Source organism: Micromonospora sp. NPDC005299 (assembly GCF_042872345.1).
Lineage (GTDB): Bacteria > Actinomycetota > Actinomycetes > Mycobacteriales > Micromonosporaceae > Micromonospora.
The window spans coordinates 1-54,307 of sequence record NZ_JBIAKG010000017.1; the positions used below are offsets into that span (position 1 = coordinate 1).

Here is a 54,307-nt window from a genome sequence, read left to right on the forward strand (position 1 = left end):
CCCGACCCCGCGAAACGCTGGGCTGGGCCACCCCGGCCCAACGCCTCGCACAACTCATCGCGCCCTAGCGATTGCACTGACCCCTTGACCCCGCCGCGCTTTCCCGGGCAATAACTTCATGATCAACAGGCCGGGCCGGGTCGGGGGCGGGCCGGGCGGGGGAGCCGGAGGTGAGGTGGGGGTGGGTGGGGGTATGCGGCGGGGTGGGAGGTGTGTGGACATGGGGGAGACACGTGAGGTGAGCGTGCCCGTCGTGGACGGCGGGTTGGTGGCGGATGTCATCGTGCCGTCGGGGGCCGTGGGGGTGGTGTTGTTCGCGCACGGCAGTGGCAGTTCGCGGCACAGCCCGCGCAACGTGGCGGTGGCGCACGAGTTCAACGGAAGGGCGCTGGGCACGGTGCTGGTCGACCTGCTCACCCCGGAGGAGGACGAGCGGGACGCGGTCACCGCCGAGCTGCGCTTCGACATCGGGATGCTCGCCGAGCGGCTGGCCGCGATCGTGGACTGGATGGCCGCCGACCCGACCCTGGGCCGGCTGCCGATCGGGCTCTTCGGTGCCAGCACCGGCGCGGCCGCCGCCCTGGTCGCCGCGGCCGCCCGGCCGGAGCAGGTCGGCGCGGTGGTCTCCCGGGGCGGCCGTCCGGACCTGGCCGGCAGCTCGCTCGCGGCGGTACGCGCCCCGACGCTGCTGATCGTCGGTGGGCTGGACGAGCAGGTGATCGTGCTCAACGAGCAGGCCGGGGCGGAGCTGGGCGACGTGGCCGAGCTGCGGATCGTGCCCGGCGCCACCCACCTCTTCGAGGAGCCGGGCACCCTGGAGCAGGTGGCCGACCAGGCCGGGACCTGGTTCACCACCCACCTCCGCCAGCCGCACCCGGCCTGACCGGACCGGATCCGGCCGGGCAGCCGCACCCCGGTCTCAGCCGGGTCGGGCAGCCGGGCGGGTCAGTCGGGCAGGGCGGCGCGGTGGCGCTGCACGGTGTCCAGCACCCGCCAGGTGACCGCGGCGATCGGCACCGAGACGAACGCGCCCGCGATGCCGGCGATCAGCGTGCCGGCGGTGACCACCACCAGGATGACCGCGGGATGCAGCTGCACCTGCCGCTTCATCACCAACGGCTCCAACAGGTTGCCCTCGATCTGCTGCACGGCGATCACCGCGGCCAGAGTGAGCAGGGCGGTGGTGGGGCCGTTGGCGGCCAGGGCGACCAGCACCGCGATCGCGCCGGCCACGGTGGCCCCGATGATCGGCACGAAGCCGCCGAGGAAGGTGATCAGCGCGAGCGGCAGGGCCAGCGGGACGCGCAGCACCACCAGCGCCAGCCCGATGCCGATCGCGTCGATCGCCGCGATGATCATCGTGCCGCGGCTGTACGCGCTCAGCGTCCGCCAGCCGGCCCGGCCCGCCTCGGCGGTCACGTCGCGGCGTGGGCCGGTCATCCGGCGCAGCACCCAGTGCCACATGGACCGGCCGTCCTTGAGCAGGAAGAAGAGCAGCACCAGGCCGAGCAGGATCGAGCCGGCCACCTCGGCGGCCGTCCGGGCCCCGGCGACCGGGTCGGGGGCGCTCCCGCTCAGCCCCTCCCGGATCTGCGTGATCTGGCGGTCGAGCTGTTCGTCGGTGACCGGCAGGCTGGAGGTGACGAAGTCGCGGCTGCGCTCCAGGCCCTGGTCGAGTTGCTGGCTCAACTCGCCGAACTGGCTCGCGGTCAGGTTCCACACCAGCGCGCCGACGCCGAACAGGACGCCGAGCAGCAGCAGGACGCTGAGCAGGGCGGCCAGCGCCCGCGGCACCCGGAGCCGGCGCAGCCCGAGCAGCACGGGGTCGAGCAGCGCGGTGAGGAAGAGCGTGCCGGCCAGCGCCACGGCCAGCGGCGCCAGCAACACGGCGATCTTGCCGAGCAGCCAGAGCGCGGCGATCACCACCACGAGACAGGCGCTCCAGGTGACCGCCGTCCGTACCGGCCACGGCAGCCCGGCCCAGGTCTGCCGTGGGCCCGCCGCCCGGCTTCGCGCCGCCGGTTCCGGCGTCCCCGCGTCCTCGTCCACGTCGCCTCCTCGATCGTGGCCGTTGGTACCCGACGCACACGAATCCGACACCCGGGCACCCCGTGGGACGCGGCGTGTTTGTGCCTCCGGCGCCAGGGAAGGCATTCACGGTATCGAAGGGAGAACCGGCATGGGTGACTTCATGGACAAGGCCAAGGACTTCGCCGACAAGCATGACAAGCAGGTCGACCAGGGGATCGAAAAGGGCGGCGACATGGCCGACAAGCGAACCGAGGGCAAGTACGACGAGAAGATCGACAAGGGCGTCGACATGGCGCAGCAGCGCACCGGCGAGGGCGACACCGGCCGCTGACCGCACCGCGATCCCGGGCCGTCCCACGCGGGTGGCCCGGAATCGTCGTGTCGGGACCGGAACAACCCTCTGGTTTCCATCGACCGTTCTCGCTACCATCCGCAGTCGGGGCATGACTCAGCGTCGAGTCGTGCGGAGTCGACCCGCACCGCCCGCGGTGCCGTGGACGAGAGCGAGCCAGCCGGTGACCGACACTTCCCAGGCGACCATCCCGCAGCGCTATCCGTTCAACGCCCCTGTCCGGCTCGACCTGGACGCCCGTTACGCCGAGCTGCGCGAGCAGCCGCTGGTCCGGGTCCAACTGCCCTACGGCGAGCCCGCCTGGTTGGCCACCCGGCACGCCGACGTGAAAACGGTTCTCGGTGATCCCCGGTTCAGCCGGGCGGCGTCGGTCGGCCGCGACGAACCCCGGAACACCCCGCGCCAGCAGGAGACCGGAATCCTCTCGATGGACCCGCCGGAGCACACCCGGCTGCGCCGGCTCGTGGCGAAGGCGTTCACCGCGCGCCGGGTCGAGGAGCTGCGGCCGCGTACCCGGGCGGTGGCCGACGAGCTGGTCGACGGGCTGCTCGCCGCCGGGCCGCCGGCCGATCTGGTCGCGCACCTGGCCACGCCGCTGCCGATCCGGGTGATCTGCGACCTGCTCGGCGTGCCCGTGTCCGATCAGGACAGGTTTCACACCTGGTCCGAGGCGATCGTCTCGACCACGTCCCTGGAGCCGGGGCTGGCCCAGCACTACCTCGACAACCTGCTCGCCTACATGGCCGCGCTGGTCGCCCGGCGCCGGGTCGAACCCGCCGACGACCTGCTCAGCGCCATGGTCCGGGCCCGCGACGAGAACGCCGACCGGTTCACCGAGCAGGAGATGGTCACCCTCGCCGCCGGGCTGCTCGCCGCCGGCCACGAGACCACCGTGACCCAGATCCCCAACATGGTGTACGTCCTGCTCACGATCCCCGGCGCCTGGGAAACCCTGCGGGACCGGCCGGAGCTGGTGCCGGTCGCCGTCGAGGAGCTGATGCGGTTCATCCCGCTCGGCGCCACGGCCGCCTTCCCCCGCTACGCCACCGAGGACGTCGAGCTGGGCGGTGTGCTGGTCCGGGCGGGCGAGCCGGTGGTGGTCAACATCGCGGCGGCCAACCGGGACGACGCCGTCTTCGCCGACGCCGACCGGCTCGACCTGACCCGTGAGGTCAATCCGCACCTCGGCTTCGGGCACGGCGTGCACCACTGCGTCGGCGCGCAGTTGGCCCGGATGGAGCTGCGAGTGGTGCTGGAGACCCTGCTCGACCGGGCCCCGCGGCTCCGGCTGGCCGTGCCTGTGGAGGAGCTGACCTGGAAGAGCGGCCTGCTGGTGCGGGGCCTGGTGGCGATGCCGGTGGCCTGGTGAGCCGGGTCGTGGCGGGGGAGGACGCATGAGCGGAGCGAGCGAGTGGCGGCTGCACGTCGACCCGAGCCGGTGCATCGGGTCGGGGATCTGCGCCGGGGTGGCGCCGCGGCACTTCGTGCTGGTCGACGGGCTGTCCCGGCCGGTGGCCGAGCGGATCGCCGCCGACGAGTCGGTGCTGGACGCCGCCGAGTCCTGCCCGCTGGAGGCGATCGTCGTCTCCGAGGTGGAGAGCCTCCGGCGGATCGCCCCGGAGGGCTGATCGGTTACCAGCCCGGGTAGCGCGCGCCGTTGACGTTGACCCGAAGGCTGAACAGCGAGCTGGAGGCGCAGATGTAGAGCTGGTTGCGCTTCGGGCCGCCGAAGGTGAAGTTGGCGACCACCTCCGGCAGGTGCAGCTTGCCGAGCAGCGTGCCGTCCGGGTCGAAGCAGTGCAGCCCGTCGTGCGCGGCCGCCCAGGCCCGGCCGGCGTCGTCGACGCGTACGCCGTCGAAGGAACCGGCGTCGCAGGTGGCGAAGACCTCGCCGCCGCGCAGCGCGCCGCCCTCGGTCACCGCGAACCGGCGCAGGTGCTTCGCCCGGGTGTCGACCACGTAGAGCAGGGACTCGTCGGGGTTGAACGCCAGCCCGTTGGGCTGCCCGAAGTCGTCGGCGACCAGGCGCACCTCGCCGTCGTGCGGGTCGACCCGGTAGACGTGGTTGCCGCCGATCTCGCTCTCCGCCCGGTGGCCCTCGTAGTCGCTGTCGATGCCGTAGCTCGGGTCGGTGAACCAGATCGAGCCGTCGGAGTGCTCGACCACGTCGTTGGGGCTGTTCAGCCGCTTGCCGCGCCAGCGCTCGGCGAGCACCGTGTCGGTGCCGTCGGCCTCGGTCCGGGTGACCCGCCGACCGCCCTGCTCGCAGCTCACCAGTCGCCCCCGTCGGTCGACGGTGTGCCCGTTGGCGTAGCCGGCCGGTTGGCGGAACACCCCGACGGCGCCGGTGGTCTCGTCCCAGCGCAGCAGCCGGTCGTTGGGGATGTCGCTGAAGACCAGGTAACGCCCGGCGGAGAACCAGGCCGGGCCCTCCAGCCAGCGGCCCCCGGTCCAGAGGCACTCCGTCCACTCGTCGCCGTTGATCCGGCGGAACCGCTCGTCCCGCACCTCGAAACGCGTCCTGAACCGATCCACGCCGACCGCCTCCGCCTGTGACTGACGTTCGGTCTGACGCTAACATGGCCGAACAGCAATCAGCTATGAGGCTGAACACCGAACGGAGACGCGGTCGTGGACGACGTGGACCGGAAGCTGCTCGCGGCGTTGCAACACGACGCCACCCAGTCGTACGCGACGCTGGCGGGGGCGGTCGGGCTCTCCACCGGGGCGGTGCACGAGCGGGTACGCAAGCTGCGCGAGCAGGGGGTGGTCCGGCGGACCACGGTGGACGTCGACCCGGCCGCGGTCGGGCGGGGCGTGCTGGCGTTCGTGCTGGTGGAGGCGAACACCTGGATGGGCGACCGGCCCACGCGCGAGGCGCTCGCCGCCCTGCCCGAGGTGGAGGAGGCGCACGTGATCGCCGGCCCCGCCTCGCTGCTCGTCAAAATCCGGGTCGGCACGCCCGAGCAGCTCCAGGCCAGCCTGCGCCGGCTGTTCCAGGTCGAGGGCGTCACCGGCACGCAGACCGTGGTGGTGCTGGAGAGCTTCTTCGAGCGCCCGCTCGACCCGTACCCTCAAACCCCCTGACACACGGCGGCGGCCACGCCCCCCGTGCCGGGAGCGTGGCCGCCTCGGCCGGTGGTCAGGACTTCTCGCGCAGCTCCCGCATCGAGGTGGGCCGGCCGCTGAGCGCGTCGCGGATCCGGTCGACCAGGCCGGCGCCCGGGGCGAGCAGCTTGTTCGCCGGCGGGTGGTCCGGCGCGGCCGGGTGCGGCCGGGTCGGCGCCGACTTCTTCGCCGCCTCCACCTTTGCCGGCCAGCTCGACCAGCTCCTCGCGGGCGCAGGCCGCCCGGAGCCGGGGGAAGAGGTCGTTCTCCTCGTCCCGCACGTGGTGCCGGATGGTCGCCGTGAGCGTGGCCAGCAGTTCGTCGAAGCGCGGGTCGGAGGGGTCCACCGACTCCAGCTCCTTCATGGTCCGCTCGGCGTCGGAGTGCTCGGCGATCTCGTGCTCGGCGAGCTTGTCGCCGTCGGGCAGGGCCTTGCGGGCGGCCGGGTAGACATGGACCTCCTCGGCCACCGCGTGCCGGACCAGCTCGGCGATCACCACATCGGCGAGCTGCCGGCGGTGCTCCGGGGTGCCCTGCCGGCTCTCCAGCTCGACGAAGATCGCCTCGACCTCGTGGTGGTCCGTCATCAGGACGTCGACGACGTCCCGCTCGGTCTGTACGTCGGTCATCTCAACAGCCCCTTACCGGTGGGTTGCGGAACGGCTCGTCTGGCCACTACCCAGGTCAGGCCGGTCGAACCAGTTAAATTTGTCGTTGCCTCGGGCGACAAGAGTCCCGGCAACGGCCGCTCTCCGTTAATCTGCCGGCCAGCTGTTCGGTCCGTGGCTGCGGTTGCGTGATGGCTGCCAAGCGTTCCATCCGCCAGGAGGACACCCGTGACTTTCCGTTCCAGCCGCTGGCTGCTCGCCCCCGTCGTCGCGGGGGTGGTGGCCGCCGCCGGACTGAGCCTGGCCAACCCGATCACCGACGCCGACGCCGGCGCGGCGAAGGGCAAGGCCCGCAACGTCATCTTCATCAACGGCGACGGCATGGCCGCCGCCCAGCGCGAGGCGGCCCGCCTCTACCTGGCCGGTCTCGACGGCCAGCTCACCATGGACAAGCTGCCGTACTCCGGCCAGCTCACCACCAGCCCGCACGACCCGAAGACGCCGATCACCGACTCGGCCGCGGCGGCCACCGCCTGGGCCACCGGCGAGCAGACCTACAACGGCGCGATCAGCGTCGACGTGGACGGCAACCCGCTGCCCACCCTCGGCGCCCAGGCCAAGGCGGCCGGCAAGTCCACCGGCCTGGTCACCACCGCCCAGGTCACCGACGCCAGCCCGGCCGCGTTCTTCGCCAACACCGCCGACCGCGGCGTGCAGGACGAGATCGCCCGGCAGTACCTGGACGTCACCCGGCCGGACGTGATCCTGGGCGGCGGCGAGGACTGGTGGCTGCCGGCCGGCACGGCCGGCGCGTACCCGGACAAGCCGGCCGAGGACCCGTCCGAGGCCAGCAAGGCCACCAAGGGCGACCTGATCGCCAAGGCCAAGGCCAAGGGCTACCGGTACGTCTCCACCGCCGCCGAGCTCCAGGCCGCCAAGGGCGGCAAGCTTCTCGGCCTCTTCGGCAACGAGGAGCTGTTCCAGCAGCGGCCCGAGGGTCAGGGCGACGTCTACGCCCCGCCGGCCAGCCTGGCCACGATGACCGAGAAGGCGCTGTCGACGCTGTCGACGAACAAGAAGGGCTTCTTCCTCCTCGTCGAGGAGGAGGGCATCGACGAGTTCGCCCACAACAACAACGGCACCCGGATGCTCCAGGCGCTCGGCGAGCTGGAGAAGGCCGTGGCGGTGGCCCGCAACTACGCGGCCAGCCACCCCGACACCCTGGTCGTGGTGACCGGCGACCACGAGTGCGGCGGCCTGACCGTCGAGGACACCGCCACCTCCGACGAGTCCGGTGACGACATCTCGGCCGAGGACGGGCCGTTCCCGATCAAGGGCAGCAGCCAGAGCTTCAACCTGGACTGGACGACCAGCGGCCACACCGGCGCCGACGTGCCGGTGACCGCGTACGGGCCGCTGGCCGAGCAGTTCACCGGCAAGCACCCGAACACCCACGTGCACGACGTGCTGTCGCAGATCCTCACCCACTGACCTCCGGCTCCCGGCGCCCTCCCGTCCCCGTGGCGGGAGGGCGCCGCCGGGTCAGCGCCCCCGGGCCGGCTCGCGCAGCAGGTCGGGCAGCTCGCCCAGCGCGGTCAGCGCCCGGCCGGCCCACGTCGGGTCGGAGTCATGGTGCTCGGTCGTCCGGACCACCGTCATGCCGACCGCCGCCGCTCCGGCCAACTCGCCGTCGGCGCCGTCGCCGACGAAGACGCAGTCGGCCGGCTCGACCCCGAGACGTTCGGCCGCCAGCCGGTAGATCGCCGGGTCGGGCTTGGCCAGGCCCACGTCGCAGGAGAAGACCGCCACGTCGAACCGGCGGGCCAGGTCGGTCGCCGGCCACGCCTCGGCGGTCTCCGCGGTGGCGTTGCTGACCAGCCCGATCGGGTGACCGTCGGCGCGCAGCGCGTCCAGGACCGCGACGGTCGACGACGGGACGCCGGCCAGCAGGCGCCCGGCCAGTTCCCGGCGGTGCGCGGCCGCCCGGGCCACCTGCTCCTCGGTGGGCGCGCCGCCGAGCCGCCGGGCCAGGACGCGTACGGTCTCGGCGGCGTCCCAGCCGGTCATCCGGTCCCGCCAGGTGGCGTGGTAGGCGTCGACCAGCGCGGCGGGCTCCACCCCCACCATCAGCGCCATCTCACCGACCACCCGGTCCCGTTCGGGGTCCCCACCGGGCACCAGGGTGTGGAACAGGTCGAAGATCACCGGTCGCGGCACGGTCAGACTCTAGCGGGGCCGTGCGGGGCCGGCGACGGAAAGGGCCGGCCTCCCGCTCGGGGAGACCGGCCCTCGCTCGGCTCGGTCAGGAGCTGTAACCGCGGCCGGCGATCCAGTTGGCCAGCTCGGTCACGTCCATCCAGTACGTCGGCTCGTTCGGGCTGGCCGGGTCGGCGATCAGCACCGTGTTGCCGTCGTCCTTGTACTGCACCACGGTCAGGTAGTGGCCGGGGTAGCTGTGCTCGACACCGTCGATGTCCAGCGCGCCGCCCAGGATGTTGGCGACGACCGGCCGATCCTGGTCGACCGCGGCCCTGACGTCGGCCCGCAGGCGCTCGACCTGCTCCTTGGTGGCTACGTCGTCCCGGATCTCGGTGGTCTTGTACTTGCCACCGGTGTACTCGTTGAGCACCCGGGTGATGTCGATGGCCGAGTCCGTGCCGTTCTCGGTGGTGCCCAGCTTGGCGGCCAGCTCGTCCTGGCTGACCTCCTTGCCCTCGGCCGACAGCGCGATCCGGGTCGAGGCCGGGCCGCAGTAGAAGAAGTTCGGCTGCGCCTCGTACTCGTAGCCGGCGCTGCGCTCGCCCTTGCCCTTGCCCTTCACCACGGTCGACAGGGCCTTCGGACCGGCCTGCGCCGGCGCCGCGTGCGCCGCCACGGCCGGACCGGCGACGACGCCACCGGACATGCACAAACCGGCGACGGACAGCATGCTCTTACGGAAGATCGAGTTCATGTCGAAGCTCCATTCGGGGGTTGACGTCTCCGGGCTACGGAGACGCGGCACCAGGAGTGGCGCTCGGCGTGCTCTCGGGGGATCTCGGTGCGCTCCAGGGCGCGGCCCCGCTCGCTCACCGGGGGCGGCGGGCCTGCCGCCCGCTCGCTCGTATCGCTCGTACGAGAGGTGCAACTGCCCGGTGCCCGCGCCGATTTCCGCAGGTGGCCGCCGTCACGGTTTAACCGGACATCCGGCGCGAGCGGGTTGCGGGCGCCGTGACGGCCGGGTCAGACGGTGACGGTGGGAAGGCTGCCGATGAGGCGGGACACGGCGATCTCGATGACCACCCGCTCGGGATTGGGACGCGGGGTGCGGTAGCGGACGGCGTACCGCCCCTCGGCCTCGGCCACCGACTCCGGGTCGCGGCGCAGCACCGCCCGGCCCTCCACGGTCAGCCACCAGCGGCCGTCGACCTGGCAGACCGCCACGGGCGTGCCCGCCGCGCCGGCCACGGCGACGTGCCGGGCCTTGGCCGAGGCGCCCGAGGTGATCACGCGGGCCAGACCGGCGTCGGCGTCGAAGGTGACCCCCACGGGTACGACGTGCGGGGTGCCGTCCGCGCGCAGGGTGGTCAGCGTGGCGAGATGCCGGTCCCGGAAGAACCGGGCGACCCGCTCGTCGTGTGGGTCCAGCCGGTGGTCGCCCGCCATGTGCCGTCCTCGGTGCCCTGGTGCGGGCCGACCGCCGGCCCCGCGCCGATCATGACACGGGGCGGCGCGGCCGGCCCGAGCCCGGCGGGGAGTCCGACCGGTCGGGCAGTTCGCGCTGCGCCGCCCGGTGCTTCGCCGCCAGCCGGCCCAGGTAGATCAGCGCACCGGCCAGCACACCCATGTCGTCCAGGTAGATCGGGTCGGGGAGCACATCCACCGGCAGGATCGTGTAGATCAGCGCGCCGTAGAAGGCGACCTTGCCGCCGGCCCCGAGCGCGCCCAGCATGCGGCGGGTGCGGACCACCCGGACGGCGAGCAGCACCGCCCCGACCAGCGTCGCCAGCGCGGCGACGGCGGCGAGCACGACGAGTATCCAGGCTTCACGGGACACGAGGTCACGCTAACCGAGCCGGGCCAGCTCCGCCGGACGCGTCAGTACGCCGGGACTGCCGCGCGCCCCTGGGCCACCGGGGTCAGCTCACGGGTGGACTCGGCGCCCCGGGTGGGCGTCGGCAGCTCACGGGTGGTCTCCGGCCCGGTCAGCTCCACGATGGACAGCGACGACTGCGGCTCGGTGGCCGGGCGGGTCGCCGCGTACGCCTCGTCCCGCAGGCTCCGCGCGGCGGCGGCGGCCAGCTCGGCGGCCCGCCAGGCGGCCTGCTCCCGCTCCCGGGCGGCCTCCTGCCGGGCCCGGAGGTTGTCCCGGACCAGCCGGCGCAGCAGCAGCTCCTGCTCGACCGGGTGCCGGCGCGGGTCCCAGCCCCGGTGGCCGAGGATGTCGCTGAGCTGCTGCACGGTGATCTCCTTGCGCCACTGGGCGTCCAGCGCCGCCCGGTGCAGCCAGCGCTCCCGGTCCACGTACTCGGCGGGGGTCCGGGCGGTACGGGGCAGGGGCAGCGCCGCGGCGGCGGCCAGCCGGCGGACGTCCTCCTCGGCCGCCTCGTACGCCTGCCACGCCTCCTCGACCTCCTCCTGGGCGGCCAGCCACTCGGTCCGGCGCCGCTCGGCGGTCGCCGCCGCCCGGGACCCGGCCACCGCCACCTCCTGCGCGTACCGGGACTGCTCCCGGGCGTACTCGCGGGCCTGCTCGGCCAGCTCGATGCTGCTCGGCCGGGCGGCCTCGCTGATCCGATCGCCGAACACCGACCGGAACCGGCCCGGGCGGACGATCAGGGCGGCGACCACCATGGCCGCCACGGCGAGCAGGGCCAGCCAGATCACGGCGGCTCGGGGAACGTCGGGCAGGACGGTGGAGAAAACGGTCTGCATCACCAACACCTCGTGGTGGAACGGTCGGAGTCAACGGTCGGGGCCCGGTCGACGGGCGGGTCGCGGCGGCACGCGACGGGGGGAGCGGCGGGGCGCGGTCGACGGGCGCCCGGCGCGTACCCGAGGAGGGGTCGGCGCGGTCAGGCGCGCGGCGGACCGCGGCGGGCGATGGCGGCCCGGCCGGGGTCGGCGGCGACCACGACGTCCGGGTCCGCGACCGGTGCGGCGGCGTCGGGGACGGCCCGGTGCGGCGGCCCCGCCGGGGCCGGCGCGGCGAGCGGCTGCCGGACGGGCGAGTCGGCGGCGGGCCGGACGCCGGACCCGTCCGTGGTGCGACGGCCGGCCGGGCCCACATCGGCGGCGGCCGGCGTGTCGACCCGGAGGTCGACGGCCGGGCGGGCCGTGGCGGTCGGGTGGAGGTCGACGGCGCCCGGCGTGGCGGCCGGGCCGGTGAGGCCGGCGATGAGCGCGAGGGCGGTAACCGCCGTGCGGGCGATCCTGCGCAGCGTGGCCGTCCAGAGGGACGAGGCGAACGCTACGGGCAGCACCGGTTCAACCTATCGGTCAGCTCCGCCTCGTGCAGCTCGACGATCTTTCCGGTCGACGTGACCCGTCCCACGATTCGGTGTGGACGAACCCGTTTCCCCACCGAATCCGCGCCGGCGCCTTCGAGGGTCGGCGTCCCGAGACGCGAAACGGCGCGGCACCCCGGTGGGGGCGCCGCGCCGTCGTGAGCCTGCGGTCAGTTGCCGCCGAGCACCGGCGGCGGGGCCGCCTCGCCGTCGGACCAGACCATCTCGTCCTCGGTCAGCCAGGTCAGCCGGCCGTCGGACTCGTCGTCCTCGCCGCCGCGCGCGCCCAGCACGCCGTTGCGGCCGGCCATGGCGGGCCGACCGGTCGCGCCGCTCTTGCCGGTGGAGCGGCTCTCCGTCTCGACCGTCACGCCGCGCCCGGAGGCGAGGCGGCCGGTGCCGGCGGCCGACCGGTTCTCGGCGCCGATCCCGCCGACCCGGCCGGAGGTCGCCGAGCCGCCGCCCGAGCCGGCCAGCGACCCGGTGCCCAGCACGCCGGGCATGCCGTAGAGCGAGCCCCCGCCCCCACCGGACGGCAGGGTCGGGCTGGCGCCGCCGAGCCCGGGGCCGGCCAGGCCGGTGGTCGGGCCGGTGACGGTCAGCGGGCCGGCGCCGGCGAGCGAGCTGCCGGTCGGCTCGACCGTGCTGCCCGCACCGATGGTGCCCGGGGTGCCCGCGCCGGGCTGGCCGCCCGTCGTGCCGTCGCCCGGCGTGCCACCACCGACCGTGCCGCTGCCCGGGGCCGTGTGGTGCACACCCGAGGTGGTGGCGGTGGCGTTCGCCGCGGGACCGAAGCTGCCGACGCCCGGCCCGGCCGACGGCGTACTCACCGAGGGGCCGCTGCGCAGCGTCGGGTTCGTCGGGTCGCCGTGACCCGGAAGCCCCGAGTCCGGCGGCTCCGGCACGACGATCCGGCCGTAGGCCGAGAAGTCGTAGCCCTCGGCCAGCTTGGCGACGACCTGCACCATGCGCTGGTGCGCCTTCTCCTGCTCGGCCTTGTCCTGCTCGTGGCCGACGAGGCCGCCGACCAGCGCGCCCGGCACACCGCCGACCAGGAAGCCCTTGCCGGCGCCGGAGAGCAGCTTGTCGTTGTCGTCGGTCTCCTCGGGGCTCTCCGACTTCGCCTGGGCGGTGCGCAGCTCGCTGGCCATCATGTCGAGCGCCTGCCGGATGCCCGTCATGCCCTCGGCCAGGTTGCCGGAGTAGTCGGCGACCAGGTTGAGCCGGCGGTGGAACTCCCGGGCGGCGTCGCCCGTCCAGGTCTTCAGCAGCGCGTCCAGGTCGCCGGTCAGGTCGCGGCCGAGGTCGTCGAGGGTGCCCTTCAGCGACGTCCACTGGGCGCTCAGCCCGTCGATCTGCTTCGGGTCGCCGGCGTTGACGCCCTGGTAGAGCTCCTTGTGGCTGACGTGCTCGTAGCGCTGGGTGTATTCAGACACGCGGATCCTCTCCCTTCGGCTTCATCGCCTCGGTCAGCCCGGAGAGCGCGGCGGCGATGTCGGCCGCGGCGGCGGCGTTGCGTGCCTCGGCGGTCTTGTAGTTGGTCATGATCGTCTTGGTGGCCTTCTGGGCGGCCACGATCGCCCGCCGCAACCGCTCGACGTGGTTGACGTAGCTCTGGTGCGTCTCGGAGTAGCGACGGGAGTTGTCGGTGGCATCGGTGAACGTGCCGAGTGCCGGCGGCCGGCACTGCATCTCGGTGTTGAGCTTCTTCAACACCGACTCCGCCTCGCTCAGCCGGCGCTCGAGCCGCTGGTGGAAGTCCTCCAAGGACAGTACGTCTACTGTCGTGCGCCCGGTCATGGCTGCATCCCCGTAGTCATCGTCGAGAATCGTTGGCCACGTTCAGGTTAGTCGAACCGGGCCAACCGAGGCGACCCGTCATCGGGCCATATCCACATCGGACCGTTTCCGGCCCGGTCATCCGCCCTGCGCGGGGGCCGCGTCGTCGCCCGGTCCGGGCGTCGCACCGCCGCCCGGCGCCGCACCCGGATCGAACTGGTTCATCGCATCCTCGCGCTCCAGGGTCGGCCCGGTCGGCACCAGCGCCAGCAGGGACGCGGGCACCGCGAGCGGGGTCACCTCGCCGTACCCGAGGGCGCTCTTCGCGTCGCCCGAGGCCGTGCCGAGCGGGTAACGGACGCCCTGCGGGGTGATCAGGTAGACCGTCGAGCCGGCCGCCGCCTTGCCGCTCTCCCCGGCAGTGCTCTGCACCAGCACGCCCTTGCCGCCGGGCAGCAGCACGCTCTCGGCGGTCCGAACCGCGTCCCGGTCGCTCTGCCGCGCCGCCACCCCGGTCGCCGCGGTCAGCTCGGCCGGCGGCTGGTCGAAGACCTCCAGCGTGGTGGTCGGCTGGCCGGCCGGCCCGGAGCGGTACGTGGCGCAGAGCACGGTCCTCCCGGCGCGGACCTCGTGCAGGGTGGGCAGCCGGTCCGGCAGGCCCTCGGCATCCAGCCGCTGGTCGGTGAGAAGCTGGCCGGCCTGGTCCGGCGTGATGTCGGTGACCTGGCCGCCGCCGCCCAGAAGCAGCAGCGCGGTGACCTCCCGGACCGCCACCAGGCCCTGCTTGGCCAAAACGTAGTACTGGCCGGCGGCCCGGTAGACCTGGCCGACCCGGGCCGGGCGGTCGCCCACCGTCAGCCCGCTCGGGCCGCCCTCCCCGTCGATGGTCGGCTTGCGCAGCGCCGGGCCGACCGGCACCGCGTTGAGCAGCTGCTGCCCGACCGTGAGGGTGGCCGCCCCGGCCATCTTCAACGCCACCAGCGCCTGCTCGTCGCCGACCACCCGCAGCCGCGCGCCGCCGGTGAGCAGGTAGCGCGCGTCGTTCAGCTTGACCAGGACCGCCCGGTCGGTGAGCGGGGTGCCGCCGGGCAGCGGCCGGTCGATCACCAGCCGGGTGGTGGAGCGCTGCGGGTCGTTCGCGTCGGGCACGTCGCACACCGACCAGGGGAGGCCGACCAGCGACTTCCGGTCCGGCACGGCGTCCGGAGCGCCCACGATGCCGACCGCCCGGCCCCGCGGCCGATCCTTGATCGAGGCCTGGGACATGGTGCGGACCGGCGCGCCGGCGTCGTTGAGGATGAGCCGGGCCGAGGCGTAGTTGAGCGTCGGGTGCAGCACCTTGTCGTCGGTGAAGACGTAGGTCGCCCCGGTCTCCCGCTCGATCACCAGCGTGTTCGGCTCCAGCGGGGCGGAGTTGCTGGTGAACTGCCCGTACGCCCCCGCTCCACCCAGCACGACGGCGGCCGCGATGACGCTGCCGAACACCGCCATGCCGAGGCGCCGCATCGGCAGGTCGTTGGTCTCCGGGTCGCCGGAGAGCAGCGCCGAGACGATCCGGCGGGTGACGAAGCGGTACGCCTGCACCTGATCGCGGCGGGTCCGCATGACTAACCTCCGGCAGGGGTGGGTCCGCGGCGATCAGGTCCGAACTCCGCCGCGGGCTTCCCTACGATAAGGGGCCGTCGACGGTTCACCGGGACCCCGCCCGCCACCCGGCGACGCACCGCACCGGCGGATGCCCAGGATGTCCAGAAGGGACGCTTACCGATGACCCAGGTCCAGGCGCCACCCGGTCGTACGGCCACCGCCCCCGCCGTGCCGGCGGACCGACCGGTCACCCCGGCCGACCGGCGCCGGCGCGGCCGGCTCGGCCCGGTCGTCGTCGGCCAGCTCGTGGTGCTGGAGTGCGCCGCGCTCGCCGTCTGGTTCGCCACCGGCGGCCCGGCCTGGCTGCTCGCCGCCGTCGGCGCGCTGGCGCTGCTGGCCGTGGTGGCCGCCTTCGCCAGGCGCGGCGGCCGCTGGTGGTACGAGGACCTCATGCTCCGCCGCCGGCTGCGCCGCCGCCGTGACCGGGCCCGGGGCGCCGCGCCGGCCGGCGACGCGCGGCTGGCCGCGCTCGCCCCGGACCTGTCCGTCGTCGAGCTGACCGACCGCGGCACCCGGCTCGGCATCGGCCAGGACGACCGGGGCTGGTTCGCCGCGGTCGCGCTGACCGGCCGGCCCGTCGCCCCGGCCGGGTCGATCGAGGCGGCGATCGTGGACCGGGCGCTCGCGGTGCTCGCCGACTTCACCGGGCCGGTCACCCAGACCCAGGTCGTCTCGCACACCCTGGTCTGGTACCCGGCGCCGGGCGCGCCCCCGGCGGCGCACCGCACGGTCTGGGTGGCGCTGCGCCTGTCGGTCGCCGACGCCCGCGCCGAGACGGTGAGCCGGGGCGGCGGCATGCACGGGGTGCACCGCACGGTCGCGGCCGGCATCGGCCGGCTCGGCAAGGCGCTCAACGCCGCCGGCCTCGGTCACCGGGTGCTCGGGCGGGACGAGCTGCACGCGGCGGTGGTCTCCGGCGCCGGCCTGGATCTGGCCCCCGAGTCCCCGGTGGAGAGCTGGGAGAGCCTGCGCGGCGGCGGCTGGACCCAGCGCTGCCTGGCGCTGCGGGTCCGCCCCAGCGGCTCGCTGGGCGCGCTGGTGGACGCGGTGACCGCCACCTCCGCCCCCTCGCACACCGTCGCGGCCGTGGTGCTCCCCGGCGGCCGGCAGCTCCCGCCGCTGCTGCGGGTGGCGGCCATGGACGGTCACGCCGAGGCGCTGGTGAAGGCGGTCCGGGAGGTGGCCCGCCGCTCGGGCGTGCCGGCCCGCCCGCTGGACGGCCAGCACGGCCCGGCCGTCTACGCGACGGCGCCGGTGGGCACCGCCATGGGCACGGTCACGGTCGAAGGTTGACGATCCAGCCGTAGAGGCCGCACACCCACACGGCCAGCGGCACCAGGGCGACGATCAGCAGGATCTCGACGATGTCGAGTGTGCGGCCCCAGACCGGCGAGATCCGCTTGCCCGCCACGGTGAGCCCGTAGATCAGGCTGATCACGGCGACCACCAGCAGGCCGCCCAGGATCAGCCCGAGCCGGACCGGCAGCGGGTTCGCGCCGAAGGTGGCCACGGCGGCCAGCCCGAGGCCGAGGGTGCCGGCGAGGAGCACCGGAGTGCGCTGGCCGCGGCCCAGGAACGGGCGGGCCCGCAGCAACGACAGCAGGGCCAGCACCAGGCAGAGCAGCACGGCCGGCAGCCGGCCGTTGTCGGCGAGCACCACCTCGCCGCCGAGCACCAGCACCGAGACCGTCCAGAGCAAACCGGTGAGGAACGCGTCGGCGCGCTCGCTGTTGCGCAGCACCTGCGGGCCGTCCACCGACTCGGTGTCGCTCCTCAGGTCGTCGGGGCCGGTCGGGATCGACGGCACCGGCAGCCGGGCCAGCCGGTAGGAGATCATGGGCAGCGCCGGCAGGGCGCCGAACGCCACCGTCGCGACCACCGCGGCGGCGGCGGCCGCCCCGATGTCGAAGGCCAGGCAGAGCGCCGCGCCGAAACCGACCGCCACGCCCACCCCGACGGCGCCGAGGAAGAGCGGCAGCCGGTCGCCGACGGCCAGCGCGGCGACCGCGCCGAAGAGCACCACCGCGGTCGCGGCGAGCAGCACGTGCGGGCTGGCCAACTCGGTGAGCCGCCGGTCGCCGGCGAGGACCAGCAGGCCGCCGATCGCCGCGTAGCCGAGGCCGCCCATGGCCAGCACGGCACCGGTCCGGCTGTCGCCGGCCGCTCGGGAGAGCACCGCGGCGCTGACCAGCAGCGCGACCGCGACCACCAGCGCGGCGAGCGCGCCGGGCAACTGCGGCGGCCCGGCGAACAGCGTGGCCGCCGCGCCGGCCGCCAGCGCCGCCCCGGCGAAGAGCACCGCGAACGCCCGGGTGGTGCCGACCTGCCAGGCGCCGGCCCGCTGGTTGGTCGCCGAGGCGACCGCGTCCACCACGTCGTCGAAGACGATCTCGGGCGCGGCGGCGGCGCGCGGGTTGAAGTAGAGCACCTCGCCGTCGCGGACGCCGAGCTGCGCGGCGGTGCGGCCGCCGTCGAGCGGCTGACCGCCGAGCCGGGACAGACTCCAGCCGCCGTGCCGCACGCCCTCGTCGGCGAGATCCTCGCCGGCGTAACGCAGCAGCGTCGGCAGCAGGTCGGCCAGCGGCACGTCGGACGGCAACGCCAGATCCATCCTGGTCCGCGGCGCCACGATGGTGATCCGGCTCAGTCCGCCGGTCGCCGTTTTCGTCGCCACAGTGGCCTCCTCGTGCTCGCCTACGATCCACCTCGGCCGCCCGCGCCGCCCCCGTGGGTCCACGGCGCCTCCGGGAGATTACCTACGATGGCGGTCGCACAGGTTGCCCACCCGACGACTCGGGTGCGTCGGCCGATGACGAGCAGGGCCGCTTCTGGGGAGGAGACAAGGTTGAGCACGGTGGTGTTCCGCCGGCTTCCGCGTCAACCGGGGCCCGCGCTGCCGCGCGGGGAGGTGCTGCTGGAGTCCCCGCCCGAGCTGCCGGAGCCGCAGGCCAAGGGCATGGGTCAGGTGCTGATGATCCTGCCGATGCTCTGCGGCGTCGGCGCGATGGCCTTCCTCTACGCCGGTCGCGGCGGCGGCATGATGACGTACGTGGCCGGCGGCCTGTTCGGCGTGTCGATGCTGGGCATGGCGGTCGGCACGCTCGGCAACGGCGGCAACGACAAGGCCGAGCTGAACGCCCAGCGGCGCGACTACATGCGCTACCTGGCCCAGATGCGCAAGCGCACCCGGCGCGCCGCCGAGCAGCAGCGCGCCGCGACGACCTGGCGGCACCCGGAGCCGGACGCGCTCTGGTCGGTCGCCGCCTCCCGCCGGCTGTGGGAACGGCGGATCACCGAGGACGACTTCGGTGAGGTCCGGATCGCGCTCGGCCCGCAGCGGCTGGCCGTGGAGATCGTGCCGCCGGAGACCAAGCCGGTGGAGGACCTGGAGCCGATGAGCGCGATCGCGCTGCGCCGGTTCGTCCGGGCCCACTCCAGCGTGCCGGACCTGCCCACCGCGCTGTCGCTGCGCGCGTTCAGCCGGATCGCGTTGCGCGGCGACCGGGAGCCGGTGCTCGACCTGGCCCGGGCCGCGCTGGGCCAGCTGGTCACCTTCCACGCGCCGGACGACCTCCTGGTGGCCGTGGTGGCCGCGCCGGACCGGCAGCCGGTGTGGGACTGGGTGAAGTGGCTGCCGCACGCCCAGCACCCGGGGCGGACGGACGCGGCCGGCGCGCGGCGGATGGTCTTCGCCAGCCTGGCCGAGGCGGAGGCGGCGCTCGCCAACGAGCTGGGCGGCCGGCCCCGGTTCGCCCCGGAGGCGAAGCCGCTCACCACGGCGCCGCACCTGGTGGTGGTGCTCGACGGCGGCGAGGTCTCGCCGACCTGCGCGCTGATGGGGCCGGGCCTGCTCGGCGCCACGGTGATCGACCTCTCCGGCACGGTGCCGCGCGACGCCGGTCGCTGGCTGCTCTGCCTGGACACCGGCAACGGCAGCGGGCTGGACCTGGTCCGCGGCACGGCCACCTCCCGGCTGGGCCGGCCCGACCGGCTCACCATGGCGGCCGCCGAGGGGCTGGCCCGGCAGATCGCCCCCTACCGGCTCTCCCAGCAGCAGGGCGCCAGCACCGACGAGCCGCTGGCCCGCAGCATGGAGCTGCCGGACCTGCTCGGCGTGGGCGACGCGGCCACGGTGGACACCCAGCAGACCTGGCGACCGCGCAGCCACCGGGACCGGCTGCGCATCCCGCTCGGTGTCGGGCCGGACGGCAACGTGGTGGAGCTGGACTTCAAGGAGTCCGCGCACGAGGGCATGGGCCCGCACGGCCTGGTCATCGGCGCGACCGGTTCCGGCAAGAGCGAACTCCTGCGTACGGTCGTCGCGGCGCTGGCCGTGACCCACTCGTCCGAGGAGCTCAACTTCGTCCTGGTCGACTTCAAGGGTGGCGCCACCTTCGCCTCGCTGGACGCGCTGCCGCACACCAGCGCGGTCATCACCAACCTGTCCGACGAGCTGCCGCTGGTCGACCGGATGCGGGACGCGCTGGCCGGCGAGATGAACCGCCGCCAGGAGGTGCTGCGGGCGGCCGGCAACTACGTCTCGCGCTACGACTACGAGAAGGCCCGGGCGGCGGGCGAACCGCTGGAGCCGATGCCCAGCCTGCTCATCATCTGCGACGAGTTCTCCGAGCTGCTCGCCGCGAAGCCGGACTTCATCGACCTCTTCGTGATGATCGGCCGGCTCGGCCGGTCGCTCGGCGTCCACCTGCTGCTGGCCTCGCAGCGGCTGGAGGAGGGCAAGCTGCGCGGCCTCGACACCCACCTGTCGTACCGGATCGGTCTGCGGACCTTCTCGGCGGTGGAGAGCCGGATCGTGCTGGGCGTGCCGGACGCGTACGAGCTGCCGAACGCGCCGGGCCACGGCTACCTGAAGACCGACACGACCACGATGCTCCGCTTCCGGGCCGCCTATGTGTCCGGCCCGTACCGGGCGCCGGGGCAGGTGCAGCGGTCCACCCGGGCGCAGGTGCAGCGCCGGATCGTCCCCTACGGCATCGACTACGTGCCGGCGCCGGCCCTGCCGAGCCCGGCCGAGACCGCGCCCGAGCCGGAGCAGACCGGTGACGGCAAGGCCGTGGCCATGCTCGACGTGCTGATCGACCGGCTCCAGGGGCGGGGCCGCCCGGCGCACCAGGTCTGGCTGCCGCCGCTGGCCGAGCCGCCGAGCCTGGCCGAGCTGCTGCCCCCGCTGGCCGTGCACCCGACGTTCGGGCTGACCACCGCCAACTGGCCGGGGCGGGGCCGGCTCACCGTGCCGGTCGGCATCGTCGACCGCCCGTACGAGCAGCGCCGCGACCCGATGATGGTGGACCTGTCCGGTGCCGGCGGCAACGTGGTGATCGTCGGCGCCTCGCTGAGCGGCAAGAGCACCATGCTGCGCACGATGCTCGCCTCGCTGGCGCTCACCCACACCCCGCGCGAGGTGCAGTTCTACTGCCTCGACTTCGGCGGCGGCGCGCTGCGCAGCCTGGACGGGCTGCCGCACACCGCCGGGGTGGCCGGGCGGCGCGACGTCGAGGCGGTCCGCCGGACCGTGGCCGAGGTGGTCGCCGTCATCGACGAGCGGGAGAACCGGTTCACCCAGCACGGGATCGACTCGGTGGCCAGCTACCGCCGGCGCCGGGCGGCCGGGGAGTTCGCCGACGACCCGTTCGGCGACGTCTTCCTCGTGGTCGACGGCTGGAACACGTTGCGCCAGGAGTACGAGGAGCTGGAGCAGACCATCACCAACCTGGCCAACCGCGGGCTCGGTTTCGGCGTACACGTGGTGATCACCGCCGTGCGGTGGGCGGAGATCCGGATCAACATGCGGGACCTGCTCGGCACCAAGCTGGAGCTGCGGCTCGGCGACCCGGCGGAGTCGGAGATCGACCGGCGGGCCGCGCAGAACGTGCCGGGCGGCACGCCCGGTCGCGGCCTGACCCGCGACAAGCTGCACTTCCTCACCGGCATCTCGCGGATCGACGGCAAGCGCGACATCGAGGACCTGACCGAGGCGTCGATCGCCCTGGCCGGGCACGTCGCCACCAACTGGCCGGGCCGCCCGGCACCGAAGGTACGGCTGCTGCCGCGCAAGCTGGCGGTCGCCGAGCTGGCGAAGGTGGTCGACCGGTCGGCACCGGGCATCCCGATCGGCGTCAACGAGTCGGCGCTCGCCCCGGTCTACCTGGACCTGACGACCGAGCCGCACCTGACCGTGTTCGGCGACGCCGAGTGCGGCAAGACGAACCTGCTGCGGCTGATCGCCCGGGGCGTCGCCGAGCGGTACACCCCGGCCCAGGCCCGGCTGGTCATCGCCGACTACCGGCGTGGCCTGCTGGGTGCGGTGGAGGGCGACCACCTGCTCGACTACGCGCCGTCCAACCAGGTCTTCAGCCAGGGCCTCGGATCGATCCGCAGTGCCCTGCAGAACCGGCTGCCCGGGCCGGACGTGACCACCGCGCAGCTGCGCGACCGGAGTTGGTGGAAGGGGCCGGAGCTCTACATCCTGGTGGACGACTACGACCTGGTCGCCTCCGGCGGCAACAACCCGCTCAGCGCCCTGCACGAGCTGCTGCCGCAGGCGCGGGACATCGGCCTGCACCTGATCATCACCCGCCGGGTGGGTGGTGTGTCCCGCGCCCTCTACGAGCCGGTGCTGCAACGCCTGCGCGAGCTGGACTCGCCGGGCCTGCTGATGTCCGGCAGCCGCGAGGAGGGCGCCGTCTTCGGCAACCTGCGGCCGAGTCCGCAACCGCCGGGCCGGGGCACCCTGGTCCGCCGCCGGGACGGCCAGCAGCTCATCCAGACCGCCTGGACGGAGCCCGCCTGACGGGGCGCACGTCGAATGACCGGGTCCGGTAGCGTCGGCCCGACCGTCGGTCTGGGGAGAGGACAGTCGTGAGCACCTCGTGGGGTTACGGCGGCGCGGGTGGCGCCATGGAGAACCTGCTGCGCCAGGCGCAGGAGCAGCAGCGCCGGCTGGCGGAGTTCCAGCAGCAGCGCGCCGAGCTGCGGGTGACCGGGGAGAGTCCGGACGGCCTGGTCCGGGTGACGGTCGACGGTGACATGAAGGTCGGTGACATCGACGTCAACGCCCGGGCGATGCGGCTGGACAGCTACACCCTGGCCGAGTCGCTCCAGGCCGCGATCGACGCGGCGTACGCGACCTTCGCCGAGCGGCAGCAGGAGCTGATGACCGAGATGCTCGGCGGCTCGGACCTGGTCCGCCGGGCGCAGGCGGGCAACCTGACCCCGGAGGACTGGTTCCGTCAGTTCGGGGTGGACCTGACCGACCCGACCCGCGGCCTGCGCCGCTGACCAGGGAGGAGACGCGGTGGCGAACAAGGTCGACGTCGACGCGATCCGTAAGGCGAGCAAGAAGCTCGACGCTCCGGACGGCCCGATCCAGTACCTGCGCAACGTGCAGACGCTGCTGGAGAGCGTGAAGCTGCCGGACGGCGCGCTGACCCTCTTCGGCGGGTCGACGGTGCAGGCGCACAACGCCTCGGTGGACGGTCACCTGAAGAACGTGAAGACCGGCATCGAGCACCTGCACAAGGCGGCCGAGCAGCTGGAGCAGACCGCCAAGAACTGGGAGAAGTCGGACCAGCCCTGGGTGGTCAAGTGAGCGGCCGGGCGTGCGACGGGGGGAACAGCTGATGTCGGAGATCCTGATCGCCAACGCGGCCGGCACGGTGACCGGCACGCACACGGTCGCCGCCGCGACGGCGCCGGTGCGCGGCCTGCTGCCCGCGGCCCGGGCCAACTGGATGTGGCTGGTCTTCGCCGGGGCGTTGGGGGCCGCCATCGCCTACCTGGAGACGTTCGACAACGACGAGGTCAACAAGTCCATCAAGGAGTGGGGCGACGCGGCCCGGCTGCTCGGCGGCGACCAGTTCGGCGCCGCGCTGGAGCAGGTCCCGCCGTCGGACGCCGAGTGGGACTTCGACGACCGGGACGCGTTCGACCTCTTCCTGCGCAAGCTCGGCGCGGAGATCAACTCGCTGGCCGAGGCGTTCAACGCCAACAAGGACACCCTCACCTCGGCCCGGGACGCCTTCAACGACGCGGTGAACGCGCTGGTCGACGCGCTCATCCCGATCCTGATCGCGGTGATCGCGTCGGTCGCTCTCCAGGCGTTCCCGCCGACGGCGCCCGTCGCCGAGGCGATCGGCGTGGCCGGGATGGTGGCGAGCGCGGCGATCCTGGCGCTGGTCTTCGGTGACATCAGCGCGCTGTTCTCCGCCGTCATGGCCGGCTTCCAGGGCAACGACCGGTTCGCCTTCGTGTCGGATTCCCGGCCCGGCTGGGCGGCCACCGGTCAGGACCCGGACATCAAGGACATCAAAATCGACTGGGTGCAGGACTCCAAGTTCTACCAGTGACGGGGAAGGGGTCCCAGGTGACCTTGGTGCTCTTCGTGTACTTCCTGGTGACCGTGCCGGTCTTTCTCGGGCTGGCGCTGGTCGCCCAGTTGTCCCGCGCCGCGTGGGCGAAGCGGGCCAGTGAAGTGGTGTTGCTCACCGGGGTCGCGGCGCTGATCCCGGTGGTGCTCGACCGGGCGCTCGACAAGCCGGTGCTCTGGCTGTTCGCGGCGTTGCTGGCGGTGGTGCTGGTCTTCGGCGCGGTGCTGCACGTCAGGTCGTACCGGCGACCGTCCTGAGCCGTCGCTGGCGCCGCCGACCGTCCACGTCGTACGGTCGGATCGCCAGACGGCGTTGTGCGCCATGGGGAAGCAGGGCTGCGCGGATTGGACGTCGTCCGCTACGGTTCGATTGAAGTGTCCGTCGGTGGGGTGTGTACGCCTTGCCGCGGGGGAGGGGCGCGGCGGATCCGCCGCCACAGAGATGACGGAAGGGTGTGAAGCATGGCGTTCGAGGTCAGTGCAGCGAGCCTGCACACCGCCGCGAGTGACGTGCGGTCCACGCGCAGCGACGTCGACGGTGAGCTCAAGAAGCTGTGGAACGTCGTCGACGACCTGGCCATGGCCTGGAAGGGCGGGGCGTCCACGGGTTTTCAGAACCTGATGCTGCGTTGGAACGACGACACGAACAAGCTGCTGACGGCGATGGACAACATCGCCGACCTGCTTGACAAGTCCGGCACGACGCACCAGGTCAACGACGAAGAGCAGCAGCAGATGCTGGACAAGTTCCACTCTGCTCTCAACCCGTGATCCGCGAAGACAGGCAGAGGAGGAATCGATGAGCATCAAGGTTGACTACGCTGTCCTCGAGAGCAGCAACCAGCAGATGCAGGCCATCTCGCGGACCATCGACGAGAAGCTGGACACGCTGCGCTCGATGCTGGCGAAGCTCGAGTGGGAGGGCCAGGACCGCGTCGCCTACGAGCAGCACCAGGCTCAGTGGGACGCCGCCGTGCGGGACATCAACAAGGTCCTGAACGAGATCGGCGGCGCGGTGGGCATCGCGCGCGAGAACTACATGACCACCGAGATGAGCAACTCGAAGGTCTGGGGCTGACCCGACCGACCCGCTGCGGCTCCGCTCCGGCTCACGCCGGGGTCGGGGCCGCGGTGCTTTTCCGGGCCCGGGACGGCACCGGCCGGGCCCGGACCCGGCCGTTCAGGCGTCCTGGGGCGCGGTACGCCGGCCGGGGCGCCAGCCGCGCCGGCGGCCCCGCACCAGGATCGGCCGCAGCGCCAGCAGGACGCCGGCCAGCACCGCGCCGATCACGGCCGCCCAGATGGCCACGGTGCGCTGCCAGGCCAGCGGGTCGGCGTGCGGCGCGGGCGCCGGCATCGCGCCCAGCGGTGGGTCGCTGCGGGTGCCCAGCAGGCTGGTCACCGCCCGGTACGGGTTGACCACCCCGTAGCCGACGAGCGCGTTGTGCCCGTCGGGCGGGTTGTCGGCGGTCCGGGTAAGCCGGAACGCCACCTCCTTCGGGCTGATGTCCGGGTGCGCGGCCCGCACCAGCGCGGCGACGCCGGAGACGTATCCGGTGGCGAAGCTGGTGCCGCCCTGCGGCTCGGCCCGGTAGCCGGAGCCCTGCGGGGCCGGGCCGACGATGTTCAGCCCGGGCGCCGCGATGTCCACATAGTCCCCGGTGACCGAACTGCCGACGTGCCCGCCGCTCTCGTCCACCCCGGCGACCGCGATGACCCCCGGGTACGAGGCCGGGTACGCCGGCTGGTCCTGCTGGTTCTCCTGCCGGTTGCCGGCGGCGGCCACCAGGATCACGCCCTTACCGAGCGCGTAGTCGACGGCCTGGCGCAGCGCCGGGTCGTCGAGCGTCACCAGGGAGAGATTGATTACGTCGGCGCCGTGGTCGACCGACCACCGGATGGCCTTGCCGATCTCGGCCGGGATGGACTCGTCGAAGGCCTTCTGGTTGTCGGCCAGCACGCGGACCGGCAGGATCCGGGCCTCCGGCGCGATCCCGGTGTACGGCGCGCCGGTGCCCTCCCGCCCGGCGATGATGCCGGCGATCAGGGTGCCGTGGCCGACCAGGTCGCACTGGCCGTCGAGCTTGGCGAGCTGGTTGAAGTCCTCCCCGGAGAGCACCCGGCCGCGCAGCAGCGGGTGGGTGGGGGAGACGCCGGAGTCGATGACCGCGACGGTGACCCCCTGCCCCTTGGTGACCCGCCAGGCCGCGGCCGGGTCAAGCCGGTTGAGCGCCCAGGGCGCGTCGGTCGGGGCGGGGCCGCCGGGCGGGCCGCACTTCGGGGCCGCCACGGCGGGCGCGGGCACCGCCAGCACGCCGCCGAGCAGGGCGGCGACCGCCGCTCCGCAGAGGACGGATCGGATCCGGTGTCCGGTCCGGACGCGCTCCGTCGTCCCGTCCGGCCGCAAGCTGTCGCGCACGCGGTGAGATTACCGTCGCCGCGCTCTCCGTGCGGTGACGGGAGTACGCGAGGGGTGGTCAGCTCTCGGTGGCCGCCTCGGCGAGCGGCTCGGCGGTGAAGAGGGCGAGCAGGGCACCCACCTGCTGGTCGGCCTCGGCCGGATGCCGGAAGTGCCCGCTCGGGTTGATCGTGTACTCGTTGCGCCGACCCACCCGGGTGCGACGGAGGTAACCACCGGCCTCCAGGTCGGCGACGATCGCCTGGGCGGCCCGCTCGGTGACCCCCACCTCGTCGGCCACGTCCCGCAGCCGGGCGGTGGGATTGCGGGCGATGGCCAGGAGCACGTGCCCGTGATTGGTGAGGAAGGTCCAGTTCCGGCCGCTGCCCTTCTCACCTGGTGTCGTCGCCATGGTGGTCATGGTATGGCCCCGTCCCGCGCCGCCCGGTCCTGCCCTGGCGCGGCCGGGACGCGGAAGGAGCCGCCGTCAAGGTCCACTGAACGTATGAAATGCGTATCACGTAAATCTTGACGTGCGTTGGACTGCGTGTGACCGTGGGTGGCGACGCCACCCCGTCGCCGGCCGGCTGACCAGGGCGTTTTCGCGCGAGGACGAGGTGAGGACCAGTGTCGCCGACCACTCCCGAGCAGGCGCTCGCCGAGCTCTACGCCGGTAACCACCGGTTCGTCACCGGCGTCCCGCGTCATCCCAACCAGGACGCCGGACACCGGGCAGCCGTCGCCGACGGCCAGCACCCGTTCGCCGTGATCGTCGGCTGCTCCGACTCCCGGCTCGCCGCCGAGATCATCTTCGACCGGGGCCTCGGTGACCTCTTCGTGGTCCGCACCGCCGGCCACACCGCCGGCCCCGAGGTGCTCGGCAGCGTCGAGTACGCGGTGACCGTGCTGGGCACCCCGCTCGTGGTGGTGCTCGGCCACGACTCGTGCGGCGCCGTCCAGGCCGCCCGCGAGGCGGTCCGCACCGGCACCTCGCCGTCCGGGCACCTCGGCGCCGTGGTGGACGCCGTCGCGCCCAGCCTGCTCCGGGCCACCCGGGAGGGCGTCGAGGATCTCGACGGGATCGTTGACATCCACATCGCGCAGACCGTGGAGGCGCTGCTGGCCCGGTCCGCCGTGCTCGCTGACGAGGTGGCCGCCGGGCGGTGTGCCGTGGTCGGCCTGTCGTACCGGCTCAGCGCGGGCGAGGTGCGCACCGTGGCGCAGGCCCCGGCCGGTGCGCCGGCCACCCCCGTGCCCGCCCCGGCCGCGCCCGCGGACCCGGCGCTCGCCGGCTGACCGAGCTGAGAAAACGTCGAAGGGCCGGCCCGCGCGTCGCGGGCCGGCCCCTTTCGGCGTACGTCGTCAGAGCAGCGACATGTGCACGTGGTCGGTGTGGTCGGAGGGTCCGCTGTAGGACTTCCAGCCGGTGGCCGGGAACCAGATCTGCCGGTTCCAGATCACGTAGTAGATGCCCAGCCGGTCCGCGTTGCGGATGAGGAAGGCGGCGACGTTGTTGCCGTACATCCGCTGGTCCTTGGTGCGCCACGAGGAGAAGCCGCTCTTCTGCAACGACCAGTCGCAGGCCCGGCCCTTCGGGTGCTCGAACGGCCCGCCGTTCCGGTGGCAGCCCACGAAGCGGTTGAAGCCGGCCCGCTTGACCTCCTTGTAGGCGTGCAGCGTGCGCGGGGTGACGCAGCCCGAGGTGGTGGGGTCGTTCTCGCTGCACGACTCCGGCTTCCAGTCGCCGTCGGAGGTCCGGCCCGGCCCGACGCGGGCGACCGGCGAGGTGGCCGAGACCAGGCCGCCGGTGAAGCCGATCCCGCCGACCAGCTTCAGCGCCTTCTCCGTCTCGGCCTTCTCGCGGGCCATCGCGTTCTTCTGCTTCTCCTGCTCCCGTACCTCGGCGTCGAGCGCAATCTTGGCCTGCTCGGCGCGGGTCTTCGCGGCGTTGATGGCGGCGAGCTTCTGCGAGTTCAGCAGGTTCAGCTCGTCGAGGGCGGCCGCCCGCCGGACGAACGAGTCGGGCGTGTTGCTCTCCATCAGCATGGCCATGGCGCCCATCCGGCCGGTCCGGTAGGACTGCGCCGCGATCTGGGCCACCTGCGGGCTCAGCGCGTCGAGTTCGCCCTGTGCCGCCTTCACCTCGAGGGCGAGCTGGAGTTGGCGCTTACGCGACGTGTCCAGCTTCGATTTGGCCTGGAGGTAGGCCCGGTTGGCGGCGTCGATGGCCTCGGTGATGAGGGGGTCGTCTTCTTCCTCGGAGTGCCCCGAGGGGGTGGGGGTGCTCGGAGCGGCTGTCGCCGGGGTCGGCCCCACCAGCACGGTGAGCGCGGCCAGCGCAGCCACCACGGGGGTCAGCCAGCGGCGCAGGGGTGCCGTCACAGTGTTCCCTTCCGTCGGCCGCCGACCGGGTTAGCTGACGGGTTCGGGACGGAAGTGGCCCCTACCGCTCGCGCGGATTCACCCCATGTACCTGGTTCCCCGGCTCGCCCGCGGGCGATTGGGCGGCGGCACCGCTGGCGCCGGTGCGCGCCTTCGGCGGTGACCGGCAGCGAGGTTACCCGAGAGTCCTACCCTGGTTCTACGTCCGGAAGCCGACCAATAGCGAGAATTCGTCCTCGCCCTGCGTGACCAGGATCGCGTTTGACGTCCGCCGTCACGCTGCGGAGTGTCACCATGCGGCCTCCGTGCTCCTGTCGCCGTCGGGCCACCCGCCGGCGCGCGGGCCGGGTGCCCCGCCGAGGGCCTCCAGCGCCTCGTCCCGCCCGGCCGGAGGGCGCCGCGAGGAGGGCTCCGCCGGCCCCGCGGTGGTCCCGCGCCGCCCGGCGGTGCTGACCACCGCGGCCAGTCCGGTGGTCAGCGGTACGGCGGCGATCAGGCCGAGCGTGGCCACCGCGCTCCGGACGATCTCCTGGGCCAGGAACTCGCTGGTGAGGATCTCGCTCACCGGCCGGGAGTCGGCGACCAGCAGGAGCAGCAGCGGCAGCGAGGCGCCCGCGTACGCCAGGACGATGGTGTTGACCGTGGAGGCGATGTGCGCCCGGCCCACCCGGGTGGCCGCCCGGTAGAGGTGCCGACGGGAGAGCGCCGGATTGGCGTGGGCCAGTTCGGTGACCGTGGCCGCCTGGGTGACGGTGACGTCGTCCAGCACGCCGAGCGAGCCGATGACGATGCCGGCCAGCAGCAGGCCGTGCAGGTCCACGTCGCGCTGGAACATCGACAGGGTGGTCGCGTCCTCGCTGCCGAATCCGGTCAGGTGGGTGGCGGCGGTGGCCAGGGTGCCGAGCACGCCGGTCAGCACCAGGCTGCCGAGCGTGCCGAGCACGGCCACCGAGGTCTGCGCGGTGATCCCGTGGGTCAGGTAGAGCACCACGAACATGATCAGCGCGGCGCCGACGATCGCCACCAGCAGCGGCGGCTGGCCGGCGCCGATCCCGGGCAGCACGAAACCGAGCAGGATGGCGAAACTCGCCACCAGCCCGCCGAGCGCGGCCAGCCCGCGCCAGCGGCCGAACGCCACGATCGCCACGGCGAACAGCACCGCCAGCCAGACCAGCGGCGTGCCGCGCCGGTGCTCGGCGATGTCGTAGGTCTTCACCGCCGGGTCGGCCGGGTCGGTCAGCTCGACCAGGATCACCTTGTCGCCGACCTCGACCCGGGGCGCTCCGGGTCCGGCGGGGATCGGCGTCTCGACCTGCCGGCCGGCGTCCGGACCCTGCTCGGCGGCGACGGTCACCGTTCCGCACGGGCCGGCGGACCCGCCCGGGCCGCCGTCCGGCGCCTCCGGCGTCGGCGGGCACGGCTCGGTCACCACCCGGGTCACCGTGCCGTGGTAGCGGGGCAGTGCCGGCGCGTCCGCCGGCTCCCGGTCCTGCCGGGGCCAGAGCACCAGCGCGGCGACCACCGTGATCAGGAAGAGCGGTACCACCGTCGCGACCAGGATCCGTCGTACCCGCGGCGGGGCGGACGGAGCGGGACGGGTGTGGTCGGCGCCCATGGCGTTTCTCCCCACGCCCCCGTCCTGGTCAGCCGCGCTTCATCAGGCGGCCCACGGCGGCCATCATCTCGGTGGCCATCTCGTCGGCGCGGCCCTCGGCGGCGCCCTCGTGCATGCAGTGCCGCGCGTGCCCGTCGAGCAGGCCGAGGCCGACCTTGTCCAGCGCGGCCTGGATGGCGGAGATCTGGGTCAGCACGTCGATGCAGTAGCGGTCGTCCTCGACCATCTTCTCGATGCCGCGGACCTGGCCCTCGATACGGCGGAGCCGCGCGAGGAGCTGGTCCTTGCTGGCGGTGTAGCCCCGGGTCGGGGTCGTCGGTGCGGTCATGAGTCGAGGATACCGTACCCCTCGGGGGTATGGTACGGTCCTCTCTGTGACCGATACCCCCACCGGGTAACGGTAACGAATGCGGCGGAAGGGAAATGCCGATGGTCACCACCACGTACCAGGTGCAGGGCATGACCTGCGGGCACTGCGTCAACTCGGTCAGCACCGAGGTGAGTGCGCTGCCGGGCGTCACCGACGTCCAGGTCGACCTGGCCTCCGGCCGGGTCACCGTCACGAGTGCGAGCCCGTTGGACACGGACACCGTCCGCGCCGCCGTCGACGAGGCCGGTTACGACCTCGTCGGGGCGTGACGGGTCCGCGGACCCGAAGGAACCGAGGTATCACGATGAACACGGCGACGAAGCTGAGCGGCTTCGCCCTCGGCCTCGCGGCGGTGTTCGGCACGGCGTACGGGGTCGGCCACCTGGCCGGCCCCGTCACCCCGGCCGCCGAGACCCGCCACGACGCCACCGACGCCGGCCACGACTCCGGCGGACCCGACCACGGCGACGGGGGTCACGCGGCCACCGTCACCACCCACCTGCCCGGCGGGCTGCTCGTCTCCGACCGCGGCTACACGCTCCAGCCGGTGACCGCCCCCGCGGGCGAGTTCGCCTTCCGGATCACCGGCCCGGACGGCCGGCCCGTCACCCGCTTCGACGTGGCGCACGACAAGCGCATGCACCTGATCGTCGCCCGCCGCGACCTCTCCGGTTTCCGGCACGTCCACCCGGAGTTGGCCGCCGACGGCACCTGGCGGGTCGCCTCGCCGCTCGCCGGGCCCGGCGTCTGGCGGGCGTTCGCCGACTTCACCCCGACCGGCGGCGAGCCGCTCACCCTCGGGGTCGACGTCACCGTCCCCGGCGCACTGGAGCACCGGTCGCTGCCGGCGCCCGCGACCAGCACCACGGTCGACGGCTACACAGTCACCCTCGCCGGCGCGCCGCAGCCCGGCCGGACCAGCCGGCTCACCCTGACCGTCAGCCGGGACGGCCGGCCGGTCACCGACCTCCAGCCCTACCTCGGGGCGTACGGGCACCTGGTGGCGCTGCGCCAGGGCGACCTGGCGTACCTGCACGTGCACCCGGAGGGCACGCCCGGCGACGGGCGGACCCCGGCCGGGCCGGCGGTCACCTTCGCCGCCGAGGTGCCCTCGGCCGGCGCGTACCGTCTCTACCTGGACTTCCGGCACGGCGACGCGGTGCACACCGCGGAGTTCACCGTGCTGGCCGGGGACCAGCCCACGCCGACGCCCGCCGCGCCGGCCCCCACGACCGCACCGACCCCGGACGCCGGCCACGGCACCCCGGGGCACGGGCACAGTTGACGGGAGGTGCCGCGATGACATCCGCCAAGTCCCTGCCGGTCGCGCCGAACCTGATCGAACTCGCGATCGGCGGCATGACCTGCGCCTCCTGCGCCGCCCGGATCGAGAAGAAGCTCAACCGGCTGGACGGCGTCGAGGCCACGGTCAACTACGCCACCGAGAAGGCCACCGTCCGGTACGCCGACGAGGTCACCCCGGCCGAGCTGATCGCCACCGTGGAGAAGACCGGCTACACGGCCGTCGTCCCGCCGCCGCCCGCGCAGGCCGCCGCCGAGGCGACCGCCGAGCCGGTGGACGAGCTGCGCGGGCTGCGTACCCGGTTGTGGGTGTCGGTCGTGCTGACCGTGCCGGTGATCGTGCTGGCCATGGTGCCGGCCTGGCAGTTCGACTACTGGCAGTGGCTGTCGCTGACCCTGGCCGCTCCGGTGGTCGTCTACGGCGGCCTGCCGTTCCACCGGGCCGCCTGGATCAACCTGCGGCACGGCGCGGCGACCATGGACACGCTGGTCTCGCTCGGCACCCTCGCCGCGTTCGGCTGGTCGCTCTGGGCCCTCTTCCTCGGCGACGCCGGGATGCCCGGCATGACCCACCCGTTCCGTTTCGACATCACCCGCACCGACGGGGCCGGCAACATCTACCTGGAGGCCGCGGCCGGGGTGACCGTGTTCATCCTCGCCGGCCGCTACTTCGAGGCCCGGTCCAAGCGGACCGCCGGCGCCGCCCTGCGCGCCCTGCTGGAGCTGGGCGCCAAGGACGTCGCGGTGCTGCGCGGCGGGCAGGAGACCCGGGTCCCGGTGGACCAGCTCGTGGTCGGCGACCGGTTCGTGGTCCGCCCCGGCGAGAAGGTCGCCACGGACGGCGTCGTAGCGGAGGGGACCTCGGCGGTCGACGCCAGCATGCTCACCGGCGAGTCCGTGCCGGTCGAGGTCGCGCCGGGCGACACCGTGGTCGGGGCCACCGTCAACGCCGGCGGCCGGCTGGTCGTCCGGGCCACCCGGGTCGGCGGCGACACCCAGCTCGCGCAGATGGCGAGGCTGGTGGAGCAGGCGCAGACCGGCAAGGCGGCCGTGCAGCGGCTCGCCGACCGGATCTCCGGTGTCTTCGTGCCGATCGTGATCGCCCTGGCCGCCGGCACGCTGGGCTGGTGGCTCGGCACCGGGGCCGGGACGACCGCCGCGTTCACCGCCGCGGTGGCGGTGCTGATCATCGCCTGCCCGTGCGCGCTGGGGCTCGCCACGCCGACCGCGCTGCTGGTCGGCACCGGGCGGGGGGCCCAGCTCGGCATCCTGATCAAGGGGCCGGAGGTGCTGGAATCCACCCGCCAGGTCGACACCGTGGTGCTGGACAAGACCGGCACCGTCACCACCGGGAAGATGACCCTGGTCGACGTGCTGCCCGCCGAGGGTGAGGACGCCGGGGAACTGCTCCGGCTCGCCGGCGCGCTGGAGGGAGCCTCCGAGCACCCGATCGCCCGCGCCGTCGCGGACGGCGCCGCCGAGGCGGGACCGCTGCCCGCGCTCGCCGGCTTCGCCAACGCCGAGGGCCTCGGCGTGACCGGCACGGTCGACGGCCGGCAGGTGGTGGTCGGGCGGCTCCGGCTGCTGCGCGAGCGCGGTCTCGACGTACCCGAGGAGGTCGTCCGGGCGGCGACCGGCGCGGAGGCCGCCGGCCGGACGGCGGTCCTGGCCGGCTGGGACGGCCGGGCCCGCGGCGTCCTCGCGGTCGCCGACGCGGTGAAGCCGACCAGCAGGGCCGCCGTCGCCCGGCTGCGCGAGCTGGGGCTCACCCCGGTGCTGCTCACCGGCGACAACGCCACCGTGGCCAAGGCGGTGGCCGCCGAGGTCGGCATCGACGAGGTGATCGCCGAGGTGCTGCCGGCCGACAAGGTGGACGTGGTCGAGCGGCTCCAGGGCGAGGGGCGGACCGTCGCCATGGTCGGCGACGGGATCAACGACGCCGCCGCGCTGGCCCAGGCCGACCTGGGGCTGGCCATGGGCACCGGCACCGACGTGGCCATCGAGGCGTCCGACCTGACCCTGGTGCGGGGCGACCTGACGGCGGCCGTGGACGCCATCCGGCTGTCCCGGCGGACCCTCGCGATCATCAAGGGCAACCTGTTCTGGGCCTTCGCCTACAACGTGGCCGCCCTGCCGCTGGCCGCCGCGGGCCTGCTCAACCCGATGATCGCCGGCGCGGCGATGGCCTTCTCGTCGGTCTTCGTGGTGGCGAATAGCCTCCGGCTGCGCGGCTTCCGCCCGGTCGGCTGACCAGCCGCGTGCCGCCGGTCCCGGTCTCCGGGGGCGGCGGCACGTCGTTCACTCCGGGTGAGGGCGATGCGGTTGAGCGGGTGGCGGCCGGGGTACCTCCACCTGGTCAGGAAACTGCTGAGTGGAGGTTCCCATGGGTATCGACGACAAGATCGACAACGCGACCGAGAACACCGCCGGCAAGGTCAAGGAGGGCGTCGGCCGGGCCACCGACGACGAGCGCCTCGAGGCCGAGGGCCGCAACGACCAGGCCGCCGCCAACCTGAAGCAGGCCGGCGAGAAGATCAAGGACGCCTTCAAGAGCTGACCCAGAGTCGTACGCTTCGCCGGGCCGGCAGCCCTGCCGGCCCGGCGTGCTGCGCGCGGTGGCCCCGGCCGCCACGCGTCCTCACCGCCCGCTCCGGCCGGAACGACGGCCGCCGACCGCACGGGAGAACGATGTCCGGTACCACCGCGATCCGCGCCGCCGCCCTGGTGACGATGACCGCGCTCGCCGCGGCCTGCCAGTCCACCGAAGAGCCGACCGCCGAGTCGACCGCCGCGCCCAGCGCCACCGCGGCGCCCGGCGTCACCGCCCCTCCCGCGGCCACCGCCACGCCCTCGCCGGTCACCGCGGCGAACACCGCCGCCGTCTGCGCCGCGGTCGACAAGCTGATCATCGCCAAGAGCAAGGAGATCGCCGCCGACTCCGCGGCCGCGACCCGCCGGCAGCTCACCCCCGAGCAGATCAACGATCAGGTCAAGGCCGACCTGGCCGACCTGGCCGACGACGTACGCGGGCAGGCCGCCCGGGCCGAGGATCCGGAGATCAAGGCGCTGGTCGGCGAGGCGGCCCGGAGGATCGAGGCCGGCGCGAGGTCGTCGACCCCGGTGAAGTGGCTCGGCTCCACGTTCGTCGAGATCCCGCAGCGGCTCACCCGGGAGTGCCGGGCCTGACGCTCGCCGGGTCTCCCTGTTAGACAGTCCACAGTGACTCACCCTGGGGTCACATCGGTGGCGGACAGTTCGTAGGATGCGAAGCGACCTCGACCCGGAGGAGCTACGCCCATGGCCCAGCCCGTCGATCCGTCCGGCCTCGGCCGCGTGCTGTCCGAGACCATGTCCGCGCTGGGGCGGTTCACCGCCGGCGCCGACGGCGAGGCGCCCCCGCCCCCGGAGGGGACTGGTGAGGCGGCCGACGGCCTGGTCCGGGTGACGGCCGGTCCGCCCGGGCGGATCACCGCGCTGAACCTCGACCCCCGGGTGATGCGGCTGCCCAGCGAATCCCTGGCCGAGGAGATCAGCGGGGCGGTCAACGCGGCGCTCGCCGACCTTCAGGAGAAGGCGACCGCGGCCGTCCCCGGCCAGGTCGACCTGGGCTCCCTCGGCGAGCAACTGCGCCGGATCCAGGAGGACGCCGGCCGGCAGCTCACCACCTTCACCGATGCGCTGGTTCAGGCCCAGGACCGGCTGTCCGGCCAGGGCGGCCGGTGATGGCGATCGAGGTCGACCCGGACGGGCTGGGCGGCTCCGGTCGCGCGCTGGGCGACGTGGCCACCCGCTTCAGCGAGGCCCTGACGGCGTTCCAGGCCGAGCTGGCCGCCTTCGGCCGGCCCTGGGGCTCCGACGACATCGGTTCGCTGATCGGCGCCGCCCACGACGAGGTCTCCGCGTTCGCCTTCGAGTGCTTCGACACCGCGCTCCAGGAGATCGCCGCCGCCGGCACCGACCTCACCGGCATGGCCGCCCGCTACGCCGAGATCGAAGCCTCCATCACGCAGGGCTTCGACGGGCTGCGACAGGCGCTGGGAGGCTGACGGTGGGTCTGGAACTTCCCGGCGAGCTGCGCTCGCTGCTCGGCATCCTCGGCTACACCTGGCCCGAGGCGGACGAGGTCAAGCTCTTCGAGATGGGCAACGCCTGGATCGGCTTCTCCGGCACCCTGTCCGGCGTCGTGGCCGAGGCGAACACGGGGGCCACCGCCGTCTGGACCAGCCACACCGGCCAGGACATCACGGCCTTCCAGTCTTGGTGGAACCGGGAGGACAGCCCCGCCGACAGCCTCCGTGACGGGGTGACCGCGGCCGTGCTCACCGGCACCGGGCTGATCATCTGCGGGGCCATCGTGCTCGCCCTGAAGATCGCCGTGATCGTGCAGCTGGTCATCCTCGCCATCCAGATCGCCCAGGCGATCGCCACGGCGGCGGTCACCTTCGGCGCCTCGCTCCTGGAGATCCCGATCTTCCAGCAGTTGGCCCGGACCATCGTCGGCAACCTCGTCCAAGAGGTGCTCTGGAAACTCCTCGACGGGTGACGTGGCATGAGCGGAGGCAAGGCCGGCGGCCGGTTGATGCGGGCCGCGTTGCGTTTTCTCAAGCGCACCAAGACGCGCAACCGACCCGACCGGATGAACCCGCACTTCACCGAACATGTCTTCGGTGGTCATGTGAAGCCGGGCATGCCCAAGGGGTCCGGCTACCACTACCGGCCCGGGGGCGAGGACTTCCCGGGCCGCAGGCTGCAGCCGGGGACCGTCGTCCGGGATCCGAAGACCGGGGCGTACCGGGCCAAGCCCGAGTTCTTCGACTCGACAATGAACCCGCCGCACGGCGCCTGGAAGCCGAAGAAGGGCAACGGCGGGGAGAGTTCCTTCTTCCCGGACGACTGGACGCCCGCTCAGGTGGACAACGCCATCAGCGGCGCCTTCCAGGGCGCACGGCCGGTGCCGGGCACGCAGATGTGGCGTGGTAAGTACAAGGACCTCGTGATCGAGGGTTTCTACAATGGCTCGGGCGGCTTCACGCACGGATGGCCGGTCGTCCCCTGATCCGAAGGACCTCTGTTGGCGTTCATCACCTTCTCGCTCGACGAGTTTCGCCTGCCGTTGTTCGAGGTGACGGATCAGCGCTACCGGGCGCTCGGCGCCTGGCTGATCACCGACATCTCGGTCTACCAGTCGGTCTGTCTCGACGCCCTCGCGATGGTCGACGACGTGTCGCACGGCCGGCCGCTCGAGGACGAGTGGGACAGCGACAAGTACGAGGTCCGCTTCACCGCCGGCGGCGTCGAGTTCCGGAACGAGTGGGTCCCGGGCGAGGGCGGTCGGTACTCGCTCGACGAGGTGCGCGAGGCGGTCGAGGCGTACTGGCGGTTCCTGGTGAGTCGCCCGGAGAACCCCGATCTCATCCGTGAGTACCGGCCCGACCTGCCCGGCTGGCAGGCCGAGTTGGTGCAGTGGGAGGAGCGGTGGGGGCGGCCGCACCCGTACCGCGGCCGCCTGTTCTGAGCGTCACCGGTCCGTGGTGAGCCGGGCGGCGCGTACCTCCAGGTAGTGCCGCTCGGGCAGGCTGGTGGTGGCGCGGGCGGCGGCCAGGTAGGCGGTGCGGGCGTCGTCCCGGTCGCCGGCCAGTTCGAGGAGGTGGGCGCGGACGGCCGCGAGCCGGTGGTGGCCGGTGGTCCGCTCGTCGGCGTCCAGCGGGGCCAGCAGGGCGAGCCCGGCCCGGGGGCCGTCCACCATGGCCACCGCGGCGGCCTGGTTGAGGGTGACCATCGGGTTCGGCGCGAGCCGGGCCAGCACCCGGTAGAGCGCGACGATCTGCGGCCAGTCGGTGTCGGCCGCGGTGGGCGCCTCCGCGTGCACCGCCGCGATGGCGGCCTGCACCTGGTACGGGCCGGGGGCCGACCAGGTCAGCGCCTCGGTCACCAGGGCGACGCCCTCGGAGATCCCGGCCCGGTCCCAGCGGGTGCGGTCCTGCTCGGTCAGCGGCACCAGCTCACCGCTCGGGCCGGTGCGCGCCGCCCGGTGCGCGTCGGTGAGCAGCATGAGGGCCAGCAGCCCGGCCACCTCGCCGTCGTGGGGGAGCAGCCGGCGCAGCTCCCGGGCCAGCCGGATCGCCTCGCCGGTCAGCTCGGCCCGGTGCAGCTCGGCACCGCTCGAGGCGGTGTAACCCTCGTTGAAGATCAGGTAGAGAACGTGCAGCACGGCGCGCAGCCGCGCGTCGCGGTCGGCCGCCGAGGGCATGGCGAACCGGGCGCCGGCCGCCTCGATCCGCTGCTTGGCCCGGCGGATCCGCTGGCTCATCGTGGCCTCCGGCACCAGGTACGCCCGGGCGATCTCGGCGCTGCTCAACCCGCCGACGGCCCGCAGCGTGAGCGCCACCTGGGCGCTGACCGTGAGCGCCGGATGGCAGCAGAGGAAGAGCAGCTTCAGCGTGTCGTCCCCGCTCGGCGGCTCCTCGTCGGCGGGCGGGGCGACCGCCGCGTACGCCGGTTCCCGGACCGCCACGGCGACCTCGCGGTCCCGGCGGGCCCGCTCGCTGCGCCACTCGTCGGTGAGCCGGCGGGTCGCCACGGTGACCAGCCACGCGCGGGGATGGTCGGGCACGCCCTGCGCCGGCCACTGAGTCGCGGCGGCGAGCAGCGCCTCCTGGACCGCGTCCTCGCACGCGTAGAACTGGCCGTGCCGGCGGACGAGCACGCCGAGGACCTGCGGCGTGAGGGCGCGCAGCAGGTCCTCGACCGCCCGGTCGGTCACATCTCCGTCCCGGCCTGCTCCATCACCGGCCGCACCTCCAGCACGCCGAGCCCGTGCCGCACGTCCGGCCAGCTCGCGGCGATCTCGGCGGCCCGTTCCGGGGTCTCGCAGTCGACCGTCAGGTAGCCGGCGAACTGCTCCTTGCTCTCCAGGAACGGCCCGTCGGTGATCTCGGTGCCCCCGGCGCCGGCCCGGACGGTACGGGTCTGCGCCGGGTGGGCCAGCGCCTCCCCGCCGACCAGCTCACCGGACTCGGTCAGCTCCTTCATGATCACGTCGACCTCGCCGAAGATCGCGTTCCGCTCCTCCTCGGACAGCTCCTCCACGAAGCCGGGCCGGTTCCAGATCAGCAGCATGTACTTCACGGTGCACTCCTCGGGTACGGGCCACGGGCGGTGGCGCCTCTCGCAGAAGGGTCGGAGCCGGTACGTCTGATCCGACATCTTCCCGGAGGAAAAGTCACCGGCCCCCGCGCAACGGGCGGCGCGCCGGGGCGCCGGCGTCGAGGGAGGCGCGGTCGGCGGCCGTGGTGCCCGAGGTCCAGCCCTCCGCGTCGCGGACCTGGAGCCGGTGCCGCGTGACGCCGGGGAAGAGCTGGTCGACCCGCTCCTTGACCGCGTCCGAGCGGGCGGCGAGCACCGGGAGCAGCCGGTCGTCGGCCCGCTCCTCGGCCGCCGCCGAGGTGGCCGCCCGCAGGCGCTCCCCGATCCGCAGCGCGAACGCATTGAGGAAGGACTCGTCGTAGCCCTTGGTGCGCCGGCCACTGCCCTTGCGGCGCTCGCCCCGGCCACGCAGCATCGCGGCGGTGGCCTGCACCAGCAGCGAGGTGTGCAGCAGCTCGACGGCGGCCAGGTCGGCCGGGAAGCCGAGCACGGTGGCGAAGCCGAGGTCGTCGGACCAGATCGACTCGCAGCGGTTGGCCGCCGCCACCTCCTGGATGAGCAGCGCCTTCGCCGCCGCGTACGGGGCGTCGGTGCCGAGCCGCACGCCGCCGGGCCGGTCGGGTCGATCGGCTGCGGCGTCGAGCAGGGCGGCGTCGATGCTGTGCCGGGCCATCAGCTCCTGCGCCTTGCCGGTGAGCGCCTCGGCCTCGGCGGGGAAGGTGGTCGACTCGGCCTTGGCCAGCAGCGCGCGTACCCGCTCCAGCATCCGTGACCCGGTGGCCGGGGCGGCGGCGCGCGGGGCGGCGACCGGTCCGCCGGGCGGCGGGCGGAGCACCGCGATCGGCGGCAGCCCCGCCACCAGGGCGAGCGCGTCGACGGCGTCCCGCAGCGCGCTGATCCGATCGCCCTCGGCGCGCCGGTCCAGCCAACCCGGGTCGCCGTCCCACCGCGCGCCCAGCTCGGCGAGCTGGTCGTCGAACCAGGAGGGGACCGGGTCGGGCATCGCGCGCCGCTGGGCGGCCAGCACGTCCCGGAGCAGCCGGGCGCCCCGCGGGGTCAGCCGGCGGGTGGCGATCCGCTCCAGGTCCACGGGCTGCCAGCCGCGCGGCCAGAGCCGCGCCACGCCGCGGGTCAGCCGGGTGAGGAGCGCCGCGTCCACGGCCGGCGGGTCGCCGACGACCAGCCGGTCCAGGGCCCGCTCGGCCGCGGGTACGTCGGTGCCGCGCGCCGCCGCGAGGGCGTCGGCGAGCACCTGGTCGGCATCCGGCACGGGTGGGCTCCCTCTCTGGTGGCAGGTGGCGGGTCGCGCACCCGGGAACGAACGGTACCGGCGCGGGAACGGCCCCGACCGGTGAGCGCGCTCACCGTTCATCCGTCCGGGCCCGGCATCCGTACTCCTGACCGGACCGGGGCGGGTGTGACGGACGGAGATCGACGTGGGCGGGCGGGGCAGGCGGGACCGGGGTCTGCACCGTCGGCGGCGGGCGTCCCGCGCCGGCACCCTGACCCTGGTGGTGCTGCTGGTCGTGGCGGGCCTCGCCGGGTACGCGGCCCGGCGTCACCCGGACCTGCTGGTCGCGGCCGGCGTGCGGCCCGGCGCCCCGGCCTCCGGTCCCGCCCGCCCGGCGGTGATCACGCCCGCCGCGCTGCCGGTCCCGGCGGGCGGCCGGGTGCCGCCCGGCACCAGCTATCCGGACCGGGGCACGGGCAGGTTCCGCACCGCCACCGGCGTCGGCGCGGTGGCCGGCCGCGGTGGTGAGCTGCTCCGCTACCGGGTCGCCGTGGAGGACGGCATCGGCAACGTCGACGTGGAGCGCTTCGCCCGGGAGGTGGCGGCGACGCTGTCCGATCCCCGCGGCTGGACCGGTGGCGGCCGGTGGCGGCTGCAACGGGTGGGGCGCGACGATCCGGCCGACTTCACGGTGCTGCTGACCACGCCGGTGACCCGGGGCCGGCTCTGTGACGACACCACCGACCGCTACACCTCCTGCCGCCACGGCGACCAGGTGGTGATCAACGTGGCTCGCTGGGTGCACGGCGTGCCGCTGTTTCCCGACCTCGGCCTCTACCGGCAGTACCTGCTCAACCACGAGGTGGGGCACCGGCTCGGCCGGGGCCACGAACTGTGCCCCCGGGCCGGCGGCCCGGCGCCGGTGATGGAACAGCAGACGCTCGGTCTGCACGGGTGCCTGCCGAACGCCTGGCCCCGCGTCGGCGGCGCATCGCACAGCGGCCCCTCCGGCCAGTACGACGACCCGATTCCGGCGGAGGACTGACCCGCCGGCGACGACTGCCGGATCGCGGGTGGTACGCCCGGGCCGCAAATTGCAGATAGTGCCTCTGACCTGGGGTTTTGCTTCCCTGCGCGCCTACGGTTGGGGTGCGCCCGACGCAGTGCGTCGCCTGGGGACAGTCCCTTTCGCCGGCTGGACTCGGTGGAAGCGGACGGCGCCAGGCGTATCGGCTTCGGTGAGCCTGCTGACACCTCGCCCCCTGTCCGACCGACGGGCGAACGACAGCGGTGGCGACGGAAGGGTTAGGGCTGTGGACGATGAGAACAGAGCGAGCCATGAGGATCTTCCTCGATGGCGGCTGCATCTTCGTGGGGCTCGGCGGGATCGTCCACCAGACGACAATCGTGCCGCCCGGTCAGGCCAACGCCGTTCTCCTGGGGACGTACGTGACCATCCTGGGGATTCCTGCGGGCGTTGGGCTCCTGTCGCTGCGGCGCAATGGCGTCAGCGATACGACCAGTTCGCCATCAACATATCCGTCGCCGGACTCACGGCCGCCACCATCGCCATCTCCGCCGCTAACCGGGCCGGGTGAGTGACATGACCTGTTCGCAGTGGCACCTGGGCTCGCGCACGACGCGTCTCATGATCACGTCGTTCCTGTTCGCCCTGGTCGCGACCATTTCGTCCATGGTGTACGCCAACTCGGTCGCCCGGCACTCCGTGCAGGACCTGTGCTCCCTGGTGGTGACGCTCGACGACACCTACCGCGCCACGCCCCCGCAGACCCCCACGGGTCGTCAGATCGCGGACCAGATGAGTCAGCTGCGTACCCGACTCGACTGCCCGGCGCCGGGGTCGGCGCGGGCCTGATGAGGCCGCCTCCGGCGGGCCGCTCTGTACCTGCCGCAGTACAGAACGGCCCGGACGGAGAGGTCAGCTCTGCGACGCCGGAACGTGGACGTCGCAGCGGTCGCCCTGCTCGGCCTGCGCCACCGTCCGCCCGGCGCAGAGCCGCAGCCTCGGCAGGAACCCACCCCACAGGTAGTCGGCGCGGCCCTGGAAGTTGGTCTTGCCCCGCCCGCACAGGTGGGTCAGCGTGCGCCATTCGAGGCCGTCCGCCGGACCGTTGTAGGCGATCTGGACCACGGCGCAGCGGTTGCGCTGGTTCAGCGCGAGGGTCCCGTCGACCGCGACCGGCGGGACGGGGTTCTCGGGGATGCTCATCATGAGCCGGTAGGTGCCGTAGGCGCTGGCGCTGCCGGCAGCCAACTGGAAGCTGTCGTCCGCGGCGGCGGCGGGCGGGGCCGCCGCGACCACGGCGATGCCCGCGCCCGCCAGGGCGCAGAGGGTACGGGAGACGAGGCGTTTCATCGGCTACTCCTGAGGTGCGCCACCGGATGTGTGGTGGCGGTACGAAAAGCGTCGTCGGCGGGTGTGCCACGGCTTTCGGAATGATTTCCGGCGCAATTCGCCGGGGCCGGCGAAATGCCGGAAGGAAATCGACGCCCGGGACGTCAGCGCACGAACAGGGTGTAGCTGGGGGCGAAGCCGGTCCGGCAGCGGAACGACACCCAGACCCGGCGCGCGACGCCTTCGGCGCCGACCTGCCGGCATTCGGCCTGGGCGTCGGACACCTCGTTGAAGGCGGCGGTGTAGACCTGCTTCTCCGCCGGGTACGCCTCGGTGCGGGGCCGGTAGGTGACGATCAGGTCGTCGCCGGCGAAGCCCGACCGCACCGAGAACGCCTCCCAGGCGCCGGCGGTCCGGCCGGCCTCGCCGACGACCGAAGCGCGGCCGAAGGCGTACGTGCCCAGCAGCGCGGTGGCCGGCTCGGCGGTCGCGGCGTGGGCGGTGGACGGGGCCAGCACGGCCCCGGCGATGCCGGCCAGGACGAGGGGTCGCGTGAGCTTGCGCATCTGTTCAGGTCCTTTACGAATAGTCGCGGGGATCTCCCGCGGTTTTTCGGGACGACCGGCGGGGGGTTTCTCGCGGCCGGTTCGGAAAGGACCCTACGAGCCGTCCACTGCGGACGGTGTAAAGCAGATCACATTAAGCGAAGAACAATTTGTTAAGCAATTCGTGACGGGTCAGCGGGGGAACGAGGCCCAGATGTTCTTGGTCTCGTCGGTGGCGTGCCACCCGACGGCGAGCGAGACCGACTCGGCCAGCATCAGCCCGCGCCCGCCCGAGTCGAGCGGGTGGACGGCGCCCAGCCCAGGGGCGGTGCCGAGGTCGCGGTCCGCCACGTCGAGCACGAAGCAGTCGTCGGCCGCGAGCAGGGTGACGATCGTCGGCGGCCGGCCGTGCCGCAGCGCGTTGGTCGCCAGCTCGGTGGCGACGAGCACCACGAGGTGGGGCACCTCGTCGAGGTCCTCGCCCTGGACCAGGCCGTGCCGGGTCAGCGCCTCGCGCAGTGAAGCCCGCAGGTCACGCAGCTCCTCGGCCGTGGCGAGCACCCACTGCTCCAGCTCGGCGGCCCGCGGCGGTGGCGGCGAGGGGCGCAGCTGTTCCATGAGCAGGCTTTACCCTGCGTAGCCGTCCGCTAAGCCGGTCCGGACCGGCTCCCGGGTCGACACCGGGAGCCGGTCCGGCCGCTCAGCGGCGGAGCAGGGCGAAGACGCCCCAGCCCAGGTACTCGCGCTGGTAGCGGACGTGCCGCAGCGGGTCCTCGGTCAGCTCCCGGCGCAGCTCCCCGGCCAGCTCGTCGTCGGGGTTCGCGTCCAACCAGCGGCGCAGGTTGAGCCAGTGCGCGGCGGCGTACCGGTCCCAGCTGTCCTGGTCGGCGAGGACCATCTCGACCAGGTCCCAGCCGCACTCGCCGAAGAGCCCGACCAGCCCGGGCAGGTCGTGGAACTCCTCCCGCGAGCGGGCGTGGCAGCCGGCCAGGGTCTCCTCGTCGGGTGGGTCGCGCCGCCAGTACGGCTCGCCCACGAGGACCATCCCGCCGGGGCGCAGGCCGCGCTCCAGGATCTCCAGGGTGCCGGGGACACCCCCGCCGATCCAGGTCGCCCCGACGCAGGCCGCCAGGTCGACGCGCTGCTCGGGTACGTATGTCGCGGCGTCGCCGTGCACGAACCGGACCCGGCCGGCGACGCCCAGCTCGGCGGCGCGCGCCCGGGCGGCGGCGGTGAAGGCGGTGCTGATGTCCACCCCGGTGCCGGTGACGCCGTGGTCCCGGGCCCAGGTGCAGAGCAGCTCGCCCTTGCCGCTGCACAGGTCGAGGATCGACGCGCCGGGCCGGAGCTTGATCGCCCGGCCCAGGGTGGCCAGCTTGGCGTCGTCGAACGGGTTGAGGATCCGGAGGTCGCCCTCGCGGATGGTGAAGCTACGTGGCAGATCCAATGCGGTCACTCCAGGAAGAGGGTGCGGACGTCGGAACGAGGCGGCGGACGCTCGGCACGGGCACCAAAACACCCTCTTCAGGCAGTCGGAGTGACGTTGGTGGGAGGCTAGCCACCGGCACGCCGGCCGCCAACCGGATTAGCCGGCCGGTTGGTCCACCGGGCAGGCGTACGCGGTCCGGCCGCCCACCTGCCAGGTCCGCACCGGGCTGCCGCAGCGGCGGCAGTGTTCCCGCTTGTACACCCACCGCTCATCCGGCGCGGTCGGGTCGCTGACCACCTGGCCCAGGTCCCGGCCGAGCGCGAGGTGGACGACGGCGAGGCGCCACAGCCGCTCCGCCGCCGGGGCGCCGACCGACCGGGCGTCCGGGTCCAGCCCGGCCAGGAACAGCAGTTCGGCCCGCCACGCGTTGCCGATGCCGGCCCAGACGGCCTGGTCGAGCAGCGCCGCGCCCACGGCCGCGCCGGTCGCGGTGAGCCGGCGGACCGCCTCGGCCGGATCGGCGTCGCCCCGCAGCGGGTCCGGCCCGAGCGAGGCCCGCAGGGCGCGCTCCGCGTCCGCCGGCAGCGGCTCGCAGCGGATCGGCGCGATGAGGTCGTACGCCACCGTCGGGCCGGCCAGCCGCAGCCGGGTGCCGGGGCGGGGCGGCACCGCCGGGTCGTCGTAGCGCAGGAACAGCCCGCGCATGCCGAGGTGGACGTGCAGGACGGGCGCGTCGGGAAAGTGGTAGAGCAGGTGCTTGCCGTCCGCCTCGACGGCCCCCAGCGACCGGCCCGCGTACGGGGCCGGGTCGAAGCGGCCCTGCGGGCTGGAGAGCGTGACGTCACCCCCGGCGAGCGCGTGGTGCTGCTCCCGCGCGTACCGGTGGATGAGGTGGCCCTCGGGCATGTCCGGCGCGTACCCCGCCCACCGGGGCGGAAACGCGCGCACCCCGCCCACCGGGGCGGAAACGACCGCGGCCGCTGAGCCGGGAATCCGCCCTACCGGCAGGTGCGGGTCGGTCGGCTGCTGCGATACCGTCACCACGTGATGGTCGAGGAACATTGGTGGAACGGGGTCAGCGCCCCGCGTGGGCGCCGTGACGTCTACATCCGCACCGACGGGCAGCGCTGGGAGGTGCAGGCCCAGATCGGCGGCGCCGCCGGCCGGTCGAAGATCCAGGAGTGCCCGAGCCGGGGCTCGGCGAGCATCCTGGCCGGGGCGTGGCGCGGCAGCGGCGCCGGCTGGCGCGAGGTGCGGCGCTGAGACTGACCGGCCGGTCAGTCCCGCGGCCCGTTCACCGCGCGGTCGAGCATCGACTCGGCGACCTCCCGTAGCTTCCGGTCAAAGCCCTGCGACACCTGCGCCAGGATGGCGAACGCCTCCCCCGTCGATCACCGGCGCTGGCCCATGATGGTGCCCTCGACCGGGGACCGGGACGGCGCCGGGACGATCTCCGACTCGATCAGCGTATCGGTGATGCGCAGGACGCGGCGGACGACCGACGAGGGATTCCGCACCGTCAACCGCCCGCCCCGGTCGCCCAGCAGCCGCCGCGCCCGCAGCAGCGCGCTGATGCCGTGGGCGCCGAAGAAGGTGACCTCGGAGAGGTCCAACTCCACCGCGACCGGTGGCGGGTGGGTGAGGGACTCCACGAGTTCGACGAGCAGATGGGCGTTGCTCATGTCGATCTCACCGGAGACGCCGATCCGGGTGACGGCTCCCGGCACGGTGCAGGCCAGCCACATGACGGCCTCGTCCACGCGCGACGATCCGGCCGCGGTGGGGACGCGGTGGGAACCGAACTGTGGGGGTTGCTCTGACATGGCGCCTCCGACGATGACGATCGGTGACGCTCACGGCCCGCGGCCGTGAGCGGCGGAGGGCGCATGTCTTGACCCGTCCGGAAGACTACGCCCCCTGCCCGGACATCGCACCGACGACATTTCCCCACCTCCTGCACCGGGTCGCCGAGTTGGCCAACCACTCCCAGGACTCCAACCGCAAGGTGCACGACGTGGCCGAGGCCCTCGTCGCCGCCATCGAAACGGACCGCTGAGTTCCGGTCCGTGTCCCGCGCCGGGTGACCGGGCTCACCCCGCGTACCGGCCCGCGTGAAAGGCGCGTCAAGAAACCGGCTCCCACCGTCACGGTCGCGTTATAGCCCCTGTCCGCGCGTCCGATCCGGCGTTGTGATGGCTCGGCGCGACCCGAAGGCGGTCGCCCGACAACGTCCGGTAAGAGGAGTCAGCCGTGTCCGACGTGGTGTTCGTGCTGGTGACGGTGGGGCTGTTCGCGGCTCTCGCCCTCGTGGTGAGGGGTGTGGAGAAGCTGTGAGCGCGGTGAACGCCGCCGGTCTGGTGCTGGCGATCGGCCTGGGCCTTTTCCTGGTCGTGGCCCTGCTGTTCCCGGAGCGCTTCTGATGACCATGACAACAGCCGGCGTCCTCTTCCTGCTGTCCCTGGTGGCGGCGCTGGTCGCCGTCCACCGGCCGTTCGGCGATCACATGTACCGGGTGGTGTCCGGCAGCCGGCAGTCCCGGGTCGAGCGGGGGATCTACCGACTGGTCGGGGTCAACCCGAACGCCGAGCAGACCTGGGGTGTGTACGCCCGCAGCGTGCTGGCCTTCTCGGCCGTGTCGATCCTGTTCCTCTACCTGTTCCAGCGCGTGCAGGACAGGCTCTGGCTCTCGCTGGGCTTCGACCCGGTGGTGCCGCACGGCGCCTGGAACACCGCCGTGTCCTTCGTGACCAACACGAACTGGCAGTCGTACTCGGGTGAGTCGACCATGGGACATCTCGTGCAGATGGCCGGCCTGGCCGTGCAGAACTTCGTTTCCGCCGCGGTCGGCATGGCCGTGGCGGTGGCCCTGATTCGTGGGTTCGCCCGCAGCCGCACCGGCGGGCTGGGCAACTTCTGGGTCGACCTGACCCGGATCACCCTGCGCATCCTGCTGCCGGTCGCCGTGCTCGGCGCGCTCGCCCTGATGGTCGGCGGCGTGGTGCAGAACCTCTCCGGTGGCACCGACGTCACCACCCTGACCGGCGGGACGCAGCACCTCACCGGTGGCCCGGTGGCCAGCCAGGAAGTGATCAAGGAGCTGGGCACGAACGGTGGTGGCTTCTACAACGCCAACAGCGCCCACCCGTTCGAGAACCCGACGGCTTGGACGAACTGGCTGCAGATCTTCCTGATCCTGCTCATCCCGTTCAGCCTGCCCCGGGTCTTTGGCCGGATGGTCGGTCAGAACCGACAGGGCCACGCGATCGCCGCGGTCATGGCCATCCTCGCCTTGGCCAGCGTCATCCTGACCAACGTCTTCGAGTTGGCCGGGCACGGCACCGTTCCGCAGGCGGTCGGCGCGGCGCTGGAGGGCAAGGAGGTCCGGTTCGACGTGTCGAACTCGGCGACCTTCGCCGCCGCCACCACCCTCACCTCGACCGGCGCGGTGAACTCGTTCCACGACTCGTACACCGCGCTGGGCGGGATGATGACGCTGGGCAACATGATGCTCGGCGAGGTCGCGCCCGGTGGCGTCGGCTCGGGCCTCTACGGCCTGCTGATCCTGGCGGTGGTCACGGTGTTCGTCGCCGGCCTGATGGTCGGCCGGACCCCGGAGTTCATCGGCAAGAAGATCGGGTCCCGCGAGATCAAGCTGGCCTCGCTGTACTTCCTGATCACCCCGGCGCTGGTGCTGGCCGGCACGGCGGCGGCGTTCGCCACCGGCAACAACGCCACCGCGCTCAACGTCGGCCCGCACGGCCTCTCCGAGGTGCTCTACGCCTTCACCTCGGCGAGCAACAACAACGGATCCGCGTTCGGCGGCATCACCGTGAACACCACCTGGTGGGACACCGCGCTCGGACTCTGCATGCTGCTCGGCCGGTTCCTGCCGATCATCTTCGTGCTCGCCCTGGCCGGTTCGCTGGCCCGGCAGCAGCCCACCCCCGCGTCCGAGGGCACCCTGCCGACCCACCGACCGCTCTTCGTCGGGATGGTCGTCGGCGTGACGGTGGTCCTCGTGGCGCTGACCTTCCTTCCCGCGCTCGCGCTCGGCCCCCTCGCTGAGGGGCTGTGACCACCACCATGAGGAACGAGAACATGTCCGTCACACCCGTGACATCCGGCCCCGGCGAGGAGCCGGTGGCCGGCACCCCCGCCATCCACGGCAACCGGGTCGGCGGGGGTCTGCTGGACCCGAAGCAGTTGATCCGGTCGCTGCCGGACGCGCTGCGCAAGCTCGACCCCCGCACGCTCTGGCGCAACCCGGTGATGCTCATCGTCGAGATCGGCGCCGTCTTCACCACCGTCCTGGCGGTGGCCGACCCCTCGGTCTTCGCCTGGGCGATCACCGTGTGGCTGTGGCTCACCGTGGTTTTCGCGAACCTGGCCGAGGCGGTCGCCGAGGGCCGGGGCAAGGCCCAAGCCGCCGCCCTGCGGCAGGCGAAGCAGGACACGATCGCCACCCGCCTCGTCGACTGGAAGCCCGGCGCGGCGGCGAACGCCTACCGCGACGAGGCGGTCCCCGCGCCGCAGCTCCGGCAGGGCGACATCGTCCTGGTCGAGGCCGGCGGCATCATTCCCGGCGACGGGGACGTGGTCGAGGGCATCGCGAGCGTCGACGAATCGGCGATCACCGGCGAGTCCGCGCCCGTCATCCGGGAGTCCGGCGGCGACCGCAGCGCGGTCACCGGCGGCACCAGGGTGCTGTCCGACCGGATCATCGTGAGGATCACCCAGAAGCCGGGCGAGAGCTTCATCGACCGGATGATCGCCCTGGTCGAGGGTGCTAACCGGCAGAAGACCCCGAACGAGATCGCGCTGAACATCCTGCTCGCCGCGCTCACGATCATCTTCCTGCTGGCCGTGGTGACCCTCCAGCCGCTGGCGATCTTCGCCAAGGGCTACCAGGCGGCGGCCCCGGACACCGGCGCGATCACCGACGCCGGCGTCAGCGGCGTGGTGCTGGTGTCGCTGCTCGTCTGCCTGATCCCCACCACCATCGGGGCGTTGCTGTCGGCCATCGGCATCGCCGGCATGGACCGCCTGGTGCAGCGCAACGTCCTGGCCATGAGCGGCCGGGCGGTCGAGGCGGCCGGCGACGTGAACACCCTGCTGCTGGACAAGACCGGCACGATCACGCTGGGCAACCGGCAGGCCGCCGAGTTCCTTCCGGTCGACGGCGTGACCGCCGCCGAGGTCGCCGATGCCGCGCAACTGTCCAGCCTCGCCGACGAAACCCCCGAGGGGCGTTCCGTCGTGGTACTCGCCAAGAACGAGTTCGGGCTGCGCGAGCGCGAGTCGGGACTCATCCCGCACGCCACCTTCGTACCGTTCACCGCGCAGACCCGGATGAGCGGCGTCGACCTCGACGCGGGGAGCGTCGACGGCGGCGTCCGCCGGATCCGCAAGGGTGCGGCCACCGCGGTGATGAAGTGGGTACGCGAGCACGACGGCCGCCCCACCGAGCAGGTCGGCCAGCTCGTCGACGAGATCAGCGGCATCGGTGGCACCCCGCTCGTCGTCGCCGAGCACGTCGACGGCCAATCGGCCCGAACCCTCGGCGTCATCCACCTCAAGGACATCGTCAAGACGGGGATGCGGGACCGGTTCGACGAGATGCGCCGGATGGGCATCCGGACCGTCATGATCACGGGCGACAACCCGCGTACCGCGCAGGCGATCGCGGACGAGGCGGGGGTGGACGACTTCCTCGCCGAGGCCACCCCGGAGGACAAGCTCGCCCTGATCAGGAAGGAACAGGAGGGCGGCCGGCTGGTCGCCATGACCGGCGACGGCACCAACGACGCGCCGGCCCTCGCCCAGGCCGACGTCGGTGTGGCCATGAACACCGGCACGTCGGCCGCCAAGGAGGCCGGCAACATGGTCGACCTCGACTCCGACCCGACGAAGTTGATCGAGATCGTCGAGATCGGCAAGCAGTTGCTGATCACCCGCGGCGCGCTGACCACCTTCTCGATTTCCAACGACATCGCCAAGTACTTCGCGATCATCCCGGCCATGTTCGCCGGCATCTACCCGAGTCTGGACACGCTGAACGTGATGCGGCTGGCCAGCCCGGAGTCGGCGATCCTCTCCGCGGTCATCTTCAACGCGATCATCATCGTCGCGCTCATCCCGCTGGCCCTGCGCGGCGTGCGCTACCGGCCGGCCAGCGCGTCGAAGCTGCTCAGCCGCAACCTGTGGCTCTACGGCCTCGGCGGCATCCTCGTGCCGTTCGTCGGCATCAAGCTCATCGACCTGCTCATCCAGCTCATTCCGGGGATCTCCTGATGCGCCTCCCTACCTGGCTCGCCCAGCACCTGGCCGCCCTGCGCGCGCTGCTCGTGTTCACCGTTCTGCTCGGCCTCGCGTACCCGCTGGCCCTGGTGGCCGTCGGCCGGATCCCCGGTCTCGACGGCAAGGCCGACGGTTCGCTGGTGAGCGTGAGCGGCAAGACCGTGGGCAGCTCGCTCATCGGCCAGTCCTTCACCGATGCGGACGGCAACCCCGTGCAGCGCTACTTCCAGTCTCGGCCGTCGGCGGCCGGCGACGGCTACGACCCCACTTCCACCGCGGCCAGCAACCTCGGCCCGGAGAGCGTGGTCGACACCATCGCCGCCGACCCCGACGACTCCACCCAGAGCCTGCTCACCCAGGTCTGCTCACGGAGCAGGGCGGTCGGTGAGCTGGAGGGAGTGGACGGACGGCGCCCCTACTGCACCCCGGACGGCGTCGGCGCGGTGCTGGCCGTGTTCCGCGCCGACGGGCTGACCGGCCCGATCACCCGGGTCGTCAGCGTCAACCAGGTCGCGCCGGCAAGGCCCTTCGTGGCCAGCTGGCAGGGCGTCGCGGTCGAGCTGGCCCAGCCGGACCACGACTACGTGGCCGAGGGTGGCATCGTCACCCCGGTCCGGGGGGACGCGCCGGCGGAGCCGGCCGTGCCGGCCGACGCGGTCACCGCCAGCGGCAGCGGCCTCGACCCGCACATCTCCCCGGCGTACGCGGAGATCCAGGTGGCCCGGGTGGCGCGCGAGCGAGGCGCGGACCCGGCGGCGGTGCGGAATCTGGTCGGGGAGCACACCACCGGCCGGGCGCTCGGCTTCCTGGGCGAGCCCGCGGTCGACGTGCTCGCCCTCAACCTCGCCCTGGACCGGCAGTTCCCGGCGCGCTGATCAGGGAGGATGGTGCCGTGCCAAGGGGAGAGCTCCGCATCTACCTCGGGGCCGCCCCGGGCGTCGGCAAGACGTACGCGATGCTGGAGGAGGCCCGGCGGCGGGCCGAGCGCGGCACCGACGTGGTGATCGGGCTGGTCGAGACGCACGGCCGGCCGCACACCGCGGCGATGATCGGGGACCTGGCGATGGTGCCCCGGCGGACGCTGACCTACCGGGGCGCCACCTTCACCGAGATGGACCTGGACGCCGTCCTGGCCCGCCGGCCGGAGCTGGCGGTGGTCGACGAGCTGGCGCACACCAACGTGCCCGGCTCCGGCCACGAGAAGCGCTGGCAGGACGTGCAGGAGCTGCTCGACGCCGGGATCAGCGTGCTGACGACGGTGAACATCCAGCACCTGGAGTCGCTGAACGACGTCGTCGCGCAGATCACCGGCACGGTCCAGCGGGAGACCCTGCCCGACCAGGTGGTCCGCGCCGCCGAGCAGGTCGAGCTGGTCGACATGACCCCGGAGGCGCTGCGCCGCCGGATGGCCCACGGCAACATCTACCGACCCGACAAGATCGACGCGGCGCTGGGCAACTACTTCCGGGTCGGCAACCTCACCGCGCTGCGCGAGCTGGCCCTGCTCTGGCTGGCCGACAAGGTCGACGAGCAGCTCGACGCGTACCGGGCGCAGCAGGGGATCTCGGCGACCTGGGAGGCCCGCGAGCGGGTGGTGGTGGCGCTGACCGGCGGGCCGGAGGGGGAGACGCTGATCCGCCGGGCGGCCCGGATCGCCGCCCGCGGCAAGGGTGCCGACCTGCTCGCCGTGCACGTGGCCCGCAGCGACGGGCTGGCCGGGGCCGACCCGGCCCGGCTGGCCCGGCAGCGTGTGCTGGTGGAGAGCCTGGGCGGGACGTACCACCAGGTGCTCGGCACGGACGTCCCGGCGGCGCTGCTCGACTTCGCCCGGGGCGTCAACGCCACCCAACTGGTGCTCGGCGCGAGCCGGCGCGGACGCTTCGCCCACCTGCTCTCCCGGGGCGTCGGGGTCACCACCACCGCGCTCTCCGGGCCGATCGACGTGCACCTGGTGACCCATCCCGAGGCGGGCCGGGGCCGCCGGGCGGCCGAGATGCCGGCCGCGCTGTCCCGGCGCCGCCGGCTGCTCGGGTATGCGCTCGCGGTCCTCGGCATGCCGCTGCTGACCCTGCTGCTCGCGGTGCTGCCCGACCTCACCCTGACCAACGACATCCTGCTCTTCCTTGCCGGCGTGGTCGGGGTGGCGCTGGTCGGCGGACGGTGGCCGGCGCTGGTCGCCGCGCTCGGCGGATCGCTGCTGCTGAACTGGTACTTCACCCCGCCGTTCCACACGCTGACCATCGCCGAGGCGGACAACCTCCTCGCCCTCGGCGTGTTCGTCGGGGTGGCCATCGCGGTGAGCTGGGTGGTCGACGTGGCCGCCCGGCGTACCCGGGAGGCCGCCCGGGCCTCGGCCGACGCGCAGACCCTGGCCACCGTGGCCGGCGGGGTGCTGCGCGGCGAACGGCCGCTGCCCGCGCTGCTGGATCGGCTGCGGGAGACCTTCGCGCTGCGCGCGGTGAGCGTGCTGGAGCTGGTGGCGGAGGCGGAGGGGCGGCCCGGCCGGGCCCGGGAGGCGGCCGCCTGGCGGGTCGTGGCGAGCGTCGGGGAGGCCCCGCCGGGCAGCCCCGGCGCCGGGGAGACCGCCGTGCCGGTCGACGACCGGCTGACCGTGGTCCTCGCCGGCCGCCGGCTGGAGGCCGCCGACCGGCGAGTGGTCGAGGCGTTCGCCGCCCAGGCCGCGGTCGCGCTGCGCCAGGAGCGCCTCGCCGTGCAGGCCGCCGCGGTCCGGCCGCTCGCCGAGGCCAACCGGATGCGCACCGCGCTGCTCGCCGCGGTCAGCCACGACCTGCGTACGCCGCTGGCCTCGGCGAAGGCGGCGGTGAGCAGCCTGCGCAGCCACGACGTCGAGTTCGACGCCGACGACCGCGAGGAACTGCTGGTCACCGCCGACGAGTCGCTGGACCGGCTGGCTCGGCTGGTGGCGAACCTGCTCGACATGAGTCGCCTCCAGGCCGGCGCGCTCGGCGTCACCGCGACAGCGATCGGGCTGGAGGACGCCGTACCCCGGGCCCTGGACGAGCTGGGCCCCGTGGCGGCCGACGTCACCACGGACATCCCCGCCGACCTGCCGGCCGCCGACGCCGACCCGGGCCTGCTGGAGCGGGTGCTGGTCAACATCGTGGCCAACGCCCTGCGGCACAGCCCGCCCGGCCGGCCGCCCACCATCACCGCGAGCGCCCACGGCGGGCAGGTCGAGCTGCGGGTCATCGACACCGGGCCGGGCATCCCCGAGGACCAGTGGGAGCACGTCTTCCTGCCGTTCCAGCGCCTCGGTGACCGGGACAACCAGACCGGGGTCGGGCTCGGGCTCGCGCTGTCGCGCGGGCTGGCCGAGGCGATGGGTGGCAGCATCACCCCGGAGACCACCCCGGGCGGTGGGCTGACCATGGTGGTGCGGCTGCCCGCCGCCGAGGAGAGGGGCGAGGGGTGACCCGCATCCTGGTCGTGGACGACGAGCCGCAGATCCTCCGCGCGCTGCGGATCAACCTGCGCGCCCGCGGCTACGACGTCCAGGTCGCCGAGACCGGCGCGGCGGCGCTGAAGACCGCCGCCGGGCACCCGCCCGACCTGGTGGTGCTGGACCTCGGCCTGCCCGACCTGGACGGCGTCGAGGTCATCCGGGGGCTGCGCGGCTGGACCACCGTCCCGATCATCGTGCTCTCCGGCCGGGCCGGCAGTGAGGACAAGGTCTCCGCGTTGGACGCGGGCGCCGACGACTACGTCACCAAGCCGTTCGGGGTGGACGAACTGCTCGCCCGGATCCGGGCGGTGACCCGCCGCCTCGGCGGCGCCGCCCCCGCCGAGCCGGCGCTGCGGATCGGCCGGCACACCGTCGA

Annotated in this window: 62 protein-coding genes and 1 riboswitch (1 of these 63 cut by a window edge); of the genes, 35 read left to right on the top strand and 27 right to left on the bottom strand. The window is 73.4% G+C overall.

Going from position 1 to position 54,307, the window contains the following annotated elements; genetic code table 11:
* Positions 1-220 precede the first annotated feature (220 nt).
* Positions 221-883 (top strand): dienelactone hydrolase family protein, encoded by a 663-nt coding sequence (locus ACFYPD_RS31210; RefSeq protein ID WP_387121402.1) that lies wholly within the window; start codon positions 221-223, stop codon positions 881-883.
* A gap of 62 nt (positions 884-945) precedes the next feature.
* On the opposite strand, the gene ACFYPD_RS31215 is transcribed toward ACFYPD_RS31210, so the two are convergent.
* Positions 946-2,049, bottom strand: a complete 1,104-nt coding sequence (locus ACFYPD_RS31215) for an AI-2E family transporter (RefSeq protein ID WP_387121405.1) — start codon at positions 2,047-2,049, stop codon at positions 946-948.
* A 130-nt stretch (positions 2,050-2,179) separates the two neighbouring features.
* Here ACFYPD_RS31215 and ACFYPD_RS31220 point away from each other — a divergent pair, with 130 nt between their 5' ends.
* From ACFYPD_RS31220 to ACFYPD_RS31230, 3 genes are all read left to right on the top strand, one after another.
* Positions 2,180-2,362: an antitoxin gene (locus tag ACFYPD_RS31220; protein ID WP_387121408.1), complete on the top strand. Its 183-nt coding sequence runs from the start codon at positions 2,180-2,182 to the stop codon at positions 2,360-2,362.
* A 184-nt stretch (positions 2,363-2,546) separates the two neighbouring features.
* Positions 2,547-3,752 carry a cytochrome P450 gene (locus ACFYPD_RS31225; protein WP_387121411.1) on the top strand — a complete coding sequence of 402 codons (1,206 nt, stop codon included), beginning with the start codon at positions 2,547-2,549 and terminating at the stop codon, positions 3,750-3,752.
* A 25-nt stretch (positions 3,753-3,777) separates the two neighbouring features.
* Complete coding sequence (locus ACFYPD_RS31230) at positions 3,778-4,011, top strand: ferredoxin (RefSeq protein ID WP_387121414.1); 234 nt, start codon at positions 3,778-3,780, stop codon at positions 4,009-4,011.
* 4 nt (positions 4,012-4,015) lie between these two features.
* Here ACFYPD_RS31230 and ACFYPD_RS31235 read toward each other — a convergent pair whose 3' ends face one another.
* The gene (locus ACFYPD_RS31235) at positions 4,016-4,918 is read right to left on the bottom strand and encodes an SMP-30/gluconolactonase/LRE family protein (protein WP_387121417.1); all 903 of its coding nucleotides are present in this window, start codon (positions 4,916-4,918) and stop codon (positions 4,016-4,018) included.
* Positions 4,919-5,014: 96 nt separating this feature from the next.
* On the opposite strand from ACFYPD_RS31235, the gene ACFYPD_RS31240 reads away from it, so the two are divergent.
* Entirely contained in the window at positions 5,015-5,470 is a 456-nt protein-coding gene (locus ACFYPD_RS31240) for an Lrp/AsnC family transcriptional regulator (protein WP_387121420.1), read from the top strand.
* Here the strand turns inward: ACFYPD_RS31240 and ACFYPD_RS31245 are convergent.
* Positions 5,458-6,120 (bottom strand): hemerythrin domain-containing protein, encoded by a 663-nt coding sequence (locus ACFYPD_RS31245; protein WP_387121423.1) that lies wholly within the window; start codon positions 6,118-6,120, stop codon positions 5,458-5,460. The two genes, ACFYPD_RS31240 and ACFYPD_RS31245, sit on opposite strands and share 13 nt — an antisense overlap.
* 207 nt (positions 6,121-6,327) lie before the next feature.
* Here ACFYPD_RS31245 and ACFYPD_RS31250 point away from each other — a divergent pair, with 207 nt between their 5' ends.
* Positions 6,328-7,590 (top strand): alkaline phosphatase, encoded by a 1,263-nt coding sequence (locus ACFYPD_RS31250; RefSeq protein ID WP_387121426.1) that lies wholly within the window; start codon positions 6,328-6,330, stop codon positions 7,588-7,590.
* 51 nt (positions 7,591-7,641) lie between these two features.
* On the opposite strand, the gene ACFYPD_RS31255 is transcribed toward ACFYPD_RS31250, so the two are convergent.
* The 9 genes from ACFYPD_RS31255 to eccB form a co-directional block, all read right to left on the bottom strand.
* On the bottom strand, positions 7,642-8,316 hold the full coding sequence (locus ACFYPD_RS31255; protein WP_387121429.1) for an HAD family hydrolase: 675 nt from the start codon (positions 8,314-8,316) through the stop codon (positions 7,642-7,644).
* A gap of 85 nt (positions 8,317-8,401) precedes the next feature.
* Positions 8,402-9,052: a C39 family peptidase gene (locus ACFYPD_RS31260; protein WP_387121432.1), complete on the bottom strand. Its 651-nt coding sequence runs from the start codon at positions 9,050-9,052 to the stop codon at positions 8,402-8,404.
* A 269-nt stretch (positions 9,053-9,321) separates the two neighbouring features.
* A complete protein-coding gene (locus tag ACFYPD_RS31265) occupies positions 9,322-9,744 on the bottom strand; it encodes a pyridoxamine 5'-phosphate oxidase family protein (RefSeq protein WP_387121435.1) in 423 nt (140 codons plus the stop codon).
* A 49-nt stretch (positions 9,745-9,793) separates the two neighbouring features.
* Positions 9,794-10,135, bottom strand: coding sequence for a hypothetical protein (locus ACFYPD_RS31270; RefSeq protein ID WP_387121438.1), 342 nt, complete (start codon positions 10,133-10,135; stop codon positions 9,794-9,796).
* Positions 10,136-10,176: 41 nt separating this feature from the next.
* Positions 10,177-11,013 carry a hypothetical protein gene (locus ACFYPD_RS31275; RefSeq protein WP_387121440.1) on the bottom strand — a complete coding sequence of 279 codons (837 nt, stop codon included), beginning with the start codon at positions 11,011-11,013 and terminating at the stop codon, positions 10,177-10,179.
* 140 nt (positions 11,014-11,153) lie between these two features.
* Complete coding sequence (locus ACFYPD_RS31280) at positions 11,154-11,561, bottom strand: hypothetical protein (protein ID WP_387121443.1); 408 nt, start codon at positions 11,559-11,561, stop codon at positions 11,154-11,156.
* A gap of 194 nt (positions 11,562-11,755) precedes the next feature.
* Complete coding sequence (locus tag ACFYPD_RS31285) at positions 11,756-13,021, bottom strand: WXG100 family type VII secretion target (protein WP_387121446.1); 1,266 nt, start codon at positions 13,019-13,021, stop codon at positions 11,756-11,758.
* A complete protein-coding gene (locus ACFYPD_RS31290) occupies positions 13,014-13,385 on the bottom strand; it encodes a hypothetical protein (RefSeq protein WP_357940455.1) in 372 nt (123 codons plus the stop codon). Before ACFYPD_RS31290 ends, ACFYPD_RS31285 begins: the two co-directional genes overlap by 8 nt.
* A gap of 117 nt (positions 13,386-13,502) precedes the next feature.
* On the bottom strand, positions 13,503-14,969 hold the full coding sequence (eccB, locus tag ACFYPD_RS31295; protein ID WP_387121449.1) for a type VII secretion protein EccB: 1,467 nt from the start codon (positions 14,967-14,969) through the stop codon (positions 13,503-13,505).
* A gap of 162 nt (positions 14,970-15,131) precedes the next feature.
* On the opposite strand from eccB, the gene ACFYPD_RS31300 reads away from it, so the two are divergent.
* Positions 15,132-16,304, top strand: coding sequence for a type VII secretion protein EccE (locus ACFYPD_RS31300; protein WP_387121452.1), 1,173 nt, complete (start codon positions 15,132-15,134; stop codon positions 16,302-16,304).
* Here the strand turns inward: ACFYPD_RS31300 and eccD are convergent.
* A complete protein-coding gene (gene eccD, locus ACFYPD_RS31305) occupies positions 16,288-17,685 on the bottom strand; it encodes a type VII secretion integral membrane protein EccD (RefSeq protein WP_387121455.1) in 1,398 nt (465 codons plus the stop codon). The genes ACFYPD_RS31300 and eccD overlap by 17 nt on opposite strands.
* Positions 17,686-17,856: 171 nt before the next feature.
* On the opposite strand from eccD, the gene eccCa reads away from it, so the two are divergent.
* The 7 genes from eccCa (at position 17,857) to ACFYPD_RS31340 (ending at position 24,475) form a co-directional block, all read left to right on the top strand.
* Positions 17,857-21,822, top strand: a complete 3,966-nt coding sequence (gene eccCa / locus ACFYPD_RS31310) for a type VII secretion protein EccCa (RefSeq protein ID WP_387121458.1) — start codon at positions 17,857-17,859, stop codon at positions 21,820-21,822.
* A gap of 68 nt (positions 21,823-21,890) precedes the next feature.
* Positions 21,891-22,310: a YbaB/EbfC family nucleoid-associated protein gene (locus ACFYPD_RS31315; RefSeq protein ID WP_387121461.1), complete on the top strand. Its 420-nt coding sequence runs from the start codon at positions 21,891-21,893 to the stop codon at positions 22,308-22,310.
* Between the two features lie 16 nt (positions 22,311-22,326).
* The gene (locus tag ACFYPD_RS31320; protein ID WP_387121464.1) at positions 22,327-22,620 is read left to right on the top strand and encodes a hypothetical protein; all 294 of its coding nucleotides are present in this window, start codon (positions 22,327-22,329) and stop codon (positions 22,618-22,620) included.
* A gap of 31 nt (positions 22,621-22,651) precedes the next feature.
* Positions 22,652-23,377 carry a hypothetical protein gene (locus ACFYPD_RS31325; protein ID WP_387121467.1) on the top strand — a complete coding sequence of 242 codons (726 nt, stop codon included), beginning with the start codon at positions 22,652-22,654 and terminating at the stop codon, positions 23,375-23,377.
* 17 nt (positions 23,378-23,394) lie between these two features.
* Entirely contained in the window at positions 23,395-23,655 is a 261-nt protein-coding gene (locus tag ACFYPD_RS31330; RefSeq protein ID WP_387121470.1) for a hypothetical protein, read from the top strand.
* 204 nt (positions 23,656-23,859) lie between these two features.
* Positions 23,860-24,168 (top strand): WXG100 family type VII secretion target, encoded by a 309-nt coding sequence (locus ACFYPD_RS31335; RefSeq protein ID WP_387121473.1) that lies wholly within the window; start codon positions 23,860-23,862, stop codon positions 24,166-24,168.
* 28 nt (positions 24,169-24,196) lie between these two features.
* Entirely contained in the window at positions 24,197-24,475 is a 279-nt protein-coding gene (locus ACFYPD_RS31340) for a WXG100 family type VII secretion target (protein ID WP_387121476.1), read from the top strand.
* 102 nt (positions 24,476-24,577) lie between these two features.
* Here ACFYPD_RS31340 and mycP read toward each other — a convergent pair whose 3' ends face one another.
* Together mycP and ACFYPD_RS31350 are read right to left on the bottom strand one after the other, a co-directional pair.
* The gene (gene mycP, locus ACFYPD_RS31345; protein WP_387121479.1) at positions 24,578-25,816 is read right to left on the bottom strand and encodes a type VII secretion-associated serine protease mycosin; all 1,239 of its coding nucleotides are present in this window, start codon (positions 25,814-25,816) and stop codon (positions 24,578-24,580) included.
* A gap of 58 nt (positions 25,817-25,874) precedes the next feature.
* The gene (locus ACFYPD_RS31350; RefSeq protein WP_387121482.1) at positions 25,875-26,216 is read right to left on the bottom strand and encodes a helix-turn-helix transcriptional regulator; all 342 of its coding nucleotides are present in this window, start codon (positions 26,214-26,216) and stop codon (positions 25,875-25,877) included.
* A gap of 206 nt (positions 26,217-26,422) precedes the next feature.
* Here ACFYPD_RS31350 and ACFYPD_RS31355 point away from each other — a divergent pair, with 206 nt between their 5' ends.
* Positions 26,423-27,091 (top strand): carbonic anhydrase, encoded by a 669-nt coding sequence (locus ACFYPD_RS31355; protein ID WP_387121485.1) that lies wholly within the window; start codon positions 26,423-26,425, stop codon positions 27,089-27,091.
* A 66-nt stretch (positions 27,092-27,157) separates the two neighbouring features.
* On the opposite strand, the gene ACFYPD_RS31360 is transcribed toward ACFYPD_RS31355, so the two are convergent.
* The 3 genes from ACFYPD_RS31360 to ACFYPD_RS31370 form a co-directional block, all read right to left on the bottom strand.
* A complete protein-coding gene (locus ACFYPD_RS31360) occupies positions 27,158-28,177 on the bottom strand; it encodes a coiled-coil domain-containing protein (protein WP_387121488.1) in 1,020 nt (339 codons plus the stop codon).
* 3 nt (positions 28,178-28,180) lie between these two features.
* A riboswitch (cyclic di-AMP (ydaO/yuaA leader) is annotated at positions 28,181-28,312 on the bottom strand.
* Between the two features lie 154 nt (positions 28,313-28,466).
* Positions 28,467-29,792, bottom strand: coding sequence for a YibE/F family protein (locus tag ACFYPD_RS31365; RefSeq protein WP_387121491.1), 1,326 nt, complete (start codon positions 29,790-29,792; stop codon positions 28,467-28,469).
* Between the two features lie 28 nt (positions 29,793-29,820).
* Complete coding sequence (locus ACFYPD_RS31370; protein ID WP_046568942.1) at positions 29,821-30,120, bottom strand: metal-sensitive transcriptional regulator; 300 nt, start codon at positions 30,118-30,120, stop codon at positions 29,821-29,823.
* Positions 30,121-30,221: 101 nt separating this feature from the next.
* Here ACFYPD_RS31370 and ACFYPD_RS31375 point away from each other — a divergent pair, with 101 nt between their 5' ends.
* The 10 genes from ACFYPD_RS31375 to ACFYPD_RS31420 all read left to right on the top strand — a co-directional run bounded on the left by ACFYPD_RS31375 (position 30,222) and on the right by ACFYPD_RS31420 (position 36,979).
* Positions 30,222-30,431, top strand: coding sequence for a heavy-metal-associated domain-containing protein (locus tag ACFYPD_RS31375; protein ID WP_387121493.1), 210 nt, complete (start codon positions 30,222-30,224; stop codon positions 30,429-30,431).
* A 35-nt stretch (positions 30,432-30,466) separates the two neighbouring features.
* Positions 30,467-31,447, top strand: a complete 981-nt coding sequence (locus ACFYPD_RS31380; RefSeq protein ID WP_387121496.1) for a hypothetical protein — start codon at positions 30,467-30,469, stop codon at positions 31,445-31,447.
* Positions 31,448-31,461: 14 nt separating this feature from the next.
* The gene (locus tag ACFYPD_RS31385) at positions 31,462-33,714 is read left to right on the top strand and encodes a heavy metal translocating P-type ATPase (protein ID WP_387121499.1); all 2,253 of its coding nucleotides are present in this window, start codon (positions 31,462-31,464) and stop codon (positions 33,712-33,714) included.
* A 133-nt stretch (positions 33,715-33,847) separates the two neighbouring features.
* Complete coding sequence (locus tag ACFYPD_RS31390; RefSeq protein ID WP_091260889.1) at positions 33,848-34,021, top strand: CsbD family protein; 174 nt, start codon at positions 33,848-33,850, stop codon at positions 34,019-34,021.
* A gap of 131 nt (positions 34,022-34,152) precedes the next feature.
* Positions 34,153-34,650 carry a hypothetical protein gene (locus ACFYPD_RS31395; protein ID WP_387121501.1) on the top strand — a complete coding sequence of 166 codons (498 nt, stop codon included), beginning with the start codon at positions 34,153-34,155 and terminating at the stop codon, positions 34,648-34,650.
* A gap of 111 nt (positions 34,651-34,761) precedes the next feature.
* Positions 34,762-35,187 carry a YbaB/EbfC family nucleoid-associated protein gene (locus tag ACFYPD_RS31400; protein ID WP_387121504.1) on the top strand — a complete coding sequence of 142 codons (426 nt, stop codon included), beginning with the start codon at positions 34,762-34,764 and terminating at the stop codon, positions 35,185-35,187.
* Positions 35,187-35,510 carry a hypothetical protein gene (locus ACFYPD_RS31405; RefSeq protein WP_387121507.1) on the top strand — a complete coding sequence of 108 codons (324 nt, stop codon included), beginning with the start codon at positions 35,187-35,189 and terminating at the stop codon, positions 35,508-35,510. The genes ACFYPD_RS31400 and ACFYPD_RS31405 overlap by 1 nt, the downstream gene beginning before the upstream one ends.
* A gap of 2 nt (positions 35,511-35,512) precedes the next feature.
* A complete protein-coding gene (locus ACFYPD_RS31410) occupies positions 35,513-36,007 on the top strand; it encodes a hypothetical protein (RefSeq protein WP_387121510.1) in 495 nt (164 codons plus the stop codon).
* Positions 36,008-36,013: 6 nt separating this feature from the next.
* The gene (locus ACFYPD_RS31415; protein ID WP_387121513.1) at positions 36,014-36,520 is read left to right on the top strand and encodes an EndoU domain-containing protein; all 507 of its coding nucleotides are present in this window, start codon (positions 36,014-36,016) and stop codon (positions 36,518-36,520) included.
* 15 nt (positions 36,521-36,535) lie between these two features.
* Complete coding sequence (locus tag ACFYPD_RS31420; RefSeq protein WP_387121516.1) at positions 36,536-36,979, top strand: hypothetical protein; 444 nt, start codon at positions 36,536-36,538, stop codon at positions 36,977-36,979.
* 3 nt (positions 36,980-36,982) lie between these two features.
* Here the strand turns inward: ACFYPD_RS31420 and ACFYPD_RS31425 are convergent, their stop codons facing one another.
* From ACFYPD_RS31425 to ACFYPD_RS31435, 3 genes are all read right to left on the bottom strand, one after another.
* Positions 36,983-38,227 carry an RNA polymerase sigma factor gene (locus tag ACFYPD_RS31425; protein ID WP_387121518.1) on the bottom strand — a complete coding sequence of 415 codons (1,245 nt, stop codon included), beginning with the start codon at positions 38,225-38,227 and terminating at the stop codon, positions 36,983-36,985.
* Positions 38,224-38,583, bottom strand: coding sequence for a YciI family protein (locus ACFYPD_RS31430; protein ID WP_387121630.1), 360 nt, complete (start codon positions 38,581-38,583; stop codon positions 38,224-38,226). The genes ACFYPD_RS31425 and ACFYPD_RS31430 overlap by 4 nt, the downstream gene beginning before the upstream one ends.
* Positions 38,584-38,686: 103 nt before the next feature.
* A complete protein-coding gene (locus tag ACFYPD_RS31435; protein ID WP_387121521.1) occupies positions 38,687-39,880 on the bottom strand; it encodes a DUF2786 domain-containing protein in 1,194 nt (397 codons plus the stop codon).
* Positions 39,881-40,046: 166 nt separating this feature from the next.
* Here ACFYPD_RS31435 and ACFYPD_RS31440 point away from each other — a divergent pair, with 166 nt between their 5' ends.
* Both ACFYPD_RS31440 and ACFYPD_RS31445 read left to right on the top strand, forming a co-directional pair.
* Positions 40,047-40,886, top strand: a complete 840-nt coding sequence (locus tag ACFYPD_RS31440) for a DUF3152 domain-containing protein (RefSeq protein WP_387121524.1) — start codon at positions 40,047-40,049, stop codon at positions 40,884-40,886.
* 603 nt (positions 40,887-41,489) lie between these two features.
* On the top strand, positions 41,490-41,717 hold the full coding sequence (locus tag ACFYPD_RS31445; RefSeq protein ID WP_387121527.1) for a hypothetical protein: 228 nt from the start codon (positions 41,490-41,492) through the stop codon (positions 41,715-41,717).
* A gap of 63 nt (positions 41,718-41,780) precedes the next feature.
* Here the strand turns inward: ACFYPD_RS31445 and ACFYPD_RS31450 are convergent, their stop codons facing one another.
* The 5 genes from ACFYPD_RS31450 to ACFYPD_RS31470 all read right to left on the bottom strand — a co-directional run bounded on the left by ACFYPD_RS31450 (position 41,781) and on the right by ACFYPD_RS31470 (position 45,212).
* Positions 41,781-42,218, bottom strand: a complete 438-nt coding sequence (locus tag ACFYPD_RS31450; protein ID WP_387121530.1) for a hypothetical protein — start codon at positions 42,216-42,218, stop codon at positions 41,781-41,783.
* Between the two features lie 143 nt (positions 42,219-42,361).
* Positions 42,362-42,763, bottom strand: a complete 402-nt coding sequence (locus ACFYPD_RS31455; RefSeq protein ID WP_387121533.1) for a hypothetical protein — start codon at positions 42,761-42,763, stop codon at positions 42,362-42,364.
* 171 nt (positions 42,764-42,934) lie between these two features.
* Entirely contained in the window at positions 42,935-43,360 is a 426-nt protein-coding gene (locus ACFYPD_RS31460) for an ATP-binding protein (RefSeq protein WP_387121535.1), read from the bottom strand.
* 82 nt (positions 43,361-43,442) lie between these two features.
* Positions 43,443-44,198 carry an SAM-dependent methyltransferase gene (locus ACFYPD_RS31465; protein WP_387121538.1) on the bottom strand — a complete coding sequence of 252 codons (756 nt, stop codon included), beginning with the start codon at positions 44,196-44,198 and terminating at the stop codon, positions 43,443-43,445.
* A gap of 129 nt (positions 44,199-44,327) precedes the next feature.
* The gene (locus ACFYPD_RS31470) at positions 44,328-45,212 is read right to left on the bottom strand and encodes a DNA-formamidopyrimidine glycosylase family protein (protein ID WP_387121541.1); all 885 of its coding nucleotides are present in this window, start codon (positions 45,210-45,212) and stop codon (positions 44,328-44,330) included.
* A gap of 6 nt (positions 45,213-45,218) precedes the next feature.
* Between ACFYPD_RS31470 and ACFYPD_RS31475 the strand changes: the two genes are divergently transcribed.
* Entirely contained in the window at positions 45,219-45,434 is a 216-nt protein-coding gene (locus tag ACFYPD_RS31475) for a hypothetical protein (RefSeq protein ID WP_229791389.1), read from the top strand.
* 128 nt (positions 45,435-45,562) lie between these two features.
* On the opposite strand, the gene ACFYPD_RS31480 is transcribed toward ACFYPD_RS31475, so the two are convergent.
* On the bottom strand, positions 45,563-45,931 hold the full coding sequence (locus ACFYPD_RS31480) for an STAS domain-containing protein (RefSeq protein ID WP_387121544.1): 369 nt from the start codon (positions 45,929-45,931) through the stop codon (positions 45,563-45,565).
* 131 nt (positions 45,932-46,062) lie between these two features.
* On the opposite strand from ACFYPD_RS31480, the gene ACFYPD_RS31485 reads away from it, so the two are divergent.
* The 7 genes from ACFYPD_RS31485 to ACFYPD_RS31515 all read left to right on the top strand — a co-directional run.
* The gene (locus ACFYPD_RS31485) at positions 46,063-46,227 is read left to right on the top strand and encodes a hypothetical protein (RefSeq protein ID WP_387121546.1); all 165 of its coding nucleotides are present in this window, start codon (positions 46,063-46,065) and stop codon (positions 46,225-46,227) included.
* 274 nt (positions 46,228-46,501) lie between these two features.
* Positions 46,502-46,591 carry a K(+)-transporting ATPase subunit F gene (gene kdpF / locus ACFYPD_RS31490; protein WP_357940507.1) on the top strand — a complete coding sequence of 30 codons (90 nt, stop codon included), beginning with the start codon at positions 46,502-46,504 and terminating at the stop codon, positions 46,589-46,591.
* A complete protein-coding gene (kdpA, locus tag ACFYPD_RS31495) occupies positions 46,591-48,246 on the top strand; it encodes a potassium-transporting ATPase subunit KdpA (protein ID WP_387121549.1) in 1,656 nt (551 codons plus the stop codon). Before kdpF ends, kdpA begins: the two co-directional genes overlap by 1 nt.
* 23 nt (positions 48,247-48,269) lie before the next feature.
* Positions 48,270-50,462, top strand: a complete 2,193-nt coding sequence (gene kdpB, locus ACFYPD_RS31500; protein ID WP_387121552.1) for a potassium-transporting ATPase subunit KdpB — start codon at positions 48,270-48,272, stop codon at positions 50,460-50,462.
* Positions 50,462-51,343 carry a potassium-transporting ATPase subunit C gene (locus ACFYPD_RS31505; protein WP_387121555.1) on the top strand — a complete coding sequence of 294 codons (882 nt, stop codon included), beginning with the start codon at positions 50,462-50,464 and terminating at the stop codon, positions 51,341-51,343. The genes kdpB and ACFYPD_RS31505 overlap by 1 nt, the downstream gene beginning before the upstream one ends.
* Positions 51,344-51,360: 17 nt before the next feature.
* A complete protein-coding gene (locus tag ACFYPD_RS31510) occupies positions 51,361-53,901 on the top strand; it encodes a DUF4118 domain-containing protein (protein WP_387121558.1) in 2,541 nt (846 codons plus the stop codon).
* Positions 53,898-54,307, top strand: the 5' portion of a protein-coding gene (locus ACFYPD_RS31515) for a response regulator (protein WP_387121561.1). It continues 274 nt past the right edge of the window; only the first 410 of its 684 coding nucleotides appear in the window; its start codon is at positions 53,898-53,900; its stop codon lies beyond the right edge, outside the window. Before ACFYPD_RS31510 ends, ACFYPD_RS31515 begins: the two co-directional genes overlap by 4 nt.

Bases quoted from the DNA above. Each gene is read 5' to 3' on its own strand.
- ACFYPD_RS31265 (WP_387121435.1), bottom strand. From the start codon at position 9,744: ATGGCGGGCGACCACCGGCTGGACCCACACGACGAGCGGGTCGCCCGG.
- ACFYPD_RS31385 (WP_387121499.1), top strand. From the start codon at position 31,462: ATGACATCCGCCAAGTCCCTGCCGGTCGCGCCGAACCTGATCGAACTC.
- ACFYPD_RS31390 (WP_091260889.1), top strand. From the start codon at position 33,848: ATGGGTATCGACGACAAGATCGACAACGCGACCGAGAACACCGCCGGC.
- ACFYPD_RS31290 (WP_357940455.1), bottom strand. From the start codon at position 13,385: ATGACCGGGCGCACGACAGTAGACGTACTGTCCTTGGAGGACTTCCAC.
- ACFYPD_RS31475 (WP_229791389.1), top strand. From the start codon at position 45,219: ATGGTCGAGGAACATTGGTGGAACGGGGTCAGCGCCCCGCGTGGGCGC.
- ACFYPD_RS31455 (WP_387121533.1), bottom strand. From the start codon at position 42,763: ATGCGCAAGCTCACGCGACCCCTCGTCCTGGCCGGCATCGCCGGGGCC.
- ACFYPD_RS31405 (WP_387121507.1), top strand. From the start codon at position 35,187: ATGGCGATCGAGGTCGACCCGGACGGGCTGGGCGGCTCCGGTCGCGCG.
- ACFYPD_RS31275 (WP_387121440.1), bottom strand. From the start codon at position 11,013: ATGCAGACCGTTTTCTCCACCGTCCTGCCCGACGTTCCCCGAGCCGCC.
- ACFYPD_RS31380 (WP_387121496.1), top strand. From the start codon at position 30,467: ATGAACACGGCGACGAAGCTGAGCGGCTTCGCCCTCGGCCTCGCGGCG.
- ACFYPD_RS31335 (WP_387121473.1), top strand. From the start codon at position 23,860: ATGGCGTTCGAGGTCAGTGCAGCGAGCCTGCACACCGCCGCGAGTGAC.
- ACFYPD_RS31460 (WP_387121535.1), bottom strand. From the start codon at position 43,360: ATGGAACAGCTGCGCCCCTCGCCGCCACCGCCGCGGGCCGCCGAGCTG.
- ACFYPD_RS31450 (WP_387121530.1), bottom strand. From the start codon at position 42,218: ATGAAACGCCTCGTCTCCCGTACCCTCTGCGCCCTGGCGGGCGCGGGC.
- ACFYPD_RS31415 (WP_387121513.1), top strand. From the start codon at position 36,014: ATGAGCGGAGGCAAGGCCGGCGGCCGGTTGATGCGGGCCGCGTTGCGT.
- ACFYPD_RS31365 (WP_387121491.1), bottom strand. From the start codon at position 29,792: ATGGGCGCCGACCACACCCGTCCCGCTCCGTCCGCCCCGCCGCGGGTA.
- ACFYPD_RS31300 (WP_387121452.1), top strand. From the start codon at position 15,132: ATGACCCAGGTCCAGGCGCCACCCGGTCGTACGGCCACCGCCCCCGCC.
- ACFYPD_RS31210 (WP_387121402.1), top strand. From the start codon at position 221: ATGGGGGAGACACGTGAGGTGAGCGTGCCCGTCGTGGACGGCGGGTTG.
- kdpB (WP_387121552.1), top strand. From the start codon at position 48,270: ATGTCCGTCACACCCGTGACATCCGGCCCCGGCGAGGAGCCGGTGGCC.
- kdpA (WP_387121549.1), top strand. From the start codon at position 46,591: ATGACCATGACAACAGCCGGCGTCCTCTTCCTGCTGTCCCTGGTGGCG.
- ACFYPD_RS31505 (WP_387121555.1), top strand. From the start codon at position 50,462: ATGCGCCTCCCTACCTGGCTCGCCCAGCACCTGGCCGCCCTGCGCGCG.
- ACFYPD_RS31430 (WP_387121630.1), bottom strand. From the start codon at position 38,583: ATGCTGCTGATCTGGAACCGGCCCGGCTTCGTGGAGGAGCTGTCCGAG.
- ACFYPD_RS31340 (WP_387121476.1), top strand. From the start codon at position 24,197: ATGAGCATCAAGGTTGACTACGCTGTCCTCGAGAGCAGCAACCAGCAG.
- ACFYPD_RS31370 (WP_046568942.1), bottom strand. From the start codon at position 30,120: ATGACCGCACCGACGACCCCGACCCGGGGCTACACCGCCAGCAAGGAC.
- eccB (WP_387121449.1), bottom strand. From the start codon at position 14,969: ATGCGGACCCGCCGCGATCAGGTGCAGGCGTACCGCTTCGTCACCCGC.
- ACFYPD_RS31445 (WP_387121527.1), top strand. From the start codon at position 41,490: ATGATCACGTCGTTCCTGTTCGCCCTGGTCGCGACCATTTCGTCCATG.
- ACFYPD_RS31325 (WP_387121467.1), top strand. From the start codon at position 22,652: ATGTCGGAGATCCTGATCGCCAACGCGGCCGGCACGGTGACCGGCACG.
- ACFYPD_RS31220 (WP_387121408.1), top strand. From the start codon at position 2,180: ATGGGTGACTTCATGGACAAGGCCAAGGACTTCGCCGACAAGCATGAC.
- ACFYPD_RS31375 (WP_387121493.1), top strand. From the start codon at position 30,222: ATGGTCACCACCACGTACCAGGTGCAGGGCATGACCTGCGGGCACTGC.
- ACFYPD_RS31230 (WP_387121414.1), top strand. From the start codon at position 3,778: ATGAGCGGAGCGAGCGAGTGGCGGCTGCACGTCGACCCGAGCCGGTGC.
- ACFYPD_RS31350 (WP_387121482.1), bottom strand. From the start codon at position 26,216: ATGACCACCATGGCGACGACACCAGGTGAGAAGGGCAGCGGCCGGAAC.
- ACFYPD_RS31395 (WP_387121501.1), top strand. From the start codon at position 34,153: ATGTCCGGTACCACCGCGATCCGCGCCGCCGCCCTGGTGACGATGACC.
- ACFYPD_RS31260 (WP_387121432.1), bottom strand. From the start codon at position 9,052: ATGAACTCGATCTTCCGTAAGAGCATGCTGTCCGTCGCCGGTTTGTGC.
- ACFYPD_RS31400 (WP_387121504.1), top strand. From the start codon at position 34,762: ATGGCCCAGCCCGTCGATCCGTCCGGCCTCGGCCGCGTGCTGTCCGAG.
- ACFYPD_RS31245 (WP_387121423.1), bottom strand. From the start codon at position 6,120: ATGACCGACGTACAGACCGAGCGGGACGTCGTCGACGTCCTGATGACG.